This is a genomic window from Rathayibacter sp. AY1E2 (assembly GCF_002932325.1).
In the GTDB taxonomy this organism is placed as follows: Bacteria; Actinomycetota; Actinomycetes; order Actinomycetales; family Microbacteriaceae; genus Rathayibacter.
The window spans coordinates 1-56,259 of sequence record NZ_PSVO01000004.1 but is presented as its reverse complement, the minus strand read 5'-3'; the positions used below and the strand labels follow the sequence as shown (position 1 = coordinate 56,259).

The following is a 56,259-nucleotide window of genomic DNA, read 5'->3' as shown; positions in this document are numbered from 1 at the left end:
GACGCCGTCCGGCAGGCGGTGGGCCGCGAGCTCCGGCAGGACCGTCACGCCCATGCCCGCGGCGACGAACGCGGCGGCGGTGATGTGGTCGTTGGCCTGGACGTGGAAGGGCGGCGCGAACCCGGCGGCGGCGCAGGCCTCCACGACGTTCCGGCGGCACCAGCCGGTGGGCAGGTCGTTGTCGACCCAGCGCTCGTTCGCGAGCTCGGCGAGGTCGATCTCGCTCCGGGAGGCGAGCGGATGACCGTCGGGCAGGACGACGAGGTAGGGGTCGTCGAGGAGGTGGTGCGCCGTGAATCCGGGGGCGGTCGGCTCGGAGGAGGCGACGAGGAGCTGCACGTCGGGGCGCGCTCCGAGGTCGTCGTCGAGCTCCTCTCCCAGGCGCAGATCGAGGGCGAGGCCGGGGAACGCGGCGGTCAGCCGGCGGGCGACCTCCGGCATCCAGGCGCTGCCGACGGAGGCGAAGTACGTCACCGAGAGGCGGCCGGAGCGGCCCTCGCGCAGCTCCTCCACCACGGCCTCCGCCTCGGCGAGGCGCTCGAGGACGCGGTCCGCCTGGGCGGCGAGGGCGCGTCCGGCGGGGGTCGGGCGGACGCCGCGGCCCACGCGCTCCAGCAGCGTCAGTCCGGTCTCGCGCTGCAGAGCGGTGAGGTGCTGGCTGACGGCGGAGGGCGTGTAGCCGAGGCCGGAGGCGGCTCCCGCGATCGAGCCGGAGGCGACGACGGAGCGGAGGATGCGGAGCCGGTGCACGTCGAGCATGGGACGACCGTACAGTTCGGCTGAACGATCCGACAGTGAACGGAACTGGTGCTGAATCCCCGGCGGCGCCACGATGGCCTCATGACCGACGTCTCCTCCTCCGCCCCGCCCTCCACGAGGGACGCCCTCCTGCTGTGGGGCGCGATCGCGGTCACCGTCCTGCTCTGGGCGTCGGCCTTCGTCGGCATCCGCGCCACGACGGAGGACTTCGGCCCGGGCGCGCTGACCCTCGGCCGCATCGTGGTGGGGTCGCTCGCGCTCACGGTGGTGCGCGTCGTCCTCATCGCCCGTAGGCGCCGCTCGGAGGCGGCTCCGGATCCGCGCACAGCGGTCCCGCGCGGGCGCCTCCTCCTGCTCGTGCTGGGCTGGGGAGTCGCCTGGTTCGCGGTCTACAACCTGGCGTTGAACGCTGCGGAGCGGCACGTCGACGCGGGGACGGCGGCGCTGCTGGTGAACATCGCGCCGATGATCACCGCCGTGCTCGCCGGTCTGCTGCTGGGGGAGGGATTCCCCCGCCGTCTCCTCGCCGGGATGCTCGTGGCGCTGACCGGCGTCGCGGTGATCGCGTTCTCCACCTCCACCGGGCAGTTCGACGTGATCGGCGTCGCCCTCGGCCTGGTCGCCGCCGTCGTCTACGGCAGCGCGGCGACCCTTCAGAAGCGCCTGCTGGGACGGATCGACGCACCGACGATGACCTGGCTCGGCTGCCTCGCCGGCATGGTCGCGTGCCTGCCCTTCGCCCCGGAGCTCGTCGAGGCGCTCGCCGCCGCTCCGCTCTCCTCGATCCTGGCCGTGGTCTACCTCGGGATCTTCCCGACGGCCGTCGCCTTCACGACGTGGGGGTACGTCCTCGCGCGCTCCAGCGCGGGTCGCACCGCGGCGTCCACCTACGCGGTGCCCGCGGTGGTCGTGCTGCTGTCCTGGCTCGTCCTGGGCGAGACCCCGCCGCTCGCCGCGCTGCTCGGAGGCGCGCTCGCCCTGGCCGGAGTCGCGGTGGCGACGCTGTGGAGGCGCCCGAAGGCGGTCTGACCGGCGGCGGATGCTCCTCCACAGCCGCCCGATCGCGTCGAGTCCTCGGACGAGGCGGCTCGCGGGGATCCCGCGGGAGGGCCCGGGATATGCTGGGCGGACGTTCATCCCAGTCGGCGCCGAGCGCCAGGAACGGTGAGGATCCCGATGACCGAGGCCCTGCAGCCGCCCGTCCAGAACGCCCTCTCGCTCACGCCTCCGGAGCCGGTGGCAGCGGTGCCGACCACCTCGGCGCCGTCGATCGCGCCGAAGGTGCCCGAAGCCGCCCTGCCCGGCCTCGAGGCGAAGGTCGACGGCTACCTCGACACGCTCCTGGCGACGGAGTCCCGCAGCCCCGAGTTCGCGACGAGGGCCAACGACATCCGCACGATGGGGGACGCCGACATCCGCTCGGCCGCCGACTCGTCGAACCGGCTGCTGAGCACGCCGGTGCGCGCCCTCCAGGAGGGCGGGCTCTCCGAGGGGTCGACCATCGGGAGGACGCTGCTCGAGCTGCGCCGCACGGTGGAGGATCTGGACCCGTCCGAGGACAACCTGCAGAAGAAGATCCTGGGCTTCATCCCGTTCGGCAACAAGATCACCGACTACTTCCGCCGCTACGAGAGCGCCCAGTCGCACCTGAACGCGATCATCCAGGCCCTGTACGACGGGCAGGACGAGCTGCGGAAGGACAACGCGGCCCTGAACCTCGAGAAGCAGAACCTCTGGGAGACGATGACCCGTCTCAACGAGTACATCTACGTCGCCGAGCGGCTCGACGTGAAGCTCTCGGCGAAGATCGCCGAGCTCGACGCCACCGACCCGGAGCGGGCGAAGGCGCTGCGTGAGGACGTCCTCTTCTACGCGCGCCAGAAGCACCAGGACCTGCTGACCCAGCTGGCCGTGTCGATCCAGGGCTACCTCGCGATCGACGTCGTCATCAAGAACAACGTCGAGCTGATCAAGGGCGTCGACCGGGCGACGACCACGACCGTCTCGGCGCTGCGGACGGCGGTCATCGTGGCGCAGGCGCTCGCCAACCAGCGCCTCGTGCTCGATCAGATCACGGCGCTGAACACCACGACGTCCAACATGATCGAGGCCACCTCGCGCATGCTCGCCGACCAGTCCGCCTCGATCCAGTCGCAGGCAGCCTCGGCCACGGTCGGACTGCCGCAGCTGCAGGCCGCGTTCGCGAACATCTACCAGACGATGGACTCGATCTCGGACTTCAAGATCAAGGCGCTCGACAGCATGGCCCAGACCGTCGGAGTCCTGCAGACCGAGACGGCGAAGGCCGGCGAGTACGTCGAGCGGGCCCGCCGCAGCAACTCGGACATCGACGCGACGTCCTCGCTCGATCTCGGCCGCTAGCCGATGGGCTGGTTCTCCCGACTGTTCACGGGTGCCCCCGCGGCGCCGGAGGAGACCGCGCCCGCTCTGCCGAGCGTCCCGACGAGCGACGACATCCTCGCGGCGCTCGACCGGGTCGGCACGCGGACGGAGGGCCGGGTGCCCGGCATCGTCGCGGCGCGCATCCAGCGGATCGACGAGACGGTCCGCGAGATGGTGCCCCGTCTCGACCGCCTCGGCGGGATGAGCCGGCAGGGCCACACCGTCGTCGCGACCGCGACCAGCTACCTCCCCGAGGCGGTGGAGGGCTACCTCCGCCTGCCGAGGGACTTCGCCGACCGCCGCGCCGTGCACAGGGGGAAGACCTCGCTGATGATCCTCTGCGACCAGCTCGACCTCCTCGGAGGCACGCTCGACCGCATCTCGGACGCCGTCTCGCGGCAGGACGCCTCGGCGCTCATCGCGCACGGGCAGTTCCTGGCCGAGAAGTTCACGGAGTCCTCGCTCTCCCCGAGCGGTCTCGACGCGCCTCCGCAGCCGGGAGCGCCGTCCGGATCCGGCTCGCTGACCCCGCCGAGCGCCTCGTGACCGCGCTCGCCCCGGCGCTGGACGCCCTCGTGCTCGCGGGGACGGCCGCCGGCCTCGACGCCGCGGCCGTCCGCGACGAGGGTGCGCGGCTGGCCGCCGCCGTCGCCGAGTCGATCCGCGGCGCCGGACAGGACTGGCTCGCCGCGACCGGCGCGACGGGCGGTCTGGAGGCGTTCTTCACCGCCGCCTCGAGCGGCCGGCGCTGGCGGTCGGGGCCGACCGATCAGCTGGCCGCCCTGGTCGGCGCGGGCTCTCACCACTCCTCCGCTTACGCCCGCGCCCTGACCGAGGTCGTCTCGGCGGCCAGCGCTCTCGGCGACCCGGGCATCGGCGGCATCGCCTCCGCCTCCGCGACCGCCGCGGCCCAGCTCTCCGCCGTCCCGGGCGCTCGGGGCGCCGCTCCGACGACGAGCGGAGGAGTACCGCACACGACCGGCCGGACGCCGGACGGTGCCGCGAGCGCCGACCTGCCGACCGGTCTGCCCGCCGGCGTGCCCGGGGTCGACGAGATCCTCGAGCGCCTCCGCCGGACCGAGCACGACGGTCCGCAGGACGAGCCGGCGCCCGCCGCCGCTCCCGCCGCGGAGCCCGCCTCCGAGCCGGAGCCGCTCGACCCGCCGGAGTCCATCGACGACCTGCTCGCCGAGCTCGACGCGCTGATCGGCCTCGACCGGGTGAAGAGCGAGATCAAGCGGCAGACGCAGCTGCTCCGGATCGACACCCTGCGCCAGGCCGCCGGACTCAGCACGCCCACGCTCACCCGCCACCTCGTCTTCACGGGGAACCCCGGCACGGGCAAGACGACGGTGGCGCGGCTGGTCTCGCGGATCTACCGCTCGCTCGGCATCCTCTCGAAGGGCGTGCTCGTCGAGGTCGACCGATCGGAGCTGGTGGCCGGCTACCTCGGGCAGACCGCGACGAAGACCGCGGAGGTGATCGCCTCCGCGCGCGGCGGCGTCCTCTTCATCGACGAGGCCTACGCGCTCGCGCTCGACCAGTACGGCGCGGAGGCGGTCACCACCCTCGTGAAGGACATGGAGGACCACCGCGGCGACCTCGTCGTGATCGTCGCCGGCTACTCCGGGCCGATGCAGGGCTTCCTCGACACGAACCCGGGTCTCGCCAGCCGCTTCTCGACCACGATCGACTTCGCCGACTACTCCGACGACGAGCTCTCGGCGATCTTCGGCCGCCTCGCCGCCTCCGCGGACTTCGAGCCGACGGAGGAGGCGCTCGCCGCGTTCGCGGGCCTCGCCTCGGCGCAGCAGCGCACGGAGGCGTTCGGCAACGGGCGCTGGGTCCGCAACGTCCTCGACGCGGCGATCGCCCGGCACGCCTGGCGCCTCCGCGACGTGGAGGAGCCGACGCTCGACGAGCTGCGCATCCTGCTCCCCGAGGACGTGGTGGAGAGCCCCGAAGCCTCGAGCAGCCCGGACGCAGCCGGCGACGACGACGAGGGCTCGGCTGAGGGCTCTGAGGAGGCCCGCGGGCAGGCGGACGCCGCCCCGAGCGGCGCGGCCGTCGCCGTCACCGACGACTCCGAGGAGGAGAGCCGTTGAGCACCGCACCCGCCGCGCCGCCCGCGCAGAGGATCCCCGAGCCGCCCCTCGTCCAGGTCGCCAACCGGCCGGCGCAGCGGAGGCCGTCGCTGCTCGCCCGCGCGACCGCGACCACTCCGGCCACCCTGCGCCTCCTGCTCGCCCTGACGGCGCTGGCCGCCGTGCTGTTCGGCGTGTTCGCGCAGCAGGCCGGAGCGATGCAGGCGCGCGCCGCGACGACGGCCCGGGAGCAGTCGGCGCAGCTGCTCGGCGTGCAGAACGTCCGCACACTGCTGGTGGACGCCAACGCGATCGCGGCCAACACCTTCCTCGTCGGCGGACTGGAGCCGACCGAGCTGCGGGCGTCGTACGTCTCGAGCCTCACCGGCGCCGCCTCCGCGATCGCCGGGCTCTCGGCCGCCGACTCGGCGGACACCCGGGCCCTCGCCCGGGTAGCCAGCAGCATCACGACCTACAGCGGGCTGATCGAGCAGGCGCGAGCCAACAACCGGCAGGGCTTCCCCGTCGCCTCGGCGTACCTCGACCAGGCGTCGACGGCCCTCTCGGGAGACGGCGGCATCCTCGAGGACCTCGACGGACTGGTCGACTCCGGTGCCGACCGGGTCGCGGCCGCCTACGACGCCGTCCGCTGGAGCGTCCTGCTCATGATCGGCTCGCTCGTGATGCTGGTCCTCCTCCTGGCGGCGCAGCTCTGGCTCGCCCGCCGCACGCACCGCTACCTCAACCGCCCTCTCGCCACGGGGACCGCCCTCCTGCTGGTCGTCGGCGTCGGCGGGGCGCTCGCCTACGGATCGGTCGCGGCGGACGCGGGGACGGCGCGGGTCGAGTCCTACCGCGAGGCGCTCACCGTGTCGAACGCGCTCATCGCCGCGAGCGACGCCAAGTCGCTCGAGAGCTTCACGCTGATCAAGCGCGGCTCCGGCGCCGCCCTCGAGGAGCGCTACACCCGGGCCGTCGACTCCGCCCGGGAGAAGCTGTCGGGCGACCTGCAGGACGAGCTGGCGAGGACACGGCTCGTCGACGAGTTCGGGCAGTGGCAGTCCTTCCACGAGGAGATCCGGCAGGCGGACGACGCCGGGAACTGGGACCAGGCCGTCCGCGTCGCCACGATCACCGGGAACGGCACGCCGAACGACCTCTTCACCACCTTCTCCGACGACGCCCGCGACGTGGTGCAGGAGAAGGCACTGGCCGCCGCCACCACGCTCGACAGAGGTACGGAGTTCGCGACCCTCGTCTCGTGGATCCTGCTGGCGGCGGGTCTCGCCGGAGCCGTGTTCGCCTGGCGCGGCATCGCCCAGCGACTGGAGGAGTACCGATGAACCGCCTGCGCGCCGCCGCCCTCGCCCTGGCCACCGCCGCGGCACTCGCCCTCACCGGCTGCACGACGGGGGCGGACGACCTCGGCACGCCCCTCGCCGCGGCGACCCCGACTCCGACGGCGAGCGCGACCGCTCCCGCCGCTCCGGCCGCGGCGGACTGCTCGCCCTCGGCGGTCACCTCCTACGCGCCGACCGGCGTGACCGACAGCACCAGGCTCGCGGAGATCCGCGGGCGCGGGACCCTGCGCGTCGGCGTCTCGGCCGACACCCTCCTGATGAGCGCCCGCAACCCGATCACGGGGGCGATCGAGGGCTTCGACGTCGACATCGCCCGCGAGGTCGCCCGGGCGATCCTCGGCAGCGACTCCATCGACTACGTCGTGATCACCTCCGCTCAGCGCCTCCCCGCGCTCACCGGCGGCGACGGCGCCCCGCAGGTCGACATGGTGGCCCGCACCCTCACGATGACCTGCGATCGCTGGAGCTCGATCGCCTTCTCGTCCGAGTACTACGACGCCGGCCTCAAGGTGCTCGTCTCCGACGACCCCGACGGCGTCCCGATCACGGGCATCGGCGACCTCGACGGCGAGAGGGTCTGCGCGCCCAGCGGCACCACGACGCTCAGCCGCCTGCAGAACGACTACCCGGAGGTCGAGGCCGTCGAGGCCGCCACGCACTCGCAGTGCCTCGCCCTCTTCCAGGCAGGAGAGGTCGACGCCATCGCGGGCGACGACACGATCCTCGCGGGCTTCGTGGCGCAGGACCCGTACGCGAAGGTCGTCGGCGACGCCCTGAGCTCGGAGCCCTACGGCCTCGGCCTGCCCGCCGACGACCCCGACTTCGTGCGCTTCGTCAACGCCTCGCTCGAGAGCATCCGCAGCGACGGCCGCTGGCAGAGCATCTACGAGCGCTGGCTCGGGGTCCTCGGCGAGGCCTCGCCGCCGGCCCCGGTGTACGGCCGATGAGCACCGGTCTCGCGGAGGGGACCCCCGTCGCTCCGGGCCGGCTCGGGGAGGCCGCGCCGCAGCGCGAGCTCTTCGAGTACCTCGCCGCTCTCACCCGCTGGCTCCAGCGGACCACGCGCGAGCTCTCGCGGCTGGACGCCGCCGCGCTGGCGTCGCCGCAGGCCGAGAACTACACGGCCGACGTGGTGCTCGCCCAGTCGCTCCGCGAGTCGGTCACCAGGCGCCTCGCCGAGCTCGAGGCGGTCTGGGACTCCGGCCGCGTCGACGTCGTGGCGCGCGAGCGGATGTCGCAGCTGATCTGGGGCCGCCTCGACGCCTCCGGGAGCGGCGCGGTCTCGCTGGTGGAGGCGGTGCGCCTCTGCGACGCGGTCGTCGGCCAGCTGCGCTCCCGGCTCGAGCTCGACCCCAGCGGCACCGACGTCGCCGGGCGGATCGTGGGGGTGCGCGCCGAGATCGAGCGCTGCCGCGACCTCACCCATGACGGCGGCGGCACGGTCGACCGCGAGAGGGCGGAGCGGGTCGCCGTGCTGCGGTCCCGCCTCGACGCGCTCGCCGAGCGGGCGGGCCGGGGAGCCGACGTGTCGGGGCCGCTCGGCCAGCTCGAGAGCGACTCCGCCCGGCTCGAGCGCGACCTGATCATCGCCGCGTCCGAGCGGCGCGGACTCGAGCGCGACCGCCGTCGGGCGCGCGAGCTGGCGGAGGCGGCCGAGCGACGCGAGGCGCCGCTGCGCGAGCTCGTGGCCCGCTGCCGCCGCGAGATCGCCGACCCGCCGCGGCTGGCCGTGCCCGACGTCTCCCGGCTGGGCGATCCTCCGTCCGACCGCGAGGCGCTCGACGCGCACCTCGCCCGGCTCACCGCCGTCGGCCGCGCGTTCGACGCGGTCGAGGCCGCCTACACCTCGCCGCTGCGCGAACGGGCCGCCCTCGGCTTCCGCCTCCGGGCGCTGCGGGAGCGGGCCGAGGGCAACGGCCGCGCTGCCACCGCCGTCGGCGTCGCGGCCGAGGAGGAGGTGCGCGCCGCCCTCGGCGCGGTGCCCTGCTCCGTCCCGCTCGCCCGCCACCTGGTCGAGCAGTACGACGTCGTCACCCGCGACCTCCCGCACCCCGACCCCGCGCACCACCGGAAGGCCACCCCATGAACGGCGCCCCCTGCACCGCGACGCCCGGCTGCACCGGGACGATCGAGGACGGCTACTGCAACGTCTGCGGCCTCCCGCCCGAGGAGGGCGCCGCCGCCTCCGCGCCGACCGCGCGCCGCGCCGCTCCGGCCTCCCCGCCGGCCACCGCCTCCGCCGCCTTCGGCACCGGCTTCGTCGAGGGCACCCCCGGCGCCACGGCACCCGGGCCTGCCGAGGAGTCGGCCACCGCGCGCAGCACGCGCACCTCCTCCGCCCGCCTCGCCACCGCCGCCCTCGGCTCCGCCCGCACGGCGCAGACCGGCTCGAAGGTCACCCGCCGCGTCGGCACCACCTCGACCCGACTGCGCGGCCCGAGGCTCGGCGCCGGGCTCACCACCGTCCCGTCCCGCCCGGCCGCCGACCCGATGGCCGCTCTGATGACCGAGGCGGTCCTCCCCGAGCGCAAGCGCTTCTGCTCGCACTGCGGCACGGCCGTCGGCCGCGGGCGCGACGGTCGGCCCGGCCGCACTGAGGGGTTCTGCCCCAACTGCCGCACGCCGTTCTCGTTCACTCCGCAGCTGGTGAAGGGCGACGTCGTCGGCGGCCAGTACGAGGTCGTCGGCTGCCTGGCCTACGGCGGCCTCGGCTGGATCTACCTCGCGCGCGACCGGAACGTCTCGGGGCGCTGGGTGGTGCTCAAGGGCCTGCTCAACTCCGGCGATCCCGATGCGTACGCGGCGGCCGTCACCGAGCGCCGGTTCCTGGCCGAGGTCGAGCACCCGCTGATCGTCGAGATCTACAACTTCGTCCTGCACGACGGCGCCGGCTACATCGTGATGGAGTACGTCGGCGGGCCGAGCCTCAAGCAGATCCTGAAGGAGCGGCTGGACGCCAACGGCGGCGCCGCGGATCCGCTGCCGGTGGATCAGGCGCTCGCCTTCGTGCTCGAGGTCATGCCCGCCTTCGCCTACCTGCACGACCACGGCCTGCTCTACTGCGACTTCAAGCCGGACAACATGATCCAGGTGGGCGACCAGGTCAAGCTGATCGACCTCGGCGGAGTGCGCCGGATCGACGACGAGGACTCCGCCATCTACGGCACCGTCGGGTACCAGGCTCCGGAGGTCGCCGACCTCGGTCCCTCGGTCGCCTCCGACGTCTACACGATCGGCCGAACGCTGGCCTCGCTGGTGCTCGACTTCCGCGGCAACCAGACGACCTTCGTCGCCTCGCTGCCGCCGGTGTCCGAGACATCGCTGTTCCAGCGGTACGACTCCTTCTACCGCCTGATCGCGAAGGCGTGCGCTCCCGACCCGCAGGACCGCTTCGCCACGGTGGACGAGATGCGCGGCCAGCTGCTCGGAGTGCTGCGCGAGGTCGTCGCGACCGACCGCGGTCCCGGACACCCCGCGCTGCACTCGACGGAGTCGGCCCTGTTCGAGGCGCCCGTGGCCGACGTGGTCGACCGCGTCCCGCCGTGGGACGCGCTGCCGGCGCTCCGCCGCGACGAGTCCGATCCCGCCCGGTCGTGGCTCGCGGGCGTGAACGTCGCCGACCCGATCGTGCGCCTGCGCGCTCTCGCGCTCGCGCCCACCGTGACGGTCGAGGTGCGGCTCGCCCGCGCCCGGGCGGCGATCGAGGCGCAGCGCTGGGAGGAGGCGGCCCGCGCGACGGGCGAGATACTCACGGAGGACCCGTGGGAGTGGCGGGCGGTCTGGATGAGCGGCCTCGCCCAGCTCGCGCGCGGCGACGACATCGGGGCCCGCGCCTCCTTCAACACCGTCTACGGGCAGGTCCCTGGCGAGCTCGCCCCGAAGCTCGCGCTCGCCGCGGCGTGCGAGGCGAGCGGTGAGCCCGAGGTCGCCGAGTCCCTCTACGTGATCTGCGCCCGCGCCGACGCGAACTACACGGCACCCGCCGCCTTCGGTCTCGCCCGGGTGCGGCAGCTGCGCTCCGACCTCGACGGGGCGCTCGACGCGCTCGACATCGTCGCGCCCACGCGCTCCTCCTACTCCGACGCGCGCCGCCGCCGGGCGGAGCTGCTGGCGGAGTCGGGCCGCGGGCTGCCCGCGCTCTCGGCCGCCCTCGCGAGCGTCGACTCCGTGTCGATCGACCAGCGGACCCGCCTCGAGCTCACGACCCGGGTCCTCGCCTCCGCCCTCGAGCTGGTGCGGCGCGACGGCCCGGCCGAGGGAGCGACCCTCGGCGGGGTCGAGGCGAACGAGGCCGCCATCCGCGACGGCCTCGAGGCCTCCTACCGCGCGCTCGCCGCCTCCACTCGCGAGCGCGACGAGCGCCTGCGCCTCGTCGACCGGGCCAACGAGGTCCGACGCTGGACGCTGACATGAGCGGCGCGCTGTCGACTCCCTGCCCGAACTGCGGCGAGCCGGTCACGACGGGCGACGCGTTCTGCGAGGCCTGCGGGACGCCGCTGATCGTCGCGGCCGCCCCCTCCGCTCCGCCCGTCGCCGTCGGAGGATCCGCCACCTGCGTCTACTGCGGGGGAGCGGTCGCCGAGGACGGCTACTGCGAGCAGTGCGGACGCCCCGCTCCGACCGAGCGCGAGCACTGGGCCGAAGCGCCGCACCCGCTGGTCGGCGGCGTCTGCGACCGCGGGCTCCGGCACCCGGCCAACGAGGACGCGATGGCGCTCGGGGCGACCACCGGCGCCGACGGCTCTCTGAGGACGGCGCTGCTCGTGGTCTGCGACGGGGTCTCCTCGACGCCCGACTCCGACAAGGCGTCGCTCGCCGCGGCCCGTGCGGCACTCAGCGCGCTGCAGGCCGAGGTCGGCGGGGAGAGCGCGGGAGCGGACCGCTGGCGCGCGCTGCTGCAGATGGCCACCGCGCGCGCCTCCGGAGCGATCGACGCGGCCGTGCCCGAGAAGCGGTCGAATCCGCCCTCGTGCACCTTCACCGCGGCGGTGCTGGACGGCGCGCTGCTCGTCACGGGCAACGTGGGCGACAGCCGCAGCTACTGGATGCCGGACGCGGGCGAGCCGCGGCAGCTCACGGTCGACGATTCGTGGGCGCAGGAGCAGATCGCCTCGGGAGTGCCGCGGGAGCAGGCCGAGACGGCGCCCGACGCTCACGCCATCACCCGCTGGCTCGGCGCCGACGCGCACGACGAGGAGCCGCGGGTCGCCTCCGAGGAGCTGACCGAGCCGGGCTGGGTTCTGGTCTGCTCCGACGGGCTGTGGAACTACGCGTCCGCCGCCGAGGACCTCGCGCGCGTGCTGCGCGAGGCGCAGGAGCGGGTGGGCGCGGATCCGGTCACGCTCGCGGAGGCGCTGGTCGCCTGGGCGAACGAGCGCGGCGGGCACGACAACATCACGGCCGCGCTGGCGCGGTTCGACCCGGCGGGTGCGGCGGAGGCAGCGGCTGCAGCGTCCGCTGCCGAGGTGCACGGTGAGGAGACCGGCACAGCCGAGCAGGATGCCGCCGACTCCGGTGCCGATCCCGATGGTGCGGAGCCGGACGCCGCGGAGCCGGACGCCGCGGAGCCGGACGCTGCCGACGCCGGCGCCGCCGACCTCGGGGCTGCGGATCCCGGCGCTGCGGGCCCGAGCGCGGCCGACCCCGGCGCTGCGGACCCGAGCGCGGCCGACCCCGCCGCCTTGAGCCCCGATTCGGCGACGCCCTCGCCCGACGCCACCCGTCCCGCCGACTGAGCGCGCCGATCCGTCCAGACCACCCCTCCACCGCTGGACGGATCGGCACCCCCGCGGCCGTGGTCACGCCCCTACAGTCGTCGCCATGAGCATCGCCGAGCCCGCCACCGCCCTGTCCGTCGTCGGCCACTGGATCGACGGGGCTCCCTCCGACTCCTCGTCCGGCCGCACCGCTCCCGTCTACGACCCGGCGCTGGGAGTCGCGACCAAGGAGGTCGCGCTCGCCGACTCCGCCGAGGTGGACGCCGCCGTCGCCTCCGCGAAGGCCGCCTTCCCCGCCTGGCGCGACACGTCGCTCGCGAAGCGCCAGCAGATCGTCTTCCGCTTCCGCGAGCTCCTCGAGGCGAAGAAGCAGGAGCTCGCCGAGCTGATCACGTCGGAGCACGGCAAGGTCGTCTCGGACGCGCTCGGCGAGATCACCCGAGGCCAGGAGGTCGTGGAGTTCGCGACCGGTCTCGCGCACCACCTCAAGGGCGAGTACTCGGAGCAGGTCTCCACCGGCGTCGACGTCTACTCGACCAAGCAGCCGCTCGGCGTGGTCGGCATCATCTCCCCCTTCAACTTCCCTGCGATGGTGCCGATGTGGTTCTTCCCCATCGCCATCGCCGCCGGCAACACCGTCGTGGTGAAGCCCTCCGAGAAGGACCCGTCCCCGGCGATCTGGCTCGGCGCCCTCTGGAAGGAGGCCGGCCTCCCCGACGGCGTCTACACGGTGCTCAACGGCGACAAGCAGGCCGTCGACGGGCTGCTCGAGCACCCCGACGTCCGCTCGATCTCGTTCGTCGGCTCGACCCCGATCGCGCAGTACGTCTACGAGACGGGCACGAAGCGCGGCAAGCGGGTGCAGGCCCTCGGTGGGGCGAAGAACCACATGCTGGTGCTCCCCGACGCGGACCTGGACCTCGTCGCCGACTCCGCCATCAACGCCGGCTTCGGCTCGGCGGGGGAGCGGTGCATGGCGATCTCGGTCGTCGTCGCGGTCGAGCCCGTCGCCGACGAGCTCATCACGAAGATCCAGGACCGCGCCGCGAAGCTGCGCATCGGCGACGGACGCCGCGGCTGCGACATGGGCCCGCTGGTCACCCAGGTGCACCGCGACAAGGTCGCCTCCTACATCGCGATCGCGGAGGAGGACGGCGCGGAGGTCGTCATCGACGGCCGCGGCATCGAGGTGGACGGGGACCCGAACGGGTTCTGGCTCGGCCCGACCCTGCTCGACAAGGTCCCCACGACCTCCCGCGCGTACACGGAGGAGATCTTCGGACCGGTGCTCTCCATCGTCCGCGTCGCCTCCTACGAGGAGGGCGTCGCACTCATCAACAACGGCGCCTTCGGCAACGGCACGGCCATCTTCACCAACGACGGAGGAGCGGCACGCCGCTTCCAGAACGAGGTCGAGGTCGGCATGATCGGCATCAACGTCCCCATCCCCGTCCCCGTCGCCACATTCTCCTTCGGCGGATGGAAGGCGTCCCTCTTCGGCGACACCAAGGCCCACGGAGCAGAAGGCGTCCGCTTCTTCACCCAGCAGAAGGCCATCACCAGCCGCTGGCTCGACCCCTCCCACGGCGGCATCAACCTCGGGTTCCCGCAGCATTCATAGGCTCTCTCCTCCTGGCGTCGTCGATCGCCCGCAGTCGGCTCGGGAGGGTGGTCGGGTATTGCAGAGCGTCGTGCGTTCCGCGCACGTCGATCCGCTGGGACGCGGATCACCGGTTGCGCTTCGCGGTGCTCGTGAGGCTCTCTCCTCCTGGCGTCGTCGATCGCTCGCAGTCGCGGTACGCGACCCGCTCTTCCCAGCGCGACCACCCTCCCCGGCCGACCGCGGCCGATCGACGACGCAGGAGGAGAGAGGCTCTTGAGCACCGCGCAACCGGCGATCCGCGTGGGAGCGGATCGTCGTGCGCGGTACGCGACCCGCTCTTCCCATCGTCCCCACCTCCTGAGGCCGACCGCGGCCGATCGACGACGCCAGGAGGAGATCGGCTATGAGTGCAGCCGCAGCGCCGTCCAGAGCTCGGTGCGGGCGGAGACGTCGTCGAGGTCGAGGCCGAGGGCGCGCTCGACGGCGGTGATGCGGTTGCGGAGGGTGTGACGGTGCACGCCGAGGTCGCGGGCGGCGGGCTCCCAGGCGCCGTTGCGGCGGAGCCAGACGCGGGCGCTCTCGAGCAGCACGGCTCCCTCGGGGGTCAGCAGCGGTGCGAGCATCCGGCGGGCGAGCGGTGCGGCTCCGGCGGCGGCGAGGAGCCCGATCATCCCCTCGGCGGCGACGTCCTCGAACCGGACCACCGGCCCGTCTCCTGTCCGCTCGGCGGCGCGCCGCGCCTCCTCGAGGCCCCGGTCCAGGTCCGACCAGCCGATCGGGGCGGAGGCGCCGGCGCTCGCGCCGTGCCGCTCCAGCACGGCGGTCAGCGGCTCGAGTCCGTCGGCGGCGGCCACGGCGACGAGCGAGCCGTCCCTCTCGGCGAAGAACAGGCGCGCGCCGTCCTCCTCCGCCACGACCTCCAGCTCGTCGAGGAGCGAGTCGCCGTGCACGGGCGCGCTCAGCACGACCACCCGCACGGGCTCGGCGGGCAGCGGGCTCCCCAGGCGCCGTGCCGTGCTCTCGGCGACGTCGAAGGCTCCCGCGGCCAGCAGCTCGAGCAGTCCGGAGCGCAGCTGCCGGCGGGAGGAGTCCAGCGCGCGCCGCTGCTCCAGCGCGATGCTCGCCAGGGCGATGACGCTCGCGACGAGGTCGCTGCCCGCCGGGTCCAGCGGCGTGCCCGTGCCCACGGCGAGCACCCCGCGCAGGTGGTCGCGGCGCCCGATCGTCTGCAGCGTCACTCCGCCGCCGTCGTCGAGTCGGAGTCCCGCTCGGCTGCCGCGGGTCAGGGCGTGCCTCGCGGCCGCGGCGACCGCCTCCTCCGCCGGCACGTCGAGCCGGGTGGGCAGGTGCACCCTCTGCCCGGCCGCGTCGTAGAGGGCGACCCAGCAGTCCAGCTGCCGCTCGAGCTCGGTGAGGATCGCCGCGAGCCCGTCCGGCCGCAGCGCCGCGCGGGCGACCCGCCGCTGCGCCTCGAGCGACCACTCCAGCCGCTCGCGCTGCTCCCGCGAGATCACGTCGGCGACGAAGCGGATGATCCCCATGAACGGAGTCAGGTCCGCCACCTCCAGCAGCGGCAGGCCTTGACGCTCGCACGCCGTGACGAGAGCGGCGGGCACCTCGTCGTGCACGATGCGGGTGGCGAAGCCGAGCGCGCGGATGCCGCGGCCGCGCAGCCGGGCGACGTACTCCTCCGAGAACTCGGCGCTGTCGTGCCCGGTGAAGTGGACGCCGTCGGTCAGCAGCAGCTGACCCGACTCGAGCCAGGGCGTCGGATCGACGAGGTCCGAGGAGTGCGCCCACACCAGAGGGGCGTCGAGGTCGGCCTCGTCGTGGACCCCGGCGAGCACGCGGAGGCGGAAGGCCGGTTCGGCCAGCAGATCGCGGACGGTCGCGGGCATGCGCGGCTCCCTTCGACGTTCCGTCCATCGTAGGGTCCGCGGATCGACGGATCCGCACGCCCGCTTCCGAGGCGCGCGCGGCACGATGGGGAGCATGACGTCCTCGACCGCCCCCACCGTCCGCGACAACGCCTCGGTCACCGCCGCCGACCGGTCCCGCGTGTTCCACTCCTGGTCGGCGCAGGGCGCGCTGAACCCGCTGCCGATCGCAGGCGGTCTCGGCGCCGAGGTCTGGGACGTCGACGGCACCCGCTACCTCGACTTCTCGAGCCAGCTCGTGAACGTCACCATCGGCTACCAGCACCCGAAGGTCGTCGCTGCCATCCAGGAGCAGGCGGGCGTCCTCACCACCGTCGGCCCCGCCTACGCGAACGAGACCCGCGCCGAGGCGGCCCGCCTGATCACCGAGCGGGCGCCCGAGGGCATGGAGAAGGTCTTCTTCACCAACGGCGGCGCGGATGCGAACGAGAACGCGATCCGCATGGCGCGGCTGTTCACCGGCCGCGACAAGGTCGTCTCGCTGTACCGCTCGTACCACGGCAACACGGGAGCGGCGATCGTCTCGACCGGCGACTGGCGCCGCATCCCCAACGAGTACTCCCGCGGGCACGTGCACGCCTTCGGGCCCTACCTGTACCGCAGCGAGTTCTGGGCCGAGACCCTCGAGCAGGAGTGCGAGCGCGCCCTCCATCACCTCGAGCGCGTCGTGCAGGCGGAGGGGCCGGAGTCGATCGCCGCGTTCCTCCTCGAGACCATCCCCGGCACCGCCGGCGTGCTCACCCCGCCACCCGGCTACCTCGCGGGTGTGCGCGAGATCGCCGACCGGTACGGCATCCAGCTGATCCTCGACGAGGTCATGGCGGGCTTCGGCCGCACGGGGGAGTGGTTCGCCTTCGACGCCTTCGACGTGCGCCCCGATCTGATCACCTTCGCGAAGGGCGTCAACTCCGGCTACGTCCCGATCGGCGGTGTCGTCATCTCGGATCCGATCGCCCACCACTTCGACGAGCGCGTCTTCCCCGGCGGTCTCACCTACTCGGGCCACCCGCTCGCCGCGGCCAGCGTCGTCGCGACGCTCGAGGCGATGGAGGAGGAGGGGATCGTCGACAACGCGCGCACCATCGGCTCGGAGCACCTGGCCCCCGGCCTGGCGGCGCTCGAGGCGAAGCACGACCTGATCGGCGAGGTCCGGGGCTCCGGAGTGTTCTGGGCGCTGGAGCTGGTCACCGACCGGGCCGCGCGCACCCCGCTGCCGGCGGCCTCCGTCGCCCGCCTCAAGGCCGACCTGCTGTCCCGCGGTCTCCTGCCCTTCACCGCCGACAACCGGATCCACGTGGTCCCGCCGGCCGTCATCACCCCCGCCGAGGTCGCCCGCGGCCTCGGCATCCTCGACGACGCCCTCACCGCCTTCAGCGGCTGACCGCACTCCGTTCCGTGGGGAGCGGCGTCCTCGGCAGGCGTATCCGGGGATCCGCGTTCCAGCGGATCCCCGTCGCCGTGCGCGTCCCGCTCCTCGGGACCCGGCCGCGCGCTCGGGCCGACTGCGGGACGCCGCGCGGGGAGCGGCGTCCTCGCGAGGCGTATCCGGGGATCCGCGTTCCAGCGGATCCGCGTCGCCGTGCGCGACCCGCTCCTCGAGACCCGGCCACGCGCTGGAGCCGACTGCGGGACGCCGCGCGGGGAGCGGCGTCCTCGCGAGGCGTATCCGGGGATCCGCGGTGCAGCGGATCCGCGTCGCCGTGCGCGACCCGCTCCTCGGGACCCGGCCGCGCTCGGGCCGACTGCGGGACGCCGCGCGGGCAGCGCCGTCCTCGCGAGGCGTATCCGGGGATCCGCGTTCCAGCGGATCCCCGTCGCCGTGCGCGACCCGCTCCTCGGGACCCGGCCACGCGCTGGAGCCGACTGCGGGACGCCGCGCGGGGAGCGGCGTCCTAACCAGCGGCGTCCTCGCGAGGCGTATCCGGGGATCCGCGTTCCAGCGGATCCGCGTCGCCGTGCGCGACCCGCTCCTCGGGACCCGGCCCCGCGCTCGAGCCGACTGCGGGACGCCGCGCGGTGAGCGGCGTCCTAACCAGCACTGTGCAAGGCGAACGCCGTCACGAACCCGAGGACCGCGTACAGCCCGGTGAGCACGTCGTCGCGGTCGAACGCCTCGGGGATCATCGTGTTCGAGATCATGGCGAGGATCGCGCCGGCGGCGACGGTCGTCACGAAGGCCACGACCGCGCCCGGTGCAGTGGCGAAGACCAGGAAGCCGACCAGCGCTGCGGCGGCCGAGATCGCGGCGATCCCGCCCCAGACGGTGAAGACGTAGCGGGCGGAGCGGCCGTCGGCTTTCATGCCGACCGTCGAGGACAGGCCCTCGGGGAGGTTCGAGATCGCGACCGCGGCGACGATGGGCACGCTGATCGCCGCTCCCGCTCCGCCCTGGGCGACCGAGAGGCCGAGCACGATCGATTCGGGGACCCCGTCGATCAGGGCGCCGGCTGCGATGGCCGCGCCTCCTCCTCCGCCCGAGCCCTTCGCGCTCTTGCGGTTCCCCGCGCCGGCGCGGGTGAGCAGCGCGTCCGCGCCGACGAAGACGACGGCTCCCGCGAGCGTGCCGAGGATCGTCGGGAGCAGTCCTCCGTCGTCCGCCGCTTCCTGCACGAGCTCGTAGGCGAGCGCCGAGATCAGCACCCCTGCTCCGAAGGCGGAGATCGCGGCGGTGAGCTTCGGGGGCACGCGCACGAACCAGGCGAGCGCGGCGCCGATCAGGAGGGTGGCGCCGCCGATGGCGCCGCTGGCGAGGGCGAGGGTCCAGGGAGGCACGGCTCCACCCTGGCACCGGCGGCGTCCGGTCGCGGCGGGCTTGACGGGGGCGCTCCGGCGGCGCTCGACCCGCCTCCGCCCGCCCCGACAGCTGTCGTGCAGGCGTCGGGCCGCGATGCCCGGCCGATCCTCGGCGATGGAGGGCCGCTCGGGCCGGGCGTCCCCGTAAACTGCCGGAATGGCGGAGTTCAGCGCGAGTGTTTTCCAGAACGAGTTCCTCTCGGACGGCGCCACCGACGTGCACGCCATCGTCACGGTGACCGCGTCCGGCACGGGGGTCGCCGGGTCCGACGGGGCCGCGGCCGAGATCATCATCGTGGACTGCTCCGGATCGATGACCGGCGAGAACATGACGGCCGCCAAGCGCGCCGCCGCCGTGGCCGTCGACCAGATCCTGGACGGCACCTTCTTCGCCGTCGTGGCCGGGTCCGAGCGCGCCGACCGCGCCTTCCCGTACCCCAACGCCACCGTCTCGATGGTGCGGATGGAGCCGGGGGCGCGAGCCGCGGCGAAGGAGGCGATCGGCTACCTCCAGGCCGACGGCGGCACCGCGATGGGGACCTGGCTGACCCTCGCCCGCCAGCTGTTCGCGACCGTGCCGGAGGCGACGCAGAGGCACGCGATCCTTCTCACCGACGGCAAGAACGAGCACGAGTCGCGGATGCAGCTGGACGCGGCGATCCGCGCGGCGTCGGGCGACTTCCAGTGCGACGTGCGCGGCGTCGGCTCCCGCTGGATCGTCGAGGAGGCGCGCACCATCGCGAGCGCCCTGCTGGGCACCGTGGGCCTGATCGCGAACCCGGCCGACATGGCCGCCGACTTCGAGTCGCTGATGCGGGCGTCGATGGGCCGGGGAGTCGCCAACGGCGAGCTCCGCGTCTGGACTCCGCAGGGCGCGCAGCTGCTCTTCGTCCGCCAGGTCGCGCCGAACCTCGAGGACCTCAGCTCCCGGCGGAACGCCGTGAACCCGCTCACCGGCGCCTACCCGACCGGCGCCTGGGGCGACGAGTCGCGGGAGTACCACGTGGCGGTCCGGGTCGCGTCGAAGCCGGTCGGCTCGGAGCAGCTCGCCGCGCGGGTGCAGCTCAGCGTGCGCGACGAGGTGGTCGCCTCCGCCCTGGTGAAGGCGCGCTGGACGGACGACTCCGCCCTGACCGCCCGCATCGACCCCGCCGTCGCCCACTACACCGGCCAGACCGAGCTCGCCTCGGCGATCCAGGACGGGCTCGCAGCCAAGGCGCGGGGCGACGAGGCGACCGCCACGGTCAAGCTCGGGCGCGCGGTGCAGCTCGCCTCCGTCACCGGGAACGACGAGGCGACCGCGAAGCTGCGGAAGGTCGTCGAGATCGACAACCCGAACGAGGGCACCGTGCGGCTCAAGCGCGGCGTGGACCGCCTCGACGAGATGGCGCTGGACACCGCGTCGACCAAGACCACGCGGGTGCGCAAGTGAGCTTCCGCTGCCCCGAGGGGCACACCTCGCAGTCCGGCGACTACTGCGACGTCTGCGGAGCGCCCATCGGTGCCGCTGCGGCCCCGTCGCCCGCTCCCGCCGCGCCGACCACCGCGATCCCGACCGGCCCCTCGGTCTGCCCGCACTGCTCGTTCCCGAACGAGCCCGGCGCCCTGTTCTGCGAGAACTGCGGCTACGACTTCACGACCGGCTCCCTCCCTGAGGCCGATCCGTTCACCTCCTCCGGCGCCGTCCGCGCTCCGGGCGAGGTCGGCGGCTCCGCGACGCCGTCGGGGGACCCGGCCCAGCACCTGGGCGAGGCGCCCGCGCCGCAGGCCGATCCCGCGGCTCCGACCGAGCTGGTCCCGGAGCAGGAGGCCGGCTTCGACACCCCCGTCGCGACCGCGCCGCCCGCCGCTCCGCCGACCGAGGTGATCCCGGAGGCCCCTGCACCCGAGGCCGCAGCCCCCGACGCGGCACCCGGGGCCTCAGCGTCGGAGGAGGAGGCCGCGTCCGCGCCGGCCACCGGCTCCGCCCGCCCCGCCGCCGCCTCCGCGGACGCGGACCGCCCGTGGATCGCCGAGCTCTGGGTCGACCCGGAGTGGTACGCCGAGCAGCGCGCCGACGACCCCATGCCCTCGCCCGGCCCGCCCGCGACCGTCGTCCTCCGCGAGCGCACCCTGCTCGTCGGCCGCCCGTCCGTCTCCCGCGGCATCTCGCCGCAGGTGGACTGCGGCTCCGACTCCGGTGTCTCGCGGCGCCACTGCCAGCTGAGCACCGACGGCTACCGCTGGTGGGTCGAGGATCTGCAGTCGGCGAACGGCACGTACCTCGCCCCGGCCGGGGCGCCGCTCCCGCAGTCGCCGATCGCCGCCGGGCAGCGCCGCGAGGTCGAGGAGGGCGACCGGATCTACGTGGGCGCCTGGACGCGGATCGTGCTCCGTCCCGCGTTCCCCGGCGAGGCCTAGGGCCCCGCGCCCGGTCGGTCAGCGACCGGCGAGCGCTCCGAGCATCCACGACAGCGCCGCGATCGCGCCGACGCCGACCACGCTAGAGCCGATGATCACGGAGCGCCGGATCCGTGCCGCGCGCGAGTCCGAGGCGGTCGGCGCGCCCGAAGCCGAGCCCGTCGTCATCCCGCCGCGGAGCCGGTGCGCGACCTCGTCGGCGGTCGGCCGCTTCTCCGGGTCCCTCTGTGTCATCGAGGTCAGCAGCGCCCGCCACTCCGCCGGCAGGGTGTCGGGTACGGAGGGGCTGCGGTGGAGGCGGGCGATCGCCGCCTCGAGGACGGTGCCCGAGTACTCCCGGTGACCGGTGATCGCCTCGAGGAGGACCAGGCCGAGGGAGAAGACGTCGCTCGCTCCGCTGATCGGCTCGCCCGCGACCTGCTCCGGGCTGACGAAGCTCGCGGTGCCGATCACGACGCCGTCGCTGGTCAGGCGGGAGCCGTCCATGAAGTGGGCCACGCCGAAGTCGGTGAGCTTGGCGGTGCGGGCGTAGCCGCTGGAGGCGACCTCGCTGACCAGGATGTTCGCGGGCTTCACGTCGCGGTGCACGACGCCGCGCTCGTGCAGGTAGGCCAGGGCCTCGGCGAGCTGCGTGCCGATCGCCGCGACCTCCGCCGCCGGGAGGGGGCCGGACTCGAGCCGCGCCTCCATCGTGGGGTCGGCGACGAGCTCCATCACGACGTAGCGGCGGACCTCGCCGCCGAAGTTGTGCAGCCCCGCGTCGAAGAGGTTGACGATGCCCGGGTGGGCGAAGGAGCTCAGCATCCGCACCTCGCGCTCCTGGCGGGCCACGTCCTCGGGGTTCGAGGCCTCCGCGCGGAACACCTTCACGGCGACCTCGCGCTGCACGGTCTCGTCGCGGGCCCGGTAGACCGAGCCCATCCCGCCGGAGCCGATGCGCTCGATCAGGTAGTAGCGGCCGGCCACCTTCTGCTGGGCGGCGTTCGCGGCGACGGTACTCATGGCGATCCCGCCTTCCGCTCGAACGGTGCGCTCCGGAGCGCACGAGGTGGGCGCCTGCGACGACGGTACCGCGGGGCGGCGCCGGCCGGGTCGGCGGAACGGGGGGATTGACACTCCCGGCCCCGGACGGGGGGACGAATGGCCGCTCAGCGCACCGATCCGCACCCCCCCGCCGCGGGGTCAGCGGAGGCCGCTGCGCGCGAAGCCCTGCACGAAGTAGCGCTGGAACACCAGGAACAGCACCACCATCGGCACGACGTTCACCAGGGCGAACGCCATGGTCGCTCCGTAATCGCTGCCGAACTGCCCCTGGAGGAAGAGCAGCCCGATCGGGAGCGTGAACAGCGCGTTCTCCTTCAGGGCGATGAGCGGCCAGGCGAAGTCGTTCCAGGAGCCGAGCAGCGACATGAAGAAGAGCACGGCGATGAGCGGCTTCGAGAGGGGGAGGACGATGGCCGTGAACACGCGGAAGTGCCCAGCGCCGTCGATCCGGGCCGCCTCGATCAGGTCCCGCGGGATCGCGAGGATGAACTGCCGCGCCAGGAACAGCCCGAACGCCGATGCCGCCGTCGGCAGGATCACCGCCCAGTAGCTCCCGTAGAGGCCGAGGTCGGTGACGAGCCGGAACAGCGCCACCATGATCACCTGCACGGGCAGGGTGAGCGTCGACAGGGCCAGGAGGAAGAGCACTCCGGATCCGCGGAACCGCAGCTGCGCGAAGGCGTAGCCGCCGAGCAGGTTGATCGTCACGGTGATCAGCGCGGTGACCAGGCTGATCGCGAGGGAGTTGCCGAACCAGGTCGCTACGGGGAACGACGAGAACACGCGCTCGAAGTTCACCAGCGTCAGCTCGCGCGGCCAGAGGCGGAGGGTGCCGCCGAGCAGCTCGGACCGCGAGGAGAACGCGACGACGACCATCCAGTACAGCGGGAAGACGATGACCACCGAGACGGCGAGGGCGAGGGCGAGGCGGAGCAGGCGCGAGGTGCGCGACGTGCGGATCATTCGACGAGGTCCCTCGAGCGGTTGGTGCGCCACTGCACGGCGGTGAAGATCATGGTCAGGATCAGCAGCACGATGCCGATGGCCGCGGCGTAGCCCTGGTCGCGGGTGACGAATCCGGTGTCGTAGGCGTAGGTCACGAGCACCGAGGTCGCGTTCTGCGGTCCGCCGCCGGTGAGCACGAAGACGATGTCGAACACCTGGAACGAGTAGATGACGTTGAGGATGAGCAGGAAGAACGACGACGGGCCGACCAGCGGCAGCGTCACGTGGCGGAACTGCTGCCACGCGTTCGCTCCGTCGAGCCGGGCCGCCTCGTAGAGCGCCGGGTTCACCCCCTGCAGCCCCGCCAGGTAGATCAGCATGTTGAAGCCGGTGCGCCACCACAGGGTGACGAGCACCACGGAGGCGAAGGCCGCCGCTCCGCCGGACTGCCAGGCGATGCGGGGGAGGCCGATCGTCTGGAGCATGCCGTCGAGCACGCCGCTGTTCTCGTCGAAGATCAGCACGCCCATCAGCGCCGTCGCCACGCCGGAGACCGCCATCGGCAGGATGAGGATGCTGCGGAACACCGGACGCGCGGGCAGCACCGAGTTCATCAGCACCGCCGCGCCGAGGCCCAGCGCCATCGAGAGCGGGGTCACGATCAGGGTGAACAGCGCCGTGTTCAGCGTCGAGCGCCAGAAGAGGCCGTCGCCGAGCAGCCGCGCGTAGTTGTCGAGCCCGACGAAGACGCCGTCGCCGAAGCCGTTCGTGCGCTGGAAGCCGATCAGGAACGCGCCGCCCAGGGGGACGAACACGAACAGGCCGAGCATCAGCAGGTTCGGCGCGAGGAACGCGTAGGCGGCCGCCGTCTCGCGGGCGGGGGCGCGGGAGGTGCGCCGAGGGCGGGCGGTCACCGCCTCCGGCGCGAGGACCGACCGGCTCACTGCGTCGCGGCCGCGATGCCGGAGGTGAGGCCGGCGATGGTGTCCTCGGTGCTGCGCCCGCCGACGAAGGCCTGCTCCAGCTGCTCCTTGAGCACCGTGATGATCGCGGCCATGTCGGGCGAGGCGACCTGCGCCGAGTCGGACGCCTGGACGGTGCCCGCCTGGCCGAGGAACACCTCGGCGAGCTCGGGGCGCACGGCGAACTCGATGCCCGACTCCGTGAGGTCGCGGCGAGTGGGGAGGAGCGAGGCGCCGGCGCAGAAGTCGCGCATCGCCTCCTCCTCCGTCACGAACGCGAGGAAGGAGGCGGCCAGCTCCGGGTTCTTCGCGGCCTTGGTCGCGACGAGGGCGTTGCCGCCGAAGTCGCCGCCTCCGCGCACGTTGCGCGGGGAGTAGGTGGCGCCCCACTCGAAGTCGAGGGTGGAGTCGGCGTCGGGGATGAGGAACGCGCCGGCGAAGGTCATCGCGGTGGTCTGCGAGTACCAGAGGTCGCTGGCGTAGGTGGTCGCCTGCACGGAGCTGCTCGGCGGCACGAGGCCGTCGGTGAAGAAGCTGCGGCTGAAGTCGATCGCGGCGCGGCCGGCGGCGGAGTCGATCGCGGGACCGGACAGGTCCTCGGTGAGGAAGCGGCCGTCGGCCTGGAACAGCAGGCTCAGCCAGCGCGTGACGCCGTTGCCCTGCCAGTTGTAGGCGAAGGGGTAGCGCTCGGCGGGGAGCGAGGCGCGCAGCTTCTGCCCGACCTCGGTGAACTCCTCCCAGGTCCACGCCTCCTCGGGCGAGGAGGGGAAGGAGGTGACGCCCGCGTCGGCCAGCACCTGCGTGTTGTAGAGGATCAGCGAGGTGTCGGTGTGGTGGGGGACGCCGAAGGGGCTCCCGCCGCTCTGCACCGCGGCCCAGGCCGGATCGGTGAACCGCTCGGCGACGTCGGAGTCGAGGAAGCCCGACAGGTCCAGGAGCTGGTCGCGGCCGGCGTAGCTGCCGAACGTGTAGTAGGGGACCCGGAAGACGTCCGGCGGGTTCCCCGCCTGCAGCTGCGCGTCGATGTTGGTGAACATCTGCTCGTACGGGACCGCGTTGAGGGTCACGGTCGCGCCGGCGTTCGCCGACTGGAACGCGTCGATCGCGCGCTGGAAGCCGGCCAGCTCGGCGTCGGTGCCCCAGGTGGTGAAGGTGAGGGTGTCGCTGCCGGCGCTCGCCGCGGGGCCCGCGGGGGCGAAGCCGCAGCCGGAGAGGACCGGGACGGAGGCGGCGACGCCGAGCGCTCCGAGGAAGCGGCGGCGGTCGAGGACCGCGCGTCCGCGCTGCGAGAGGTCGAGAGCCCCCGAGGGGAGCCCCTTGCTGGTCAGGCCCATGACGGCCTCCTTCCGGGGGCCAGCGGCAGGCTCCCGGGGGCAGGCTATTCCGGCAGGGCCGCGGGTATCGCGGCTGGACGGATCGGCCGATCCATGAGAGGAGCGGCCGATCCGCCCGGCGGGCGTTCAGCCGCGGCGGCCGAGCATCCCCTCGAACGAGCCATCGAGCGCCCACGGGTCGGGCGTGGAGCCCGAGCGGGAGGAGCGGGCGGCCTGATCCGCCAGCTCGCGTCCGGCGCGCTCGATGCGCGAGGGCAGCGCCCGTCCGTCCTCGGTCGCGCCGCCCCAGTCGTCCGTCGCCGCGAACACGGTGGTCGCGAGGGGCGCGGCGTGCAGGTAGGTGAAGAGCGGGCGCATCGCGTAGTCGACGGCCAGGGAGTGGCGGGGGGACCCGCCCGTGGCCGCCAGCAGCACGGGCAGACCGCGCAGCGCCTCCGTGTCGAGCACGTCGACGAACGACTTGAAGAGCCCGCTGTAGCTGGTGGTGAAGATCGGCGTCACGGCGATCAGGCCGTCGGCGCCGGCGACCGCGTCGAGCGCGGTCTGCAGTGCGGGGCTCGCGAAGCCGGTGAGGAGGTTGTTCGTGACGTCGTGCGCGAGGTCGCGCAGCTCCACGACGCTCCGCTCGACGGCGAAGCCCTGCTCGGTGAGGGAGGACTCGGCGGCGTCGGCCAGGCGGTCGGCGAGCAGCCGGGTCGAGGACGGCTGGCTGAGGCCGGCCGAGAGGACGGTGATCCTGCGGGTGTCCATGGAGAGCTCCTGACTAGACGGTGACGGGCTCGGCCGCGGGCTGCGCGTCGCGCGCGGCCACGAGGGAGGCGTGGGTGGGGGCGTCGGGCACGTGCGAGGGGCGGCCCTCGGCGAAGCCGGCGCGGAGGGCGGGGAGGATCTCGCCGAGCATGTCCATCTGCTCCAGGACGGTCTTCAGCGGGAGTCCCGCGTGGTCCATCAGGAAGAGCTGGCGCTGGTAGTCGCCGACGTACTCGCGGAAGCCGAGAGTGCGGTCGATGATCTGCTGCGGGGAGCCGACGGTGAGCGGGGTCTGCTCCGTGAAGTCCTCGAGCGAGGGGCCGTGGCCGTAGACGGGGGCGTTGTCGAAGTAGGGGCGGAACTGCGAGACCGCGTCCTGCGAGTTCTTCGCCAGGAAGATCTGCCCGCCGAGGCCGACGATCGCCTGATCGGCGGTCCCGTGGCCGTAGTGCTCGAAGCGCTGGCGGTAGAGCTGCACCATCTTCTGGGTGTGCGAGGCGGGCCAGAAGATGTGGTTCGCGAAGAAGCCGTCGCCGTAGTAGGCGGCCTGCTCGGCGATCTGCGGGGAGCGGATCGATCCGTGCCACACGAACGGCGCGACGCCGTCGAGGGGGCGCGGGGTCGACTGGAAGCCCTGGAGGGGCGTGCGGAACTGGCCCTCCCAGTCGACGAAGTCCTCGGTCCACAGGCGGTGCAGCAGGTCGTAGTTCTCGATCGTCAGCTCGATGCCGCGGCGGATGTCCTTGCCGAACCACGGGTAGACGGGGCCGGTGTTGCCGCGGCCGAGCATCAGGTCGACGCGGCCGCCTGCGAGGTGCTGGAGCATCGCGTAGTCCTCGGCGAGCTTCACGGGGTCGTTCGTGGTGATGAGGGCCATCGCGGTGGAGAGCGTGATCCTCTCGGTCTTCGCCGCGAGGTAGCCGAGCGTGGTGGTGGGGGAGGAGGACCAGAACGGCGGGTTGTGGTGCTCGCCCAGGGCGAAGACGTCGAGGCCGATCTCCTCCGCCTTCAGCGCGATCGCGAGGGTCGCCTGGATCTTCTCGGACTCGGACGGGGTCCGTCCGGTCGTGGGGTCGGTCGTGATGTCGCTGACCGTGAAGATGCCGAACTGCATCAGGCGCTCCTTCTGTCCTCCGGCCCGGTGGGGCCTGGTCCATGCGTTTGCATGTACATCCTCATTCAACCACGCGCAGCCGGATCTATTCCCGAGGATCCCCGGGCCTCCGCCGGGCTGTCGCAGGACGGCGCCGGTGCCGTGCCCGGACGTCGCCGACCCGCCCCGCTCGCCCCGCGGCCGCCCGAAACATCCCCGCAATACGCCCCGCACTAGAGTCGTGCCATGGGTGACCTCTTCGACGGATACGGGTCCCAGAAGGTCGAGCGGCCCGACACGGGCGCCACCCCCTGGGACGAGATGTTCGCCGACGTGGCGTCGACCGGAGGCCCCGACGGGGTCCGCGGCGCCTACCGCGACATCTACTCCTCGCTCGCGCGGATGACCCAGGAGGAGCTGCGCGGCCGCACCGACGCGCTCGCCTCCTCCTACCTCGCGCAGGGCGTCACCTTCGACTTCGCGGGGGAGGAGCGGCCGTTCCCCCTCGACGCCGTCCCCCGGGTGATCGAGCGCGCCGAGTGGAACGAGGTGCAGACCGGCATCAAGCAGCGCGTCCGTGCTCTCGAGGCGTTCCTCGCCGACGTCTACGGCCCGCAGAACGCCGTGGCCGACGGCGTCATCCCCGCCGGGCTGATCTCGAGCTCGAGCCACTTCCACCGGCAGGCCGCGGGCATCGTCCCCGCCAACGGCGTGCGGATCCAGGTGTCCGGGATCGACCTGATCCGCGATGAGAAGGGCGGCTGGCGGGTCCTCGAGGACAACGTCCGCGTGCCCTCCGGCGTCTCCTACGTCATCTCGAACCGCCGGGTGATGGCGCAGACGCTGCCCGAGCTGTTCGTCTCGATGCGGGTGCGCCCGGTCGGCGACTACCCGAACAAGCTGCTGCAGGCCCTCCGCGCCTCCGCCCCCGAGGGCGTCGACGACCCGACCGTGGTCGTGCTCACCCCGGGCGTCTACAACTCCGCCTACTTCGAGCACACCCTCCTCGCCCGCCTCATGGGCGTCGAGCTGGTCGAGGGCCGCGACCTGTTCTGCACGGGCGGCAAGGTGTTCATGCGCACCACCTCCGGCCCGACCCGGGTCGACGTGATCTACCGCCGCGTGGACGACGAGTTCCTCGATCCGCTGCAGTTCCGCGCCGACTCGATGCTCGGCTCACCCGGGCTGATGCTCGCGGCCCGGCTCGGGAACGTCACGATCGCCAACGCGGTCGGCAACGGCGTCGCCGACGACAAGCTCGTCTACACCTACCTGCCCGACCTCATCCGCTACTACCTCTCGGAGGAGCCGGTGATCAAGAACGTCGACACGTGGCGGCTCGAGGATCCGGGAGCGCTCGAGGAGGTGCTCGACCGTCTCGACGAGCTCGTCGTGAAGCCGGTCGACGGCTCCGGCGGCAAGGGCCTGGTCGTGGGGCCGGCCGCCTCGGCGAAGGAGCTCGCGGAGCTGCGCTCCCGCCTCCAGGCCGACCCGCGCGGCTGGATCGCGCAGCCGGTCGTGCAGCTCTCCACCATCCCCACCCTCGTCGACGACGGGATGCGTCCCCGGCACGCCGACCTGCGGCCCTTCGCCGTGAACGACGGCACCGACGTCTGGGTGCTGCCCGGCGGCCTGACCCGCGTCGCGCTCCCGGAGGGGCAGCTCGTCGTCAACTCGTCGCAGGGCGGCGGATCGAAGGACACCTGGGTGGTCGGCCTCGAGGAGGCGCGCAGCGCCGAGCCCGAGGCGCGCGACATCCAGGCGCTCGTCGCCGAGCAGGCCGCTGTCACCAGCTCCATCCCGATCGTCTACCCGCTCAACCACACGCCCGACCACTCGCCGCAGGACGCACCGAACACCGACCAGGACCAGCAGCAGCAGCAGACGCTCGCGGCGGGGGAGGACGACTGATGCTCTCCCGGATCGCCGAGTCGCTGTTCTGGATCGGCCGCTACATCGAGCGGTCCGACGGCACCGCCCGCATCCTCGACGTCCACCTCCAGCTCCTGCTCGAGGACCCGTGGATCGACGAGGACACGGCCTGCCGCTCGCTCCTGTCGGTGATGGGCTCGACCCCGCCGGACGACATGCGCGAGATCACCCGCGCCGACGTGCTGGCGATCCTCGCGATCGACCGCACGAACCCCGCCTCGATCGCCTACTCGCTCGGCGCGGCCCGCGAGAACGCCCGCCGGGCGCGCGAGATCGTCTCGACCGAGCTCTGGGAGTGCCTCAACACCACGCGCACCCGCATGCCGCGCCGCGTCTCGGGCGAGCGGGTGTCGGAGTTCTTCAGCTGGGTGCGCGAGCGCTCCGCCCTCGCCGTCGGCATCATCGAGTCGGCGACCTCGCGCGACGAGGCGTGGCAGTTCTTCACCCTCGGCCGCTCGATCGAGCGCGCCGACATGACCGCCCGCCTGCTCGCCACCCGCTCGCTGACCGAGGCGAGCGGCCCGTCCTGGACCACGATCCTCCGCTCCTGCGGCGCCTACGAGGCGTACCTGCGCACCTACCGGGGCGTGCCGAGCGCGCGGAACGCGGCCGAGTTCCTCCTCCTGGACCGGCTGTTCCCGCGCTCGATCCTCTTCTCGGTCTCGCGGGCGGAGGCGTGCATGCGCGACATCGAGCCGCGCACCGGCCGCATCGGCCACTCCGGCGACGCGCAGCGCGTCCTCGGGCGGATCCGCAGCGAGCTGGAGTTCCGGCCGATCACCGACATCCTCGAGGACCTCCCGCGGCACATGGACAGCGTTCAGGAGGCGACCTCGGCCGCGTCCGAGGCGATCCGCCAGCGGTACTTCCCCACCAACGTCATGCCGAGCTGGATCGGGGAGGCGCTGTGAGCAGGCTGCGCATCAGGCACACCACGGGCTTCACCTACGCGGGGGACGTGGTCGCGTCCTACAACGAGGCGCGGATGCTCCCCGCCTCCTCGGACGGGCAGCTGGTGCTGTTCTCGAACCTCGACATCCGGCCGGTGACCTCGGTGCACGCCTACACCGACTACTGGGGCACCCGCGTCTCGTCGTTCGACGTGCTCGACGCCCACCGCGAGCTCTCGCTGACGGCGACCTCGCTCGTCGAGATCCGGCCGAAGCAGCACCCCGACCACCCGACCGGGTGGGATCAGCTGTCCGAGCAGGTCGAGACGCGCACCGAGTACGTGGAGCAGTCGAAGCAGACCCACCGCACCGCGCCGCCGGAGGACCTCTCGGCGATGGCGCGCTCGCTCGCGGACGAGGCGGCCGGACCGTGCGAGGCCGCGCTCACGATCGCCGAGACGATCGGCCGGGCGATGACCTACCGGCAGGGCGTCACCGGCGTGCACTCCACCGCGACGGAGTCGTGGACCGCGCGCGAGGGCGTCTGCCAGGACATCACGCACATCGTCCTCGGGGCGCTGCGCTCGGTGGGCATCCCGGCGCGCTACGTCTCGGGCTACCTGCACCCCAAGCCGCACGCCGAGATCGGCGAGACCGTGGTGGGGGAGTCGCACGCCTGGGTCGAGTGGTTCTGCGGAGGAGCGTGGCGCGGCTACGACCCGACGAACCTGATCGACATCGGCGACCGCCACGTCATCGTCGGCCGGGGCCGCGACTACAACGACATCGCGCCGTTGCGCGGGGTGTTCGCCGGGCCCCGCTCGTCGAAGCTCTTCGTCCGCGTCGAGATCACCCGCGAGGCCTGAGGGCGGGTGGCGGACGCGCCCGGCGTCGGGGAGGATCCGTCGAGCGGGCTGTCCACGGATCCGCCCCGGCGCGCGGACCGGCTGACGGAGCCTAGGCGCGGGGGCGCAGCAGGGGGACACCGCCGGTCGCCGGCAGAGCCTCCGGCTCGGGGGCCGCGAGCCGGGCGGCGCGGCGCAGACGGAGGTGGAAGGCGAGTCCGATGGAGGCCGCCGCGATCCCGGAGGCGGCGCCGACCAGCATCGCCTGGCGCGGACCGTAGGCGTTCGCGACCCAGCCGATCAGCGGGGCGCCGATCGGGGTGCCGCCGACGAAGATGGCCATGTAGAGCGCCATGACCCGGCCCCGCATCTCGGGGGCGGTCGAGAGCTGCACGTAGCCGTTGGCCGAGGTCATCAGCGTCTGCGCCGCGATGCCGACGAAGGGGAGCAGGATCGCGAACGCCCAGACCGTCGGCATGACGCCGGCCAGCGCGAGCGCGACGCCGAACGCCGCGGAGGCGCCGACGATGAGCCGGAGCCTCGGGCGGTCGCGGCGAGCCGAGAGGAGCGCCCCCAGCACTGAGCCGACGGCGATCGCGGAGGAGAGCAGGCCGAACTCGCTCGCCCCCATGTCGAACTCGACCGTCGCCATCGTCGAGGCGAAGATCGGGAAGTTCAGGCCGAAGGTGCCGATCAGGAACACGATCGCGAGCACCACGAGGATGTCCGGCCGCTTCGACACGTAGCGGAACCCCTCCAGCAGGGCACCCGGGCCGCGCGTGGCCCGCGGGGCGCTGCGGAGCTGGTCGCGGTGGAGCGCGCGCAGCGAGAGCAGGACGGCGAGGAAGCTCGCGGCGTTGAGGAGGAAGACCCAGCCGGAGCCGACCGCGGCGATCAGCACGCCCGCGAGGGCCGGTCCGATCATCCGCGCCGAGTTGAAGGAGGCCGAGTTCAGCGAGACGGCGTTGGTGAGGTCGCGCTCCTCGACCAGCGCCGAGACGAACGTCTGGCGCACGGGCGCGTCGATCGCCGCGGCGAAGCCGAGCAGCAGGGCGAAGAGGTAGACCATCCAGAGCTGGACGACCCCGGTCACGACGATGAGACCCAGGCCGAGCCCGAGCGCGCCCATCGCGCCCTGGGTGGCCATCAGGAGCTTCCGCCGGTCGAAGCGGTCGGCGATGAAGCCGGAGAAGGGGACCATCACGAGCTGCGGTCCGAACTGCAGCGCCATGGTCACGCCGAGCGCCGTCGCGTCGTGGTCGGTCAGGTCGTTGATCACGATCCAGTCCTGGGCCGTGCGCTGCATCCAGGTGCCGACGTTCGAGACCATCGCGCCCGCGAACCAGATGCGGTAGTTCGGCACGGCGAGGGAGCGGAACATCGCGCTCATCGGTCGGCCACCGCGCGCAGGACCGCCGCCGCGTCGTGGAGGAGGCGCAGGTCCTCGGGAGGGAGCTCCTCGAGGCGCGCCACGAGCCAGGCGTCGCGGCTGCGGCGCACGTCGAGCACCAGTGCGGTGCCGGCCCCGGTGGGGCGGATGCGGGTGACGCGGCCGTCGGCGGGGTCGGCCAGGCGCTCCGCGAGTCCTCCGTCGACCAGGCAGCCGACCGTGCGGGTCATCGAGGGCGGGCGGACCCGCTCCGCCTCGGCCAGCTCGCCGAGGGTCTTCGCGCCCTCGCGGTGCAGGAGCGCGAGCACGCTGAACTGCGGATCGCTGAGCTCGTGCTGGGCCTTCTCCTGCCGGAGCCGCCGTCCGAGCCGGCCGACCGCTGCCCGCACCTCGCCCGCGAGGGAGGTCAGCGGGAGATCGGTCTGCGGGGACTCGATCTGAGGGGTCTCGGTCTGCAGGGTCTCGGTCGATGGCACATAGTTAGCCTAACAAAAGAACTGCCCGCTCAGGCGGAGGTCCGCGCGGTCCGCACCGCCCCGATGCTCGCGGCGACCACGAGCGCGATCCCGACGGCCTCGACGGCGCTGAGGCGCTGGCCGAGCACGAGGAAGCCCGAGAGCGCGGCCGCCCCGGGGGAGAGCGACATCAGGATCGAGAAAGTCGAGGAGCGCAGGCGCCGCAGCGCCAGCAGCTCCAGCGCGTAGGGCACCGCGGAGGAGAGCACCGCCACGGCGAGCCCGAGGAGCAGCACCGGCGGCACCACCAGGGCGGGTCCGGCGGAGGCGAGGCCGAACGGCAGCGACACGATCGCGCCGGCCGCCAGCGCCAGCGCGAGCCCGTCGATCCCCTGGAACCGCCCGCCGGTGCGGCCGGCGAAGACGATGTACGCGGCCCAGAGCACAGCGGCCCCCAGCGCGAAGCCGACGCCGACCGGGTCCAGCGCCGAGAACCCGCCCTGCGACAGGGTCACCACTCCGGCCAGCGCGAGCACCGCCCAGACCAGGCTCAGCACGCTCCTCCCGGCGATCACCGAGAGCGTCAGCGGCCCGAGCACCTCGAGGGTGACGGCGGCGCCCTGCGGGATCCGGGCGATGGCCTCGTAGTAGCAGGCGTTCATCCCGCCGAGGGCGAGACCGTAGGCGGCGACAGTGGCCCAGTCGCTCCGGCTGTGGCCGCGCAGCCGCGGACGGCAGACCAGGAGCAGCACGACGGCCGAGAACACCAGCCGGAGCGTGACGGTGCCGATCGGCCCCGCGGCGGGGAAGAGCAGCACAGCGAAGGAGGCGCCCAGCTGCACGCTCGCGACCGACCCGAGCACCAGGCCGATCGAGCCCGCGCTCGCCGGGCGCCGCTCCGGAGCGGCCGCTGCGCTCAGCTGGAGCGCCGCTGCGTCTGGACGGGCGGGACGTTGTAGCCGAGCAGGCCGACGCCGGTCGCGTCCCAGCGCAGCGTGGTCAGCGAGACGTTGTCGACCACGGGGAAGGTGTGCCGGTAGGTCTCGGGGTTGATGCCGAGGTAGGCGCACAGCAGGAGGCGGATGAGCGTGCCGTGCGCGACGACGAGCACGCGGCCGTCGGGGTGCTCGCGGTGGATGCGGGCGAGCGAGGTGTTGGCGCGGGCGACGGCGTCGAGGCCGGACTCGCCGCCGGGCATCGGCTGGATGGCCGGAGCGGCGACCCACGCGTGGTACTCGTCCGGGAAGCGCTTCTCCATCTCGTCGGTGGTCAGCCCCTCGCCCCGGCCGAAGTCGACCTCGACCAGCGCCGGGTCGGGCTGCAGCTCGAGGTGGGCCGCCCGCGCGGCGGGCACGGCGGTGCGCACGGCCCGGACCAGGGTGGAGGAGTACACCGCCTCGAGGTCGGCGTCGACGGCCCAGGCGGCCAGAGTCGCCGCCTGGTCCTGGCCCCGGGGGGTCAGCGCGATGTCGGAGGAGCCCGCGAAGCGGTTCTCGGAGTGCCAGACAGTCTCTCCGTGCCGGGCGAGGATCAGGGTCGTCACCCCCTGAGCCTACCGACCGCGCGGGCCCGCGGGCCCCGCGCTCAGGCGGCGGGGACGCCGTAGTGCGCGTCGACCATCACCGGGAGGTGGTCCGAGACGCCCTGGGGCAGCGTGGAGACCCGCTCGATCCGCACGGAGTCGCTGATCGCGAAGTCGAAGTGGCCGCTGAAGTAGCGGTAGCGCGCGTAGGTGGGGGAGTCGCTCCGCGAGACCAGGTAGCCGTTCCGGGTCATCCGGCGGTCGAGTCCGCGGAAGAACCACGGGTAGTTGTAGTCGCCGACCATCAGGGAGGGGGTGTCCGGCGCGTACTCGCGCAGCCGGTTGAGCGCCTCGTCGATCTGCTTGCGGCGCAGGGCGTTGCCGGCCGAGAGCGGGGCGGCGTGGAAGGAGGAGACGGCGATCGATCCGCCGTCGCGGTCGTCGAGGCGGACGGCCAGCAGGCGCTCGTGAGCGGGGGACATCACGCGGTCGTGCATGGACTTGCTGAGCTCGAACGCGGCGCTGCCGGAGAGCTCGAAGCGGTCCTGCGAGTAGTAGACGGCCAGGCCCAGGCGGTTGCGGGCCGTGACGGACGCGAGCCGGAGCGAGCCCACCTCCTGCGGCAGCTTCGTGGTGTCGCACTCCTGCAGGCACAGGACGTCGATGTCGTGGCGGGCGGCGAGGGGGGCGATCTCGGCGTGCGCTCGGTGCTCCCGGAGGTTGTAGGAGATCACGCGGAGGGCGCGTTCGGTCGGCTGCATTTCGCCAGTGTAGGGCGCGCCGACCGAGCGCCGGCCGACCCTCCGGCGAACACGGAGGGACCTCCTCGGAACGCGGTCGGAACGTTCGCCGACCGGCCGGGGAGGTCCCTCGCGGAGCCGTGTCAGTGCTGCTCGGTGCCCGAGGCGTCGGTCTCGGCATCGGTGCCGTGGACGCCGTCGGTGGGGCCCCAGTCGGGCAGCGGGGGGTTCTGCTCCTCGCCGTCGGCGCCGACGCCGTCGGCCAGGGGGGAGGCCGCGCCGCCGACCTCGTCGAGGCCCGCGGAGGTGCCGGTCTCGGTGGCGGGGTCGGGCGTGCGGGCGCCGTCGGTCGTGTCGGTGCCGTCGGTCGTGTCGGCGGGGGTGGGCTCGATGTCGTAGTCGGAGCTGCTCATGCCCCGACGCTACGACTCCGCCGCCCGCGGGGGCACCCCCTTGCGCTCCCGCGAACGACGGAGGCCCCCCGCACCGGGAAGGTGCGAGGGGCCTCCGAAGGGGGAGTGCTCAGCGTCCGTAGGCGGAGGCGGCGGGGCAGTCGAACGGGTCGCCGCCGGCCGACAGGCCGACCTTGTTGAGGTAGCGGACGACGATCGCGTACGACTCCATCAGCGAGGTCTCGGTGTAGGGGATCTGGTGGGTGGTGCAGTACTCCTTGGCGATGACCTGCGCACGGCGCAGCGCCGGGCGGGGCATGTTCGGGAAGAGGTGGTGCTCCACCTGGTAGTTGAGTCCGCCCATGTAGAGGTCGGTGAACCAGGTGCTGCGGATGCTGCGCGAGGTGAGGACCTGGCGGCGGAGGAAGTCGACGCGCGCCTCCTTCGGCAGCAGCGGCATGCCCTTGTGGTTCGGCGCGAACGAGGCGCCCATGTAGAGGCCGAAGACGCCCAGCTGCACGCCGACGAAGGCGAACGCCATGCCGAGGGGGAGGGCCCAGAAGATGACGGCGAGGTAGAGGCCGACGCGGGTGACGAGCATGGTGATCTCGACCCAGCGCTTGTCGACCTTGCCCTTGCCGAACACGGTGCGGAAGCCGTGCAGGTGCAGGTTGAGGCCCTCGAGCAGCAGGAGCGGGAAGAACGCGTAGCCCTGGCGGCGGGTGAGCCAGGCGTAGAGGCCGCGCGAGCGGGCCGCGTCCTCGGCGGTGAAGGAGACGACGTCGCGCTCGATGTCCGGGTCCTTGCCCAGCACGTTCGGGTTCGCGTGGTGGCGGCTGTGCTTGGTCATCCACCAGGAGTAGCTGATGCCGACGAAGAGGTTCGCGAGGGTGCGGCCGGCGACGTCGTTGGCCTTGCCGGACTCGAACACCTGGCGGTGCGAGGCCTCATGGGCGAGGAAGGCGAACTGCGTCAGCACGATGCCGAGGGCGGCGGCGAGCAGGAGCTGGAACCAGGAGTCGCCCAGCAGGACGAAGCCGGTGACGATGCCGCCGAGCGCGAGGACCAGCGCGCCGAACATCGTGTAGTAGAAGCCGGTACGGCGGCGGAGGAGCCCCGCGTCGCGGACCGTGCTGAGGAGACCGGAGTACTCGGTCGTCGGGTTGACGCGGCCGTCGGCGCGGGGACGGGTGCGGACGACGCGGGGGGCGCCTCCGGTGACGGACGTGGTGGTGGGGGTGCTCATCGGCGCCTCGCTCTTCGTGGTGACCGTCGGCGTCGACGGTCTCTCGGCGAGCGATCCCGACGGGGGCGGTCCGCTCATGGTTCACCGCGTCGGTAGGGGCCGGACGCGGCATCAGGGCGACCGGGGTCAAGGGCAACCTGGTGTGAACACTACGGGGACGGCGGCGGCACCGCACCATGGCGATTGCCAGCCTTCGCTCCGCGCGTGTCGGGAAGGGGAGTGCGCCTCCGGCAGGACCGCCGGAGGCGCACGGGCTCAGGAGCCGATCGAGTCCTGCGGGCGGCCGGACTTGAGCGCGGCGAGGCGCGCCTCCACCTCGGTCATCTCACCGAGGTCCTCGAGCGACTCGAACTGCGCGTCCAGGCTCGAGGAGGCGAGCTCCTCCGCGCCGCGGACGCGCGCCTCCTCGCGGCGGATCTTCTGCTCGAAGCGGCTCACCTCGCTCGTCGGGTCCATCAGGTCGATGCTCTTCACGGCGTCCTGGACCTGGCTCTGCGCCTCGACGGTCTTCGAGCGCGCGATCAGCTCGTCGCGCTTGCTCGAGAGCTGCTGCAGCTTCTCGCGCATCTGGTTCAGGCCCGACTTGAGCTTCTCGACGACCTCGGTCTGCGAGGCGATGGTCGGCTCGGCGTCCTTCGCCTCCTTCTCGGACTGGATCTGGCGCTGCAGAGCGACCTTGGCCAGCGCGTCGAACTTGTCGGCGTCGCCGGCGCTCCCGCCGGTGCGCAGCTCGTCGGCCTTGCGGCTCGCGGCGAGGGCCTTGCCGCCCCACTCCTGGGCGTTCTGCACGTCCTCGCGGTAGTCGTCCTCGAGCAGGCGCAGGTTGCCGATCGTGGTGGCGATCGCCGCCTCGGCGTCGCGGATGCTGTCGGTGTAGTCGCGGACCATCTGGTCGAGCATCTTCTGCGGGTCCTCGGCCTGGTCGAGGAGCGCGTTGATGTTGGCCTTCGCGAGCTGCGCGATGCGGCCGAAGATCGACTGTCTCTGAGCCATGGGTGTCTCTCCTTGCGTCGTGGGTGGTGCCGGATGTCGGAGGTGGTGCCGGAGTCGTGGGGGAGGTGGTGGTCGTCGGTCCTGCGCGGATGCCCGGGGGCGCTCAGAAGCGCCCGCCGCCGCCGCGGCGTCCGCCTCCGCCGCTGCTGCGCCCGCCGCCGAAGCCGCCGCCGCCGGAGCGCCGGGACGAGCCGCCTCCGCCGAAGCCGCCGCTGAACCCGCCTCCGCCGAAGCCGCCCGAGCGGTAGCCGCTGCGGCGTCCGCCTCCCAGGAGCGACTCGACCAGGATCCCGCCGAGGAACGCGCCGGTGGTGTCGCCACCGTAGGGGCTGCCGACGGCGTTCGGGGCGGAATAGGCGCCGGCGTCGGCCCGCGCCCGCTCGAGCGCCTGCTGGGCGAGCTGCGAGGCGCGCTGGGCGGAGGCGAGAGCCTCGCGGGGGTCGGTGGCGGCGATGCGCTCGGCGTACTCGGCCGAGCGGGCGGCCTCGGCGACGCGGGTGCGCGCCTCCGAGCCGACCGCGCCGCGGCGGGCCGCGATGAAGTCCTCGGCGGCCGAGACGCGGCTGCGGGCGGAGGTGAGCTCGGCGCCGAGGGCGGCCCGCTCGCGCTCGCGCTGGGCCTGCGCGTCGCGGAACCCGCCGACGGCGGCGTCGATCGTGGCGTCGGCGGCGGTGAGCGCCTCGAGCAGGGCGAGCGGGTCGTTCGGCCGCACGGAGGCGGCGCGCTCGACGTCGTCGAGGGCGGCCTCGGTCGAGGCGACCGCCGCGGCGACGTTCTGCGCCTGGGCGGCGGACTCCGCGTCCGGGGAGGCGGCGAGCGCTCGTCCCTGCGTCACGTCGGCGCGGATCTCGGCGATGCGGCCGGCGAGCGACGCCTCCGCCTTCTGCAGCTCGTCGCCCCTCGTCGCCACCGCGTCGACGAGCCCGGAGGCCTGCTCGGCGGCCTGCTGCCCGGCGCGCAGCAGCACGGCGGCGCGGCCGGAGTCGCCGGCCTGCAGCGCCTGCTGGGCGCCGGCGAGCTGGTCGCGGGTGAAGCGGAGGCGGTCCTCGGCCTGGTCGGCGTCGTCGCCCACGTCGTCGATCGCGGTCGGCGCGTAGCGGGAGGCGAGCTCGGCGAGGCGGGCGCGGGCCGAGGGGAGGCGGTCGCCGACCTCGGCGGCGCGGGCCGTGAGCGCGGCGGCGACCTGCGGCGCGTTCTTCTCGAGGTCGCGCAGCTCCTCGAACGCACTCGCGCGCTCGTCGAGCGTCTGCTCGGCGTCGGCGCAGAGCTGGAGGATGCGCTGGTAGCCGTCGCGGCGCTCCTGATCGGTCTCCGGCTCGGCGTCGTCGAGGCGCTGCTGCAGGGTGAAGGCCTCGCCGAGCAGGTGCTTCGCGGTGACGAGCGCCTCGCGGAACGCGCCGGTCGCGTCGGCGCCGAACTGCGCCTCCGCGAAGCCGACCTCCTGCTCGCTGGTGCGGACGGCGTCGTCGGCGTGGACGAGGGCCGATCCGGCACGGGTGGCGAGCTCGTCGATCGAGGCCTCCACCGCCTCCTGGGCGCGGCGCTTCCGCGCGCGGCGGACGAGCAGCAGCACCACGAGGCCGATCACGACGAGCACCGCGAGCACGCCGAGCGCGATCAGCAGCCCCGAGCCGAGGGACTCGCCGGCGCTGGGCGCGTCGAGGCGCTGCCCGATCCCGTCGGCGGCGGCCACCGCGGCTCCGGCCCAGTCGCCGTCGGCGAGCCTCGGCTCGATGTCGTCGGACTGGAGCGAGGAGACCTGCGCGTCGTCGAGGGCGAAGCCCTGCGCGACCGACACCTGGTACTGGCGGGCGTCGACCGCGACGGCCAGGAGGACGTCGTCGGTGCCCAGTCCGTTGCGGGTCGCGGTCTCGTCCGCCCACGCGGCGCGGTCGGACGGATCCGTGAAGGAGTCGACGAAGGCGACGAACAGCTGCACGCGGTGCTGGTCGTAGAGGGCCCGCGAGGCCTGCTCGATCTCGGCGGTCTCTCCGGAGCTCAGCACCCCGACCGAGTCGAGGACGGTGGAGGAGGAGAAGGAGACGGGCGATTCGGCCGTCGCCGCGGTCGCGGGGACCAGCGCGAGGACCGCGGCGATCAGGAGGGCCGCGAGCACCGGCAGCAGCCGGGAGCTCACGGGGTGGTGGGGTCTCGCCGGCATCGCGCACACTCCTTCGTCGTCGCCTCCCGAGTGTAGACAGCCCGGATGTCCGAGCAGGAGTCGGGAGGCGGCAGGCCGTCGACCGCGTGCCCGGGGCGCGGGGGATGGGAGAACGCCGGGAGGAGGAATGACCGTGCTCCGCTCGCGGTTGCCGCCCGGAGTGCGCCGCAGGTGCACGTGCCTCCCCCCCTCAGGGCAGCCCCTGAGACAGCTCCGTAGAAAGGCGATCCCGTGGATCCGTTCTCCCCCCTCACCGCCGGCGACCTCGACCTCCCCAACCGCATCGTCCTGGCACCGATGACGCGACTGCGCTCCGACGAGAAGGGCGTGCCCGGCGCGATCGTCGCCGAGTACTACGCCCAGCGCGCGAGCATGGGCCTGCTGATCAGCGAGGGCGTCTTCCCCAGCGCCGAGTCCAAGGGCTACGCCGGGCAGCCCGGCATCGAGACCGACGCGCAGGCCGCGGGCTGGCGCGCCGTCGCCGACGCCGTGCACGCCGCGGGCGGGCGCATCGTCATGCAGCTGATGAACGCGGGCCGCGTCTCGCACACCGAGATCACCGGCACCGACCGCATCGTCGCCCCGAGCGCCGTCGCCATCGACGGAGAGGTGCACACCCCCTCCGGCAAGAAGCCCTTCCCGGTGCCGCACGCGCTGACCACCGAGGAGCTGGCGACCGTCCGCGACGAGTTCGTCGCCGCCGCCCGCCGCGCGATCGACGCCGGCTTCGACGGAGTCGAGGTGCACGGCGCCAACGGCTACCTGCTGCACGAGTTCCTCTCGCCCGTCTCCAACGTGCGCACCGACCAGTACGGCGGGACCCCGGCCGAGCGCGCCGCGTTCCCGCTCGAGGTCACCCGCGCGATCGTCGACGAGGTCGGAGCGGGCCGCGTCGGCATCCGCCTCTCGCCGGCCCACAACATCCAGGACGTCGTCGAGACCGACGGCGACGACGTGCGCGCCACCTACGAGGCCGTCGTCGACGGGCTCGCCCCGCTCGGCCTGGCCTACCTCAGCGTCCTGCACGCCGAGCCCGCCGGCGAGCTGGTCCAGGACCTCCGCTCGCGCTTCGACGGCGTCTTCATCGCCAACAGCGGCTTCGGCTCGCCGACCAGCCGCGAGGAGGCGACCGAGCTGATCAGCGAGGGCCACGCCGACGCCGTGGCCGTCGGCCGCCCGGCGATCGCCAACCCCGACCTGGTCGAGCGCTGGCAGGGCGGGCACCCCGAGAACGAGGTCGTCCAGGAGACGGTCTACGGCGGAGGAGCCGAGGGCTACACCGACTACGAGCCCCTCTCGGCGTAGTCGCGACTCACGCGGAAGGCCCGCTCCCTCGAGGGGGAGCGGGCCTTCCGCGTACCGGGGGATCAGCTCTCGCTGCCCCGGCTCTTCAGCTCGGACTCGATGCGGGCGTCCTGCTCGGGCGAGAGCTCGTGGTCCTCGTCCTCCGGGCCGGCCGTCTCGCCGACGCGGCCCTCGCCGAGGGCGTGGATCGAGGTGATCTCGTCCTCGAGCGCGGCGTCGCGGTCGTGCTCGCTCACGAGCCGGTCTCGATCTCCCCGGCGGAGACGGCCTCGGCGTACTTGCGGAGGTCCGGGCCGGGCTCGAAGTCGATGAAGCGGTCCTTGAGGCGCGCGTTCAGCTCGGCGAACACGTCCTCCCAGGGCTCGCCCTTCTTGCTCGTCGCGAGGTCGAGCACCGCCTCGCGGAGGACCCTGTCCGAGTCCTCGAGGATCTTGTCGCGGGCTTCGTCGTTCCAGCGGATGTCCTGTGCGTCCATGCTCCGACCGTAGGCGCGGGGCCGGGACGCCCCAAGGACTTGCGGGCGGGGGGCGGGAGGCGTAGGAGCCCCCGCCGCTCCGCGCTCAGGAGAGCGCCGGCAGCACCTCGCGCTCGAACAGCTCGATGCCGGACCGGTCGTAGGCGGCGTCCGGGAAGTAGAGGATGCCGTAGTCCATCCCGCGCGACTGCATGCCGGCGAGCCGGTCGACGATCTGCGCGGGAGTGCCGACCGCGAGCGCGTCGGGGCTGCGGTACTCGGCGACGAAGGACGCCGCTCCCTCCGCGCCGAGGTACGGGATCACGCGCTCCTCGAGACGCTGCAGCGCCGCCTCGACCTCCGCCTCCGTCTCGCCGATCACGACGTTGTAGTTCGAGCTCCGGGTGATCGCCGAGAAGTCGGTGCCCAGGCGCTCGCAGTGCCCGCGGAGGACCGAGCTCTTGTGGTCGAACGCCTCCGGGGTCCCGGCGAAGTTCGTGTACTGCGCGTACTGGGCCGCGATCCGCAGCGTGACCTTCTCGCCGCCGCCGGCAACCCACAGCGGGATGCCGCCCTCCTGCAGGGGCAGCGGCCGGTTCTGCGCGCCGTCCACCTGGTGGTAGCGGCCGTCGAGGGTCGCGGACCCGGTCGTCCAGGCCTGCTGCAGGATCTGCACGCCTTCGTCGAGCCGGCCCAGCCGCTCGGCGATCGGCGGGAAGCCGTAGCCGTACGCGCGCCACTCGTGCTCGTACCAGCCGCCGCCGATGCCCATCTCGACCCTCCCGCCCGAGACGATGTCGACGGTCGTCGCGACCTTGGCGAGGTAGGCGGGGTTCCGGTAGCCCATGCAGGTGCACATCTGGCCCAGCCGCACGCGCGACGTGGTGGCGCCGAACGCGCTCATCAGCGACCACGCCTCGTGCGTCGCCTCCTCCGTCACCTGCGGGACGGTGTGGAAGTGGTCGTAGACCCAGATCGACTCCCAGGCGCCGTCGTCGGCGTGCCGGGCGAGGTCGCTCATGGTGCGCCACTGGTCGGCGGCCGGGACGCCGACGAGGTCGTGGCGCCAGCCCTGGGGGATGAAGAGTCCGAATCGCATGCCGCCGACCCTAGGGCGGCCCGGCCCCCGAGGTCGAGGGGGTCGCGGTGCTCGCGTACGCTTCCGACCGATGCTGACCTTCACAGAGGATCTCGGACTCTCCGTCCTCGCGCTGATGATCCTCGCCGCCTTCGCGGCCGGCTGGATCGACGCGGTCGTGGGCGGCGGCGGACTCCTCCAGCTCCCCGCCCTGCTCCTCGTGCCGGGGATCTCGCCTGTGCAGGCGCTCGCCACGAACAAGCTGGCCTCGATCTTCGGCACGACCACCAGCGCGATCACCTACTACCGGCGCGCGAAGCCCGATCTGCGCACCGCACTGCCGATGGCGGCGGTCGCCCTCGCGGGCAGCTACGGAGGCGCGACGCTCGCCGGCCTCCTCCCGGCCGCGGTGTTCAAGCCGATCATCGTCGTCGCGCTGATCGTGGTCGCCGTCGTGACGATCGCCCGCCCGGCACTGGGCAGCGTCACGGTGCTCAAGCACGCGGGCCGGCGCCACCTCGTCACCGCGGCCGTGCTGGGACTCCTGATCGGCTTCTACGACGGCCTGATCGGACCGGGCACCGGCACCTTCCTGATCATCGCCCTGATCACCGCGCTGGGCTACGACTTCCTGCTCGCCAGCGCCAAGGCGAAGATCGTCAACGTCGCGACCAACCTCGGCGCCCTGCTCTACTTCGTGCCGGGCGGGCACGTGATCTGGCTGCTGGGCCTCCTGATGGGCGCCGCCAACGTGGCGGGCGCGTACCTCGGCTCGCGGATGGCCGTCGCTCGTGGCAGCCGCTTCATCCGGGTCGCGTTCCTCGTCGTGGTCGGCGCCCTCATCCTCAAGGTCGGCTCCGACGTCTGGACCGAGAACCTGGCGCCGCTGCTGCGCTAGCGCGGGCTGCGGGACCGAGCCGCGGAACGAGGACGGGACCCCCTGCCGCGGCAGACGGTCCCGTCCTCGTTCCGATCGCTCGCGCTCCGGCGCTCGGCTTCGCCTGGCTCAGCCGAAGGGGATAGAGCCGACCAGCACGCCGACGGCGAGCATGACCAGCGAGACGACGACCGCTCGCCACAGCACCTTGCGGTGGTGGTCGCCGAGGTTCACCGCGGCGAGGGAGACGAGCAGGAGGATCGCCGGGACCAGCGGGCTCTGGAGGTGCACCGGCTGCCCGGTGATCGAGGCGCGCGCCATCTCGACCGGCGAGATGCCGTAGTTCGCCGCGCTCTCGGAGAGCACGGGGAGGATGCCGTAGTAGAACGCGTCGTTCGACATGAAGAAGGTCATCGGGATGCTGAGCACGCCGGTGATCACGGCGAGGAACGGGCCGAGCGCCGGCGGGATCACCGCGACGACCCACTCCGCCATGGCGTCGACCATGCCGGTGCCGTTGAGGACGCCGATCAGCACGCCGGCCGCCAGCACCATCGACACGACGCCCACGATGCTCGGCGCGTGCTTGACGATCTCGGCCGCCTGGTCCTTCATCTTCGGGAAGTTGATCAGCAGGGCGACCGCGGAGCCGACCATGAACACGTAGGGCAGCGGCAGGATGTCGGCGACCAGCAGCGTCATCACCGCGAGGGTCAGGACCAGGTTCACCCAGATCAGCTTCGGGCGCAGCGTCTCGCGCTCCGGGTCGAGCATCGTGTCGGCCATCGCGGTGTCGGCGTCGTCGGCCTGCACGCGGGCGGCGACCGCCACCTGGGCTCCGCGCAGGGCCTGGGGACCGCGGAGGAAGGAGAAGCGCTCCCGGGCGACGGTGCGGATGCCCCCGGTCAGGGCCGCGAGGCCGCCGGTGCGGGCGCCGCCCGAGCGGGAGGAGGAGCCGCGGCCGGCGCCGACGAGCTCCTGCTCGAGCATCGGCTCGGCCAGCGCGAGCGAGCCGAGGCGGCGGCGCTCGCCGAGCCCGAGGAACCAGGCGAAGACGAGAGTGACGGCCAGGCCCACCGCGAGCGACGGGAGCATCGGCACGAAGATCTCGCTCGGCGAGACCTGGAGGGCCGCGGCGGCGCGCACCGTCGGTCCACCCCAGGGGACGATGTTGAGCGTGCCGTTGGCCAGGCCCGCGACGCAGGTCAGCACGACCGGGTTCATCCCCAGGCGCAGGTAGATCGGGAGCATCGCGGCGGTGGTGACGATGAAGGTGGTCGAGCCGTCGCCGTCGAGCGAGACCGCACCCGCGAGCAGCGCCGTGCCGAGCACGACCTTCGCCGGGTCGTCGCCGAGCGCGCGGACGATGAAGCGGATCAGCGGGTCGAAGAGCCCGACGTCGATCATGATCCCGAAGTACATGATCGCGAACATCAGCAGCGCGGCCGTGGGCGCGAGGCTGCCGATCGCCTCGAGGACCATGTCGCCGATGCCGAGGCCGGCGCCCGCGAAGAGGCCGAAGATCGTCGGCACGACGATCAGGGCGACCATCGGCGTCAGCCGCTTGGTCATGATCAGGGCCATGAAGGCCAGGATCATGGTGAAACCGAGTACTACCAACACAGCTGACTCCTTCGTCCAGTGCCTCCGCCCGCGCTCGGCGGGAGAGCCGGCCGGGAGATGGTGGAAACCCTAGGCAGCTCCGCGTCCGGCGCCGGGGTATCGCTCATTACGGCGACATCTGCGCATAGTGTGGCTTCTGCGCATTCTGCGCACGACGACGGCGAGGAGGCCCCGATGCGCTTCGCGACCCACGTCCTGGTCCTGCAGCTCGCCACGGTGTCGGCCGCCGTGCTGGTCTGCGCGGGGCTCGTCACCGCGCTCAGCATCCAGCAGCTGCGCGGCGAGGCGGAGGGCACGGCGCTCGCCATCGCCCGCACCGTCGCCGAGGACCCCGACGTGCGCGACGCGGTCGCCGCGTCCTCCGCCGTGCCCGGCGCTCCCGCCGCCTCAGAGCTGCGCGGCGGACCGCTCGAGGACGTCGCCGCCGCCGTCGAGCAGCGCACCGGCGCGCTCTTCGTCGTGATCACCGACGACCAGGGCATCCGCCTCGCCCACCCCGACGAGGACCGCCTCGGCGAGCGGGTCTCGACCAGCCCCGACGAGGCGCTCGCCGGGCGCGAGAGCGTCTCGTGGGGCACCGGCACGCTCGGCGAGTCGGCACGGGCGAAGGTCCCGGTCTTCGCCGCGGGGGAGCAGCGGGTCGTCGGCGAGGTCAGCATCGGCTTCGCGCGCTCCAGCGTCTTCACCGACCTGCCGACCGCGCTGCTCGGCGTCCTCGCCGCGGCGCTCGCCGGGCTGGTGCTCGCCGCCGTCGCCTCCGTCTTCATCCGCCGCCGCCTGCTGCGCCTGACGCTCGGCCTCGCCCCGGAGGAGCTCACCTCGCTCGTGCAGGACCAGGCCGCCGTGCTCGACGGGGTCGACGAGGGCGTGCTCGCGCTCGACCGCGACGGGCGCGTCGGCGTCTGCAATGCGCGGGCCGCCGCGATCCTCGGCTCCGACGACCCGACCGGGCGGGCGCTGCACGGGCGGCCGCTCGCGGAGCTCGACCTGCCCGTTCCGCTGGCCGACGCGATCGGCGCCGCGCTGCACTCCGTCGAGCCGCCCCGCCCCGGAGGCGAGGAGGGCTTCGTCGTCCGCTCCCGCATCGTCTACGTCGACATCCGCCGGGTGACCCGCGGCGACCGCGACCTGGGCGTGGTGGTGGTGCTGCGCGACCGCACCGACCTCGCCGCGCTGAGCCGGCGCCTCGACGCGGTCGGCGCGATGACCAACGCGCTCCGGGTGCAGCGGCACGAGTTCGCCAACCGCCTGCACGTGGTCGCGGGCCTGCTGGATGCGGGGCGGACCGCGTCGGCGCGCGACTACCTCGACGAGGTGCTGACCCGCGGCCCGCTCAAGTACCCGGTGCAGCACGCCGACCGGCTGCAGGAGCCGTACCTCCAGGCGCTCGTCGGGGCGAAGGGGATCGAGGCGGCCGAGCGCGGCGTGCTGCTGACGCTCGGCGAGGAGACGCTGGTGCGCGGCACCGTCGTCGAGCCGGAGGACGTCGCCACGGTGGTCGGGAACCTGGTGGACAACGCGGTGCGCGCGGCGGTCGAGGGGCGGCGCGACGTGCGCTTCGTCGAGGTCGAGCTGCTCGACGACGGCGACGCGCTCTTCGTGACGGTCGCCGACTCGGGCGACGGAGTGCTCGATCCGGACTCGCTGTTCGACCGGGCCGGCGCGGGCGACCCCGTCGAGGACGACGGTCGCGTGCACGGCCGGGGCTTCGGCCTGCCGCTGTGCCGCGAGGTGGCCGCCCGGCGCGGCGGCGAGGTCTGGCTGGCGGACGCCGGCGGAGCGGAGTCGGGGGCCGTGCTGTGCGCGCGCCTCCCCGGAGCGGTGCGGCCGCCGGAGCAGGACGGGGACCGGTCATGAGCGCGGACACGGCGCGGGAGCGCACGGTGCTGGTGGTGGACGACGACTTCCGGGTCGCCCAGCTGCACGCGGACCTGGTCGAGGCGCGGCAGGGGCTGACGGCCCTTCCTCCGGTGCACACGGCGCGCGCGGCGCGGGCGGCCGTCGCCGAGTACGCGCCCGATCTGCTGCTGCTCGACGTGCACCTGCCGGACCAGAGCGGGATCGCGCTGCTCCGCGAGCTCGACACCGACGCGTTCGTCGTCAGCGCCGCCTCCGACGGGGCGACGGTGCGGCGCGCGCTGCACGCGGGAGCGCTCGGGTACCTCATCAAGCCGTTCGAGGCGCGCCTGCTCGGCGAGCGCCTCGACGCGTACGTGCGGTTCCGGAACGTGCTGCGGGAGGACCGCGCGGCCGATCAGGAGGCGGTGGAGCGGGCGCTGCGCATCCTGCACTCGGGCGACGCGACCGCCGCGCAGCCCTCGCGCTCGGCGACCGAGCAGCTCGTCCTGGCGCGGCTGGCCGAGTCGGGCGCCGAGCTGTCGGCCCTCGAGGTGGCAGAGCGCGCCGGCATCTCGCGCGCCACCGCCCAGCGCTACCTCTCGGGTCTCGCGGGCCGCGGCCTCGTCGAGATGACCCTCAGCTACGGCACCACCGGCCGCCCGGAGCACCGCTACCGCGCCCGCTGACCCTCCGCGAGCGGAGTCCGCGCTCGAGCCGGCGGGACGTTCTCGGCGGTCGGGATCCGCTCTCGGGGACCTGAGCGCCTAGGGGAGCTGACTGCGGAGCACCGGCGTGCGGTGCTCGGTCGAGCCGAACGGGGGATCCGCGTGTCAGCGGATCCTCCTAGGCGGTCGGGACCCGCTCTCGGGAACCCGACCGCCCGTGGGAGCCGACTGCGGTGCGCCGCCCTGCGGCGCACGAGACGGCCCGTCGAACGAGCGATCCGCGTGTCAGCGGATCGTTCTAGGCGGTCGGGACCCGCTCTCGGGAAACCGACCGCCTAGGAGAGCCGACTGCGGTGCGCCGCCCCGCGGCGCACCGCAGTCGGCTCAGTGCGTCGCGTCGACGTCCGCGCCCGCGGCCTCGGCCACGCGGCGGCGCTCGGCGGCCTCGGCGGCCATGCGGCGGCCCTTGGGGCTGACGAGGGAGGCGATCACCGTGATCACGAGGACGCCGATGATGACCGAGAGCGACAGTCCGGTGCCGATCTCGAAGACCTCCACGTGCTCGCCGTTGTTGATGAACGGCAGGTTGTTCTCGTGGAGCGCGTGCAGGATCAGCTTCACGCCGATGAAGGCGAGGATCGCGGCGAGGCCGATGCTGAGGTAGACGAGGCGGTCGAGCAGGCCGTCGATGAGGAAGTACAGCTGGCGCAGGCCCAGCAGCGAGAACGCGGTCGCCGTGAAGACGAGGTACACGTCGCTGGTGAGGCCGAAGATCGCCGGCACGCTGTCGAGGGCGAACAGGATGTCCGTTCCGCCGATCGCCGCCATGACGAGGATCATCGGCGTGAGGACCTTCTTGCCGTCGATGTGCGTGTAGAACTTGTCGCCGTCGTACTGGTCGCTCGTCTTGAAGATCCGCTTGGCCAGGCGCACCATCACGTTGTCGCTGGAGTGGTCGTCGCCCGGCTTGACCAGGTTGAACGCGGTCAGCAGCAGGATCAGGCCGAAGATGTAGAAGACCCAGGCGAACGAGTTGATCAGTGCGGCGCCGAGGAAGATGAAGCCGGTGCGGGCGATCAGCGCGAAGACGATGCCGAAGAGGAGCACCTTCTGCTGGTCGGCGCGGGGCACCTTGAAGCTCGCCATGATGATGAGGAAGACGAACAGGTTGTCGACCGAGAGGGCCTTCTCGGTGATGTACCCCGCGAAGTACTCCGATCCGGGCGTCGCTCCGCCGAAGACGAGGACGCCGAGCCCGAAGAGCACGGCGATGCCGACGTAGAGCGCCGACCAGATCGACGACTCCTTCAGCGTGGGCTCGTGGGCCTTCCGGACGTGGAAGAAGAAGTCGAAGAGCAGGAGCAGGACGATGAAGACGATCGTCAGGGTCCAGATCAGGGGCGATACGGTCATGAAGGGGCTGGCCTCGCTCGTGAAGGGGGGGTCGGGGGACGGTCGCGGGGGTCGCTCGTCAAGGGAAAAGGTAGCGAGGCGCCGTGACGAGCAGGGTGCCCGCCGATGGATCGTGAGTATCTTCTCAGTTCTCCGCGCGTCCCTCGCGCCCAGCGGCCGGAGCGCCACACTGGTCACCATGACCGGCGCCGCTGTCGACAGGACCTTCCAGGACGCCTCCGGCGTCGTCATCCACTACCGCTGGTGGCCGCACCCCTCGCCCCGCGCGATCGTGCAGCTGGCCCACGGGGTCGGCGAGCACTCGGGGCGCTACGTCGAGCTGGCGGAGGCGCTGGTCGCCGCCGGGTACGCGGTCGCGGCGGACGACCACCGAGGGCACGGCCGGACCGGCCTCGAGCAGCACGGCGGCGACTCCTCTCGGCTCGGACTGCTGGGGCCGGGCGGCCTGCGCGCGACCGAGGCGGCGATCCTCCGGCTGACGGAGCTGCTCGCGGAGGAGAGCCCGGGAGTGCCGATCGTGCTGCTCGGCCACTCCTGGGGGTCGCTCATGGCGCAGCGGATCGTCGACCACCACTCCGGCGCCTACGCCGCGCTCGTGCTGAGCGGCACGGCCTACCGCCTCCCGGGGCACATGAACGCGGGCGACCTGGCGAAGCGGCACCGCGTCGCCGGCGGCCTCGGCCTCGAGTGGCTCTCCCGCGACCCGGAGGTCTGGCAGCGGTTCCACGACGACCCCCTCACCTTCACCACGCCGCTCGCGAAGCGGATCGGGCTGGTCGAGACCCTGCGGCTGGTCGGCCGCCCGAAGCGCGGGCCCGAGCATCCACTGCCCCTGCTGCTGGTCGTGGGCGCCGACGACACCCTCGGCGGCGAGCGGTCGGTGCGCGCGCTCGCCCAGGCCTACCGGCGGCGGGCCGGGTACACGGACGTCTCGGTGCGGGTGTACCCGGAGGCGCGGCACGAGCTGTTCCAGGAGCTCAACCGGGCCGAGGTCACGGCCGATCTCGTGGAGTGGCTGGGCGAGCGCTTCCCCGCCCCGGCTCGCGCCTAGGCTGGCGTCATGCATGGCGAGTACAAGGTCCCCGGCGGAAAGCTCGTGGTCGTCGACCTCGACGTGGTCGACGGGAGGTTCGCCGGGTTCCGCCTGGCGGGCGACTTCTTCCTCGAGCCCGACACGGCCCTCGACGACATCGATCGCGCGGTCGTGGGCCTCCCGGCCGAGACGGACGCGAAGTCCATCGCCGCCGCCATCCGGCAGGCGCTCCCGGCCGACGCGGTCCTGCTCGGCTTCACGCCCGAGGCCGTCGCGGTCGCGATCCGCCGCTCGCTGCAGAAGGCGACCAGCTGGCGCGACTACGACTGGCGCATCGTGCACGACCGGGCCGTCCCTCCCGCGACCCACCTGGCGCTCGACGAGGTGCTGACCGCCGCGGTCGGCGAGGGCCGCCGGGAGCCGACGCTGCGGATCTGGGAGTGGGACCAGCCCGCCGTCGTCATCGGCAGCTTCCAGTCGCTCCGCAACGAGGTCGACCTCGACAACGCGGCGAAGTACGGCGTCGACGTGGTCCGCCGCATCTCGGGCGGCGGCGCGATGTTCATGGAGGCGGGCAGCGTCGTCACGTACTCGCTCTACGTCCCCGGCGACCTCGTCCAGGGGCTGACCTTCGCCGACTCCTACGCCTTCCTCGACGAGTGGGCCGTCAGCGCGCTGCAGTCGCTCGGGATCGACGCGGTCTACCAGCCGCTCAACGACATCACGTCGCCCTCGGGCAAGATCGGCGGCGCCGCGCAGAAGCGCCTGGGCTCCGGCGCCGTCCTCCACCACGTGACCATGAGCTACGACATCGACGCCGAGAAGATGGTGCAGGTGCTGCGGATCGGCCGCGAGAAGCTCTCGGACAAGGGCATCGCCTCCGCCGTGAAGCGCGTCGACCCGCTGCGCAGCCAGACCGGGCTCAGCCGAGCCGAGATCATCGAGCGGATGAAGGCGACCTTCGTGCAGCTGCACGGCGGCGAGGCGGGGACGCTGACCGAGGAGGAGTACGCGGCGGCGGAAGAGCTGGTGCGGACGAAGTACTCGACTCCGGAGTGGCTGCGGCGCGTCCCCTGACCGGCGGGTCCGGGGCGGCGGTCGCCGGCGCGTGGACCCGGAGCGGAACGCGGCGGACCGGTCCGGCGGGCGCCCCTCAGCTCGCGAGGAGCTCCTGGTAGTCCGGGTGCTCGGCGATGAACTCGGCGACGAACGGGCAGGCCGGGACGATGCGCCCGCCGAAGCGCTCGTGCGCGTCGTCGAGGGCCGCCTCGACGAGGGTCTCGCCGAGGCCCTCGTGGCGGTGCTCGGGCGCGATCTCGGTGTGGAGGAAGACCACGTCGCGGCCGCGGACGGCGTAGTCCGCGACTCCGACGGTCTCGCCGTCGAGCCAGAGCGTGTAGCGGGACGAGTCCTCGTCGTGGCGCACCTCGGAGATCATCGCGCCACTCTACGCCGGAGCCTCCCGGCACCCGTCGAGCGCGGGCGCGAGGCGCGGAGCGTGTCGCCGGGCTCGCGCGCACTGGCACAATTGCCGGGTGCCCAGGACGATCCAGATCGCGGACGGCGTCCCGGAGTCGCGGAGCGCGGTGTTCCACGCCGACAACCTCGAGGTCCTGCCGCAGCTGGCCGACGGGGCCTTCACCGTCGTCTACCTCGACCCGCCGTTCAACACGGGCCGGGCGCAGGTGCGCACCTCGACCACCTCGGTGCGCTCCACCACCGGCACGATCGCCGGCTTCAAGGGGCGCAGCTACGAGCGGATCCGCGGCGACCTGCTCCGCTACGACGACCGCTTCGACGACTACTGGTCGTTCCTCGAGCCGCGTCTGGCCGAGGCGTGGCGGCTCCTCGCCGACGACGGCACCCTCTACCTCCACCTCGACTACCGCGAGGCGCACTACGCGAAGGTGCTGCTCGACGCGCTCTTCGGCCGCGAGTGCTTCCTCAACGAGATCATCTGGGCCTACGACTACGGAGCGAAGGCCACGCGCCGCTGGCCGACCAAGCACGACACGATCCTCGTCTACGTGAAGGACCCGCGCGGCTACCATTTCGACTCCGCCGCTGTGGACCGCGAGCCGTACATGGCCCCGGGCCTGGTGACCCCCGAGAAGGCCGAGCGCGGCAAGCGGCCGACCGACGTGTGGTGGCACACGATCGTCTCGCCGACAGGCCGCGAGAAGACCGGGTACCCGACGCAGAAGCCGGAGGGGATCCTCCGCCGCATCGTGCAGGCGTCCAGCCGCGAGGGCGACGCCGTCCTCGACTTCTTCGCCGGCTCCGGCACGACCGGCGCCGTCGCGCACGCTCTCGGCCGCCGCTTCGTCCTCGTCGACGAGCACGCCGACGCGGTCGCCGTCATGCGCCGCCGCTTCGCCGCCCTCGACCCGGCGCCGCTCTTCCTCTGACGCGGGCCCTCTCGACTCCTCAGACGTGTCGAGGTCGGTCGCTCCCACTGTCCAGAAGGTGTCGCACTCGACATCGATCGCTCCGACTGTCCAGGAGTTGTCGCACTCGACGCCGACTGCGACAACTCCTGGACAGTCGTGGTGGGAGGCGCGCCTCCCCAGGTGCGGGATCAGGGGTTCGTCCACAGAATGCGGATCGCGGGAGTCGGACGAGGATCACGGACCGCCAGAATCGCGGCATGTCCAGCACCGACCTCGGAGCCTTCACCCGGCGAGCGGCACTCCGCGCCGGGATGACGGACGCCCGGCTGCGCACTCCCGCCCTGGCCAGCCCCTTCCACGGAGTGCGCACCCGGGTGGCGCCCGTGACGCACCTGGAACGAGCCGCCGCCTACCTGCCGCGGCTGCGGCCCTGGCAGCTCTTCTCCCACCTGACCGCGGCCGAAGCCTGGGGAGTGCCGCTCCCGGCGCGACCCGGCGAGGACGATCCGATCCACGTGGCGGCGACGACGCCGCACCGGCCCCCCGGGACCCGGGGTGTGATCGGCCACACCCTCACGGAGACGGACAGGGTCGAGCGGCACGGCCTGCCGGTGACAGGAGCGGTGTCGACGTGGATCGCGCTCGCGCCACTGCTGTCCGCCCGCGATCTCCTCGCGGCGACGGACCACCTCCTGGTCGAGCCGCGCTACCCGCGCCGGGACGATCCGCGTCCCCCTGTCCGGCTTCACGAGCTGCAGGACCGCCTGGCCTCCCATCGGGGCCGGGGCCGACGCGGCCTGGCTGAGGCTCTGCGGCTGGCATCGACCGGAGCCGCCTCGCGGAGGGAGACCTGGCTCCGCGCTCTCGTCGAGGAGGCGGGACTGCCCGCGCCCGAAGTGAACGCCGAGATCAGGATCGGCGGCCGACTGCTCGCGGTCGGCGATCTGGTCTTCGAACGGTGGAAGGTGGTGGCGGAGTACGACGGCGGCCAGCACCGGACGGACGACGCGCAGTTCTCACGCGATCGTGAACGGCTCCTGGCCCTGCACCTCGCGGGCTGGATCGTCGTGGTCGTCCGCGCGGAGGGTCTGACCCGGGGCAGGGCGCGCACGATCGCCGAGCTCCGTGCCGCTCTCGTGGCCCACGGCTGGCGACCGTGATGCACCCCGTCGACGGATCGACCCGCTCGTCCATCCCCGCCCCGCCGCCCGCGTCCGCCTCACCGTCCGGATCCGTGCGCCCGTCCGCATCCGATCGAGCACGCGGAGCCCTCTGACTACGCAGGAGTCGTCGCACTCGGCGTCGACTGCGACGACTACTGCGTACTCGCGGGCCGGGATCAGCTGCTGGCGCGGACGACCAGCGACGTCGGCATCAGCGTGCGGTGCTCCACGGGGAGCCCCTCGATGCGGGCGGTCAGCAGCTCCACCATGCGGGCGCCGAGCTCGTCGGGGAGCTGGCGAACGGTGGTCAGCGCGGGGACGGCGTTCCGCGCGAAGAGATCGTCGTCGAAGCCCACGACGGACACGTCCTCGGGGATCCGGCGGCCGGCCTCGCGGAGGGCGGCGTAGGCGCCGACCGCCATCTGGTCGTTCGCGGCGAAGACGCCGTCCAGGTCGGGGTCGCGGTCGAGGAGGCGGCGCATCGCCTCGGTGCCGCTGGCCGGCGAGAAGTCTCCCCACTCGACGAGGTCGTCCGCGAGGCCGGCGTCGGTGAGTGCGCCGCGCCAGCCGATCAGGCGGTCGACGCCCGGCGGCATGTCGGCGGGGCCCGCGATGGTGGCGATCCGGCGCCGGCCGCGCTCGATCAGGTGCGCGGTGGCGACGGCCGCCCCCTCCGTGTTGTCCACGTCGACGAAGTAGGAGCCGCGCTCGTCGGGCGAGAGCGGTCGGCCGCCGAAGACGATCGGCAGCGTGCCCGAGAGCGCCGCGTAGGAGTGGTCGCCCGAGTGGTGCGAGACCACGAGCGCGCCGTCGACATTGCCGCCGAGCAGGTACCGCCGCGTCTTCTCGCCGTCCGTCTCGGACGCGATCAGCATCGAGAGCGTGTAGTCCGTGTCGGCCAGGCGCATCGCGGCGCCCTGCACGATCGAGGCGAAGAACGGGTCCGCGAAGACGCGCGCGGTCGACTCCGGCACGATCAGCGCGATCGACTGCGTGCGCCGCGAGGCGAGCATCCGCGCCGCGTGATTGGGCACGTAGTCGAGCTCGCCGATCGCCTTCTCGACGGCGGCCACGATCTCGGCCGCCACCTGCGGGGCGCCGTTGACCACCCGCGAGACCGTCGCGCGCGAGACTCCGGCCCGCGCCGCGACCATCTCGAGGGTGGGGGAGCGGCCCCCGCCGCGGACGCCCGTCTGCTCGCTCACGGGTCAGTCCAGGATCGCCGCGGCGCTGCCGCCGAGCAGTCGGGAGTAGACCAGGCCCGAGTCCTTCACGATCCGCTCCTGCGTGTCGTAGTCGACGCGCACGATGCCGAAGCGCTTCTCGTAGCCCCAGGCCCACTCGTAGTTGTCGAGGAGGGACCAGACGAAGTAGCCGCGGACGTCGGCGCCCTGGTCGATCGCGTCGGCGACCTTCTCGACGTGGTCGAGCACGTACTGCGTGCGGTCCGCGTCGTGCACGCGGCCGTCCTCGACGACGTCGTCGTAGGCGGCGCCGTTCTCGGTCACGTAGAGCGGAGGGAGGTTCTCGTACTCCAGGCCCAGGCGGGTCAGCAGGTAGCGCAGGCCGTCGGGGTTCACCTCCCAGTCCATCGCGGTGCGCGGCAGCCCGCGCGACGGGAAGGTGATGAACTCGGAGCCGACCCAGGGGGAGCCGACCTCGCGGTCGGTCGCCTGGGCGAAGTCGTCGGCTCCGGCCGGCAGCGGATGCGCCGAGACGTTGTCGTCGTGGTAGTGGTTCACGCCGAGGAAGTCGAGCGGGAGCGAGATGAGATCGAGGTCGCCGTCGACGATCAGCTCGTCGAGCCCGAGCCCTTCGACGTCCTCGAGCAGGTCCTCGGGGTACTCGCCGCGCAGCAGCGGGTCGAGGAAGATCCGGTTCTGGAGCGCGTCGAAGCGGCGTGCGGCGTCGAGGTCGGCCTCGTCCTCGGGGTCGTCGGGGACGGCGTTCGAGAGGTTGAGCGTGATGCCCAGGTTCTGCGCTCCGAGCTGCCGGAGCGTCGAGACGGCCAGCCCGTGGGCGAGGTGCGTGTGGTGCACGGCGGCGAGGGCCTTCTGCTGCGAGATCACGCCGGGGGCGTGCACGCCCGCGCCGTAGGAGAGCAGGGTCGAGCAGAACGGCTCGTTGAACGTCGTCCAGTGCTGCACCCGGTCGCCGAGGCTCTCGTAGACGGCCTCGGCGTAGTCCCGGAAGCGCTCGGCGGTGTCGCGGTTCGCCCAGCCGCCGGTCTCCTCGACGGCCTGCGGGAGGTCCCAGTGGTAGAGGGTCAGCCACGGCAGCACGCCGGCGCCGAGCAGCTCGTCGACCAGGCGGGAGTAGAAGTCGAGGCCCTCGGGGTTCACGGCGCGGTCGCCCGGCTTCACGCGCGCCCAGCTGACCGAGAAGCGGTAGGAGCCGAGCCCCAGCTCCTTCATCAGCCGCACGTCCGCGGGCATCCGGTGGTAGTGGTCCACCGCGACCTCGGGGGTGTCGCCCTTCGCGACCGCTCCGGGGACGCGGGAGAACGCGTCCCAGATGCTGTCCTCCTTGCCGCCCTCGTGGCCGGCGCCCTCGATCTGGGCGGCGGCGGTCGCGGATCCCCAGAGGAAGCCGGCGGGCCAGTCGCGGACGGCGAGCCGGTCGGCGCGGGCGATCTGCTCCGAGAGGCTCGGGGTCGCGGGGGAGGGGG

At 73.1% G+C, this 56,259-nt stretch carries 50 protein-coding genes (1 of these 50 only partly in view); 24 read left to right on the top strand and 26 right to left on the bottom strand.

Annotated elements, in window-relative coordinates; translation table 11 throughout:
- Positions 1–759 carry the 5' portion of a LysR family transcriptional regulator gene (locus C5C49_RS04990; protein WP_104267139.1) on the bottom strand. Its footprint begins 129 nt before the window's first position, so only the first 759 of its 888 coding nucleotides appear in the window; its start codon is at positions 757–759; its stop codon lies beyond the left edge, outside the window.
- Positions 760–840: 81 nt separating this feature from the next.
- Between C5C49_RS04990 and C5C49_RS04985 the strand changes: the two genes are divergently transcribed.
- From C5C49_RS04985 to C5C49_RS04940, 10 genes are all read left to right on the top strand, one after another.
- On the top strand, positions 841–1,788 hold the full coding sequence (locus C5C49_RS04985; protein WP_104345587.1) for a DMT family transporter: 948 nt from the start codon (positions 841–843) through the stop codon (positions 1,786–1,788).
- A 147-nt stretch (positions 1,789–1,935) separates the two neighbouring features.
- A complete protein-coding gene (locus tag C5C49_RS04980) occupies positions 1,936–3,141 on the top strand; it encodes a toxic anion resistance protein (protein ID WP_104345586.1) in 1,206 nt (401 codons plus the stop codon).
- 3 nt (positions 3,142–3,144) lie between these two features.
- A complete protein-coding gene (locus C5C49_RS04975; RefSeq protein WP_104267137.1) occupies positions 3,145–3,708 on the top strand; it encodes a hypothetical protein in 564 nt (187 codons plus the stop codon).
- The gene (locus tag C5C49_RS04970; RefSeq protein ID WP_104345585.1) at positions 3,705–5,267 is read left to right on the top strand and encodes an AAA family ATPase; all 1,563 of its coding nucleotides are present in this window, start codon (positions 3,705–3,707) and stop codon (positions 5,265–5,267) included. The genes C5C49_RS04975 and C5C49_RS04970 overlap by 4 nt, the downstream gene beginning before the upstream one ends.
- Positions 5,264–6,589, top strand: a complete 1,326-nt coding sequence (locus C5C49_RS16890; protein WP_181135711.1) for a hypothetical protein — start codon at positions 5,264–5,266, stop codon at positions 6,587–6,589. The genes C5C49_RS04970 and C5C49_RS16890 overlap by 4 nt, the downstream gene beginning before the upstream one ends.
- Positions 6,586–7,554: a glutamate ABC transporter substrate-binding protein gene (locus tag C5C49_RS04960; RefSeq protein WP_104345584.1), complete on the top strand. Its 969-nt coding sequence runs from the start codon at positions 6,586–6,588 to the stop codon at positions 7,552–7,554. Before C5C49_RS16890 ends, C5C49_RS04960 begins: the two co-directional genes overlap by 4 nt.
- The gene (locus tag C5C49_RS04955; protein ID WP_104345583.1) at positions 7,551–8,693 is read left to right on the top strand and encodes a hypothetical protein; all 1,143 of its coding nucleotides are present in this window, start codon (positions 7,551–7,553) and stop codon (positions 8,691–8,693) included. The genes C5C49_RS04960 and C5C49_RS04955 overlap by 4 nt, the downstream gene beginning before the upstream one ends.
- Positions 8,690–11,020, top strand: coding sequence for a serine/threonine-protein kinase (locus tag C5C49_RS04950; RefSeq protein ID WP_104345582.1), 2,331 nt, complete (start codon positions 8,690–8,692; stop codon positions 11,018–11,020). Before C5C49_RS04955 ends, C5C49_RS04950 begins: the two co-directional genes overlap by 4 nt.
- Positions 11,017–12,342 carry a PP2C family serine/threonine-protein phosphatase gene (locus C5C49_RS04945; RefSeq protein WP_146084850.1) on the top strand — a complete coding sequence of 442 codons (1,326 nt, stop codon included), beginning with the start codon at positions 11,017–11,019 and terminating at the stop codon, positions 12,340–12,342. The genes C5C49_RS04950 and C5C49_RS04945 overlap by 4 nt, the downstream gene beginning before the upstream one ends.
- 85 nt (positions 12,343–12,427) lie before the next feature.
- On the top strand, positions 12,428–13,945 hold the full coding sequence (locus tag C5C49_RS04940; protein WP_104345581.1) for a CoA-acylating methylmalonate-semialdehyde dehydrogenase: 1,518 nt from the start codon (positions 12,428–12,430) through the stop codon (positions 13,943–13,945).
- Between the two features lie 383 nt (positions 13,946–14,328).
- On the opposite strand, the gene C5C49_RS04935 is transcribed toward C5C49_RS04940, so the two are convergent.
- On the bottom strand, positions 14,329–15,825 hold the full coding sequence (locus tag C5C49_RS04935) for a PucR family transcriptional regulator (protein ID WP_181110591.1): 1,497 nt from the start codon (positions 15,823–15,825) through the stop codon (positions 14,329–14,331).
- 94 nt (positions 15,826–15,919) lie between these two features.
- On the opposite strand from C5C49_RS04935, the gene C5C49_RS04930 reads away from it, so the two are divergent.
- Positions 15,920–17,245: an aspartate aminotransferase family protein gene (locus C5C49_RS04930; RefSeq protein ID WP_104282233.1), complete on the top strand. Its 1,326-nt coding sequence runs from the start codon at positions 15,920–15,922 to the stop codon at positions 17,243–17,245.
- A gap of 647 nt (positions 17,246–17,892) precedes the next feature.
- On the opposite strand, the gene C5C49_RS04925 is transcribed toward C5C49_RS04930, so the two are convergent.
- Positions 17,893–18,636 carry a ZIP family metal transporter gene (locus C5C49_RS04925; RefSeq protein WP_104223842.1) on the bottom strand — a complete coding sequence of 248 codons (744 nt, stop codon included), beginning with the start codon at positions 18,634–18,636 and terminating at the stop codon, positions 17,893–17,895.
- Between the two features lie 178 nt (positions 18,637–18,814).
- Between C5C49_RS04925 and C5C49_RS04920 the strand changes: the two genes are divergently transcribed.
- Both C5C49_RS04920 and C5C49_RS04915 read left to right on the top strand, forming a co-directional pair.
- Positions 18,815–20,089 (top strand): VWA domain-containing protein, encoded by a 1,275-nt coding sequence (locus tag C5C49_RS04920; protein WP_104238603.1) that lies wholly within the window; start codon positions 18,815–18,817, stop codon positions 20,087–20,089.
- Positions 20,086–21,057 (top strand): FHA domain-containing protein, encoded by a 972-nt coding sequence (locus C5C49_RS04915; RefSeq protein WP_104345579.1) that lies wholly within the window; start codon positions 20,086–20,088, stop codon positions 21,055–21,057. The genes C5C49_RS04920 and C5C49_RS04915 overlap by 4 nt, the downstream gene beginning before the upstream one ends.
- An 18-nt stretch (positions 21,058–21,075) precedes the next feature.
- Here C5C49_RS04915 and C5C49_RS04910 read toward each other — a convergent pair whose 3' ends face one another.
- The 6 genes from C5C49_RS04910 to C5C49_RS04885 all read right to left on the bottom strand — a co-directional run bounded on the left by C5C49_RS04910 (position 21,076) and on the right by C5C49_RS04885 (position 27,206).
- Complete coding sequence (locus C5C49_RS04910) at positions 21,076–22,059, bottom strand: serine/threonine-protein kinase (protein ID WP_104223845.1); 984 nt, start codon at positions 22,057–22,059, stop codon at positions 21,076–21,078.
- A 180-nt stretch (positions 22,060–22,239) separates the two neighbouring features.
- Positions 22,240–23,064 carry a carbohydrate ABC transporter permease gene (locus C5C49_RS04905; protein ID WP_104233145.1) on the bottom strand — a complete coding sequence of 275 codons (825 nt, stop codon included), beginning with the start codon at positions 23,062–23,064 and terminating at the stop codon, positions 22,240–22,242.
- Complete coding sequence (locus tag C5C49_RS04900) at positions 23,061–23,960, bottom strand: carbohydrate ABC transporter permease (RefSeq protein ID WP_244229482.1); 900 nt, start codon at positions 23,958–23,960, stop codon at positions 23,061–23,063. The genes C5C49_RS04905 and C5C49_RS04900 overlap by 4 nt, the downstream gene beginning before the upstream one ends.
- Positions 23,961–23,986: 26 nt before the next feature.
- The gene (locus C5C49_RS04895) at positions 23,987–25,342 is read right to left on the bottom strand and encodes a sugar ABC transporter substrate-binding protein (RefSeq protein ID WP_104345578.1); all 1,356 of its coding nucleotides are present in this window, start codon (positions 25,340–25,342) and stop codon (positions 23,987–23,989) included.
- Positions 25,343–25,468: 126 nt separating this feature from the next.
- Positions 25,469–26,092, bottom strand: coding sequence for an FMN reductase (locus C5C49_RS04890; RefSeq protein WP_104249848.1), 624 nt, complete (start codon positions 26,090–26,092; stop codon positions 25,469–25,471).
- Between the two features lie 13 nt (positions 26,093–26,105).
- Positions 26,106–27,206, bottom strand: coding sequence for an LLM class flavin-dependent oxidoreductase (locus C5C49_RS04885; protein ID WP_104223849.1), 1,101 nt, complete (start codon positions 27,204–27,206; stop codon positions 26,106–26,108).
- A gap of 225 nt (positions 27,207–27,431) precedes the next feature.
- Between C5C49_RS04885 and C5C49_RS04880 the strand changes: the two genes are divergently transcribed.
- Genes C5C49_RS04880 through C5C49_RS04870 form a run of 3 tightly spaced genes read left to right on the top strand, consistent with a single transcriptional unit; the run spans position 27,432 to position 30,873 of the window.
- A complete protein-coding gene (locus tag C5C49_RS04880) occupies positions 27,432–29,096 on the top strand; it encodes a circularly permuted type 2 ATP-grasp protein (protein WP_104226201.1) in 1,665 nt (554 codons plus the stop codon).
- Complete coding sequence (locus C5C49_RS04875) at positions 29,096–30,028, top strand: alpha-E domain-containing protein (RefSeq protein WP_104223851.1); 933 nt, start codon at positions 29,096–29,098, stop codon at positions 30,026–30,028. The genes C5C49_RS04880 and C5C49_RS04875 overlap by 1 nt, the downstream gene beginning before the upstream one ends.
- Positions 30,025–30,873: a transglutaminase family protein gene (locus tag C5C49_RS04870; RefSeq protein WP_104256498.1), complete on the top strand. Its 849-nt coding sequence runs from the start codon at positions 30,025–30,027 to the stop codon at positions 30,871–30,873. The genes C5C49_RS04875 and C5C49_RS04870 overlap by 4 nt, the downstream gene beginning before the upstream one ends.
- 91 nt (positions 30,874–30,964) lie before the next feature.
- On the opposite strand, the gene C5C49_RS04865 is transcribed toward C5C49_RS04870, so the two are convergent.
- The 9 genes from C5C49_RS04865 to C5C49_RS04825 all read right to left on the bottom strand — a co-directional run bounded on the left by C5C49_RS04865 (position 30,965) and on the right by C5C49_RS04825 (position 39,751).
- Complete coding sequence (locus tag C5C49_RS04865) at positions 30,965–32,242, bottom strand: MFS transporter (RefSeq protein ID WP_104345577.1); 1,278 nt, start codon at positions 32,240–32,242, stop codon at positions 30,965–30,967.
- The gene (locus tag C5C49_RS04860) at positions 32,239–32,718 is read right to left on the bottom strand and encodes a MarR family winged helix-turn-helix transcriptional regulator (RefSeq protein ID WP_258068386.1); all 480 of its coding nucleotides are present in this window, start codon (positions 32,716–32,718) and stop codon (positions 32,239–32,241) included. The genes C5C49_RS04865 and C5C49_RS04860 overlap by 4 nt, the downstream gene beginning before the upstream one ends.
- Before the next feature lie 29 nt (positions 32,719–32,747).
- On the bottom strand, positions 32,748–33,560 hold the full coding sequence (locus C5C49_RS04855) for a DMT family transporter (RefSeq protein WP_244229480.1): 813 nt from the start codon (positions 33,558–33,560) through the stop codon (positions 32,748–32,750).
- Positions 33,561–33,613: 53 nt separating this feature from the next.
- Entirely contained in the window at positions 33,614–34,240 is a 627-nt protein-coding gene (locus C5C49_RS04850; RefSeq protein WP_104223854.1) for a histidine phosphatase family protein, read from the bottom strand.
- Between the two features lie 41 nt (positions 34,241–34,281).
- Positions 34,282–34,980 carry an endonuclease/exonuclease/phosphatase family protein gene (locus C5C49_RS04845; protein ID WP_104223855.1) on the bottom strand — a complete coding sequence of 233 codons (699 nt, stop codon included), beginning with the start codon at positions 34,978–34,980 and terminating at the stop codon, positions 34,282–34,284.
- A 122-nt stretch (positions 34,981–35,102) separates the two neighbouring features.
- On the bottom strand, positions 35,103–35,372 hold the full coding sequence (locus C5C49_RS04840; RefSeq protein ID WP_104258105.1) for a hypothetical protein: 270 nt from the start codon (positions 35,370–35,372) through the stop codon (positions 35,103–35,105).
- Positions 35,373–35,481: 109 nt separating this feature from the next.
- Positions 35,482–36,597 (bottom strand): acyl-CoA desaturase, encoded by a 1,116-nt coding sequence (locus C5C49_RS04835; RefSeq protein WP_181133928.1) that lies wholly within the window; start codon positions 36,595–36,597, stop codon positions 35,482–35,484.
- A 255-nt stretch (positions 36,598–36,852) separates the two neighbouring features.
- Positions 36,853–37,590: a PspA/IM30 family protein gene (locus tag C5C49_RS04830; RefSeq protein ID WP_104345575.1), complete on the bottom strand. Its 738-nt coding sequence runs from the start codon at positions 37,588–37,590 to the stop codon at positions 36,853–36,855.
- A 103-nt stretch (positions 37,591–37,693) separates the two neighbouring features.
- A complete protein-coding gene (locus C5C49_RS04825; RefSeq protein WP_104345574.1) occupies positions 37,694–39,751 on the bottom strand; it encodes a TPM domain-containing protein in 2,058 nt (685 codons plus the stop codon).
- Positions 39,752–39,982: 231 nt separating this feature from the next.
- On the opposite strand from C5C49_RS04825, the gene C5C49_RS04820 reads away from it, so the two are divergent.
- The gene (locus C5C49_RS04820) at positions 39,983–41,056 is read left to right on the top strand and encodes an alkene reductase (RefSeq protein WP_104345573.1); all 1,074 of its coding nucleotides are present in this window, start codon (positions 39,983–39,985) and stop codon (positions 41,054–41,056) included.
- A gap of 62 nt (positions 41,057–41,118) precedes the next feature.
- On the opposite strand, the gene C5C49_RS16885 is transcribed toward C5C49_RS04820, so the two are convergent.
- From C5C49_RS16885 to C5C49_RS04810, 3 genes are all read right to left on the bottom strand, one after another.
- A complete protein-coding gene (locus C5C49_RS16885) occupies positions 41,119–41,292 on the bottom strand; it encodes a hypothetical protein (protein ID WP_160035225.1) in 174 nt (57 codons plus the stop codon).
- Positions 41,289–41,531 carry a hypothetical protein gene (locus tag C5C49_RS04815; protein WP_068251275.1) on the bottom strand — a complete coding sequence of 81 codons (243 nt, stop codon included), beginning with the start codon at positions 41,529–41,531 and terminating at the stop codon, positions 41,289–41,291. The genes C5C49_RS16885 and C5C49_RS04815 overlap by 4 nt, the downstream gene beginning before the upstream one ends.
- An 85-nt stretch (positions 41,532–41,616) precedes the next feature.
- Entirely contained in the window at positions 41,617–42,609 is a 993-nt protein-coding gene (locus tag C5C49_RS04810; RefSeq protein ID WP_104345572.1) for an LLM class F420-dependent oxidoreductase, read from the bottom strand.
- A gap of 70 nt (positions 42,610–42,679) precedes the next feature.
- On the opposite strand from C5C49_RS04810, the gene C5C49_RS04805 reads away from it, so the two are divergent.
- A complete protein-coding gene (locus C5C49_RS04805) occupies positions 42,680–43,486 on the top strand; it encodes a TSUP family transporter (protein WP_104345571.1) in 807 nt (268 codons plus the stop codon).
- A gap of 108 nt (positions 43,487–43,594) precedes the next feature.
- Here the strand turns inward: C5C49_RS04805 and C5C49_RS04800 are convergent, their stop codons facing one another.
- The gene (locus C5C49_RS04800) at positions 43,595–45,064 is read right to left on the bottom strand and encodes a CitMHS family transporter (protein ID WP_104233156.1); all 1,470 of its coding nucleotides are present in this window, start codon (positions 45,062–45,064) and stop codon (positions 43,595–43,597) included.
- Positions 45,065–45,262: 198 nt separating this feature from the next.
- Between C5C49_RS04800 and C5C49_RS04795 the strand changes: the two genes are divergently transcribed.
- Positions 45,263–46,945, top strand: a complete 1,683-nt coding sequence (locus C5C49_RS04795) for a sensor histidine kinase (protein WP_104345570.1) — start codon at positions 45,263–45,265, stop codon at positions 46,943–46,945.
- Complete coding sequence (locus C5C49_RS04790; protein WP_104345569.1) at positions 46,942–47,613, top strand: response regulator; 672 nt, start codon at positions 46,942–46,944, stop codon at positions 47,611–47,613. The genes C5C49_RS04795 and C5C49_RS04790 overlap by 4 nt, the downstream gene beginning before the upstream one ends.
- Before the next feature lie 363 nt (positions 47,614–47,976).
- Here C5C49_RS04790 and C5C49_RS04785 read toward each other — a convergent pair whose 3' ends face one another.
- Complete coding sequence (locus C5C49_RS04785; RefSeq protein WP_104223866.1) at positions 47,977–49,005, bottom strand: TerC family protein; 1,029 nt, start codon at positions 49,003–49,005, stop codon at positions 47,977–47,979.
- A gap of 178 nt (positions 49,006–49,183) precedes the next feature.
- On the opposite strand from C5C49_RS04785, the gene C5C49_RS04780 reads away from it, so the two are divergent.
- Positions 49,184–50,056, top strand: coding sequence for an alpha/beta fold hydrolase (locus tag C5C49_RS04780; protein ID WP_104233159.1), 873 nt, complete (start codon positions 49,184–49,186; stop codon positions 50,054–50,056).
- A gap of 9 nt (positions 50,057–50,065) precedes the next feature.
- On the top strand, positions 50,066–51,115 hold the full coding sequence (locus tag C5C49_RS04775) for a biotin/lipoate A/B protein ligase family protein (RefSeq protein ID WP_104225162.1): 1,050 nt from the start codon (positions 50,066–50,068) through the stop codon (positions 51,113–51,115).
- 76 nt (positions 51,116–51,191) lie between these two features.
- Here the strand turns inward: C5C49_RS04775 and C5C49_RS04770 are convergent, their stop codons facing one another.
- Positions 51,192–51,476, bottom strand: coding sequence for a GNAT family N-acetyltransferase (locus C5C49_RS04770; protein ID WP_104233160.1), 285 nt, complete (start codon positions 51,474–51,476; stop codon positions 51,192–51,194).
- A 97-nt stretch (positions 51,477–51,573) separates the two neighbouring features.
- On the opposite strand from C5C49_RS04770, the gene C5C49_RS04765 reads away from it, so the two are divergent.
- Both C5C49_RS04765 and C5C49_RS04760 read left to right on the top strand, forming a co-directional pair.
- Positions 51,574–52,446: a site-specific DNA-methyltransferase gene (locus tag C5C49_RS04765; RefSeq protein WP_104225160.1), complete on the top strand. Its 873-nt coding sequence runs from the start codon at positions 51,574–51,576 to the stop codon at positions 52,444–52,446.
- Between the two features lie 239 nt (positions 52,447–52,685).
- Complete coding sequence (locus tag C5C49_RS04760; RefSeq protein ID WP_104345568.1) at positions 52,686–53,588, top strand: hypothetical protein; 903 nt, start codon at positions 52,686–52,688, stop codon at positions 53,586–53,588.
- Positions 53,589–53,767: 179 nt separating this feature from the next.
- Here C5C49_RS04760 and C5C49_RS04755 read toward each other — a convergent pair whose 3' ends face one another.
- A complete protein-coding gene (locus C5C49_RS04755) occupies positions 53,768–54,745 on the bottom strand; it encodes a LacI family DNA-binding transcriptional regulator (RefSeq protein ID WP_104345647.1) in 978 nt (325 codons plus the stop codon).
- A gap of 54 nt (positions 54,746–54,799) precedes the next feature.
- The gene (locus C5C49_RS04750) at positions 54,800–56,224 is read right to left on the bottom strand and encodes a GH1 family beta-glucosidase (RefSeq protein WP_104345646.1); all 1,425 of its coding nucleotides are present in this window, start codon (positions 56,222–56,224) and stop codon (positions 54,800–54,802) included.
- Positions 56,225–56,259: the final 35 nt, after the last annotated feature.

Bases quoted from the DNA above. Each gene is read 5' to 3' on its own strand.
- C5C49_RS04985 (WP_104345587.1), top strand. From the start codon at position 841: ATGACCGACGTCTCCTCCTCCGCCCCGCCCTCCACGAGGGACGCCCTC.
- C5C49_RS04980 (WP_104345586.1), top strand. From the start codon at position 1,936: ATGACCGAGGCCCTGCAGCCGCCCGTCCAGAACGCCCTCTCGCTCACG.
- C5C49_RS04975 (WP_104267137.1), top strand. From the start codon at position 3,145: ATGGGCTGGTTCTCCCGACTGTTCACGGGTGCCCCCGCGGCGCCGGAG.
- C5C49_RS04960 (WP_104345584.1), top strand. From the start codon at position 6,586: ATGAACCGCCTGCGCGCCGCCGCCCTCGCCCTGGCCACCGCCGCGGCA.
- C5C49_RS04955 (WP_104345583.1), top strand. From the start codon at position 7,551: ATGAGCACCGGTCTCGCGGAGGGGACCCCCGTCGCTCCGGGCCGGCTC.
- C5C49_RS04950 (WP_104345582.1), top strand. From the start codon at position 8,690: ATGAACGGCGCCCCCTGCACCGCGACGCCCGGCTGCACCGGGACGATC.
- C5C49_RS04945 (WP_146084850.1), top strand. From the start codon at position 11,017: ATGAGCGGCGCGCTGTCGACTCCCTGCCCGAACTGCGGCGAGCCGGTC.
- C5C49_RS04940 (WP_104345581.1), top strand. From the start codon at position 12,428: ATGAGCATCGCCGAGCCCGCCACCGCCCTGTCCGTCGTCGGCCACTGG.
- C5C49_RS04935 (WP_181110591.1), bottom strand. From the start codon at position 15,825: ATGCCCGCGACCGTCCGCGATCTGCTGGCCGAACCGGCCTTCCGCCTC.
- C5C49_RS04930 (WP_104282233.1), top strand. From the start codon at position 15,920: ATGACGTCCTCGACCGCCCCCACCGTCCGCGACAACGCCTCGGTCACC.
- C5C49_RS04920 (WP_104238603.1), top strand. From the start codon at position 18,815: ATGGCGGAGTTCAGCGCGAGTGTTTTCCAGAACGAGTTCCTCTCGGAC.
- C5C49_RS04910 (WP_104223845.1), bottom strand. From the start codon at position 22,059: ATGAGTACCGTCGCCGCGAACGCCGCCCAGCAGAAGGTGGCCGGCCGC.
- C5C49_RS04905 (WP_104233145.1), bottom strand. From the start codon at position 23,064: ATGATCCGCACGTCGCGCACCTCGCGCCTGCTCCGCCTCGCCCTCGCC.
- C5C49_RS04895 (WP_104345578.1), bottom strand. From the start codon at position 25,342: ATGGGCCTGACCAGCAAGGGGCTCCCCTCGGGGGCTCTCGACCTCTCG.
- C5C49_RS04890 (WP_104249848.1), bottom strand. From the start codon at position 26,092: ATGGACACCCGCAGGATCACCGTCCTCTCGGCCGGCCTCAGCCAGCCG.
- C5C49_RS04885 (WP_104223849.1), bottom strand. From the start codon at position 27,206: ATGCAGTTCGGCATCTTCACGGTCAGCGACATCACGACCGACCCCACG.
- C5C49_RS04880 (WP_104226201.1), top strand. From the start codon at position 27,432: ATGGGTGACCTCTTCGACGGATACGGGTCCCAGAAGGTCGAGCGGCCC.
- C5C49_RS04875 (WP_104223851.1), top strand. From the start codon at position 29,096: ATGCTCTCCCGGATCGCCGAGTCGCTGTTCTGGATCGGCCGCTACATC.
- C5C49_RS04865 (WP_104345577.1), bottom strand. From the start codon at position 32,242: ATGAGCGCGATGTTCCGCTCCCTCGCCGTGCCGAACTACCGCATCTGG.
- C5C49_RS04845 (WP_104223855.1), bottom strand. From the start codon at position 34,980: ATGCAGCCGACCGAACGCGCCCTCCGCGTGATCTCCTACAACCTCCGG.
- C5C49_RS04840 (WP_104258105.1), bottom strand. From the start codon at position 35,372: ATGAGCAGCTCCGACTACGACATCGAGCCCACCCCCGCCGACACGACC.
- C5C49_RS04835 (WP_181133928.1), bottom strand. From the start codon at position 36,597: ATGAGCACCCCCACCACCACGTCCGTCACCGGAGGCGCCCCCCGCGTC.
- C5C49_RS04830 (WP_104345575.1), bottom strand. From the start codon at position 37,590: ATGGCTCAGAGACAGTCGATCTTCGGCCGCATCGCGCAGCTCGCGAAG.
- C5C49_RS04825 (WP_104345574.1), bottom strand. From the start codon at position 39,751: ATGCCGGCGAGACCCCACCACCCCGTGAGCTCCCGGCTGCTGCCGGTG.
- C5C49_RS04815 (WP_068251275.1), bottom strand. From the start codon at position 41,531: ATGGACGCACAGGACATCCGCTGGAACGACGAAGCCCGCGACAAGATC.
- C5C49_RS04810 (WP_104345572.1), bottom strand. From the start codon at position 42,609: ATGCGATTCGGACTCTTCATCCCCCAGGGCTGGCGCCACGACCTCGTC.
- C5C49_RS04805 (WP_104345571.1), top strand. From the start codon at position 42,680: ATGCTGACCTTCACAGAGGATCTCGGACTCTCCGTCCTCGCGCTGATG.
- C5C49_RS04800 (WP_104233156.1), bottom strand. From the start codon at position 45,064: ATGATCCTGGCCTTCATGGCCCTGATCATGACCAAGCGGCTGACGCCG.
- C5C49_RS04795 (WP_104345570.1), top strand. From the start codon at position 45,263: ATGCGCTTCGCGACCCACGTCCTGGTCCTGCAGCTCGCCACGGTGTCG.
- C5C49_RS04790 (WP_104345569.1), top strand. From the start codon at position 46,942: ATGAGCGCGGACACGGCGCGGGAGCGCACGGTGCTGGTGGTGGACGAC.
- C5C49_RS04785 (WP_104223866.1), bottom strand. From the start codon at position 49,005: ATGACCGTATCGCCCCTGATCTGGACCCTGACGATCGTCTTCATCGTC.
- C5C49_RS04780 (WP_104233159.1), top strand. From the start codon at position 49,184: ATGACCGGCGCCGCTGTCGACAGGACCTTCCAGGACGCCTCCGGCGTC.
- C5C49_RS04775 (WP_104225162.1), top strand. From the start codon at position 50,066: ATGCATGGCGAGTACAAGGTCCCCGGCGGAAAGCTCGTGGTCGTCGAC.
- C5C49_RS04770 (WP_104233160.1), bottom strand. From the start codon at position 51,476: ATGATCTCCGAGGTGCGCCACGACGAGGACTCGTCCCGCTACACGCTC.
- C5C49_RS04760 (WP_104345568.1), top strand. From the start codon at position 52,686: ATGTCCAGCACCGACCTCGGAGCCTTCACCCGGCGAGCGGCACTCCGC.
- C5C49_RS04755 (WP_104345647.1), bottom strand. From the start codon at position 54,745: ATGGTCGCGGCGCGGGCCGGAGTCTCGCGCGCGACGGTCTCGCGGGTG.